A 55618-nucleotide genomic window follows, 5' to 3' on the forward strand; every position below is an offset into this window, starting at 1 on the left:
CTACAACATATGTTGTAGTGCCCTGCACATTGGTTCGTCTTGTTCAGTTTTCAAAGGTCTTTGTCGCCCTCTCAAGCGACAACTATATCAGTATATCACCTATCCATTCCCTTGTCAACACTTTTTTGAAATTTTTTTATCTTTTTTTCATCTTTTCTTCCAAACCCCTCTAAAACTACCTATAACTCAATAAATTAAAAGGGAAAGGTATCCTCTCCCTCTTACCTCTCCCTTATTCTCTATATCACCGTGCTGCTAAAGTCGCTTAATGCTCTAGCTACAATTAAATTCATTCAAATATACTCAAACTAATATAATACACACTCCAATCAATCACATAAAGAAATTTGCTTCGGCTTGCTATTAGAGGTTAAAAAGAAATTACTTTATGTCTCATTCATAAGCGGTAATAAGTAGCACTCTTCCCCTTCTTTTCGTTTCTCCAGACCTTTAACAGCTAATTGAAGGAGATCAGCTGCAAATGATTGAATAGAGTCTTGATCCGCTTGTGTTAACTCGATTTGCGAATACTTTCTGCGCAGCCTTTTATAGTTACGCCCCTCTAATTTGAAGAAATCACAATCTTTAAGATAAGCGGTCACTTCCTCAAGATTAACCAACAATCCCAAATGAAAAGCTGCTGGTGCAAATGTTCTATCCAGAGGCTGGGCGCAAGTGCTCCTAAATTCGATCGTTCCCCGCGTTGTCAAATCTTGGTACTGGTAGCTCCTGTGATTACAAAAATCATCTGCATGGGGGATTATTAGGCTTTCCTCGCCACTTAAATTGTATCCCTTGATTTGCTCCTGCTTTAGATACTCTCCAGCTACGATAGGAGGAAAATAATAGGTGTCACCCTCTCGCTCAACATTGAAAATGGCTGTATGATTTAAATAATTGAAAAAATCTTCCTCATCTTTGAAATCATGGGGATTAACACCAACATTTTCTACTAACAAGCCATGCATGGACTCTTCCCAGAAGCGGTCTCTCGAAATTCTAGTATTAAAATCTTCTGTAAGTAATTCTGAATTGGCAAAAAGATAAGCTTTGACAGCCTCGATTTGATTAAAGGCGTTAATTACCTGTATGAAATTTGCCCGTGAAACATCTAACTGTACCTGGCTCCCACAGATATAGCTACCATAATCAGGATGGCGATGGAAGAAATCTCCTCCAATTTTCTCACTCAAAGCTAGATATTGCATTAACATTTGATAGCGGGGATATTTAACAGGACCATTATCATTCTCCTTCCAGAATGGATGTAAACCATGACCCTGAAGTTCATGATGACTTTTGCGCAAAATCTTTTGAATGGTGTCTAAGTAATGATTAAAGCGTCTTTCGACTTCCTGAATCGTTTTCGCTTTTTCAAATGCAAATTCCAAAATATTATAAGACACTTCAAAAAGTATCCGATCTTCGCTATCTGAAGCTTTTAACTGGATAGGATTGCCCTCTGAATCCCTTCTTTCTACGATAAAGCCATAGTCTGAATTTAGCCTTACTAACAGCTCCCTTGTTACACGAGTATCTGTTGCTCCTCCCTGAAGATTCACAATTGGAAATTCTAACTCAATCCCAATGTATAAGTCTGGATTTTCTTTTATATTGGCTAAATATCGTTCTTTCAAAATAGCAATCGAATCTTGCATTTCTTCTCCTTCCCTCAACAAAGTTTTTCTTTTCCCATTCAAAAACGCCTGCTTACGAAATTGTTTTTCACTAAAAGCAATTTCGTAAACAAGCGTCTACCCTTTCATCATGATGATGAGTGTTCCCGCTAGGAAAAATCCTAGCGGTAGACCAGAGCTAGACTAAGAGTATAAGAACTCCATCATCATAACACTCAACAAAATTGATAAAAATTATACTAATTCAATAATTGCCATTGGCGCAGCATCCCCACGGCGTGGTTCAGTCTTAAGAATACGAGTGTATCCACCATTGCGCTCAGCATAGCGAGGTGCCAATTCAGAAAATAATTTTTGAAGAGCTGTAGTTGTAGTGTACTTGTTAGTCTCTTCATTGTAGTTTTCTGATGCAATTTCGTTACGTACAAAAGCTGCTGCTTGACGACGAGCATGCAAGTCACCACGTTTACCAAGAGTAATCATTTTTTCAACTGTTTTACGGATTTCTTTAGCACGAGCTTCAGTTGTTACGATTGATCCATTGATAATCAAGTCAGTAGTCAAATCACGAAGCATTGCTTTACGTTGTGAGCTAGTGCGTCCTAGTTTACGGTAAGCCATGTATTCCTCCTTTATTTATCATTTCTTAACCCAAGACCAAGGTCAGCAAGTTTAACTTTAACTTCTTCAAGACTCTTGCGGCCCAAGTTACGAACTTTCATCATTTCAGGCTCAGATTTTTCTGTCAAATCAAAGACAGTATTAATTCCTGCGCGTTTCAGACAGTTGTATGAACGAACTGATAGATCCAATTCTTCAATAGTACGTTCCAAAATGCGATCATCTGAAGATTTTTCAGCTTCCTTCATCACATCAGTTGAAATAGCAACTTCAGTTAAATCAGTAAAGAGATTCAGATGCTCTGTCAGGATACGAGCTGATAGTCCCAAAGCGTCTTCGGGAATAATCGTTCCATTCGTTAAAATTTCAAGGGTAAGTTTATCAAAACCATCGTTGCTACCAACACGAGCTGGCTCAACTTGGTAATTTACTTTTGTCACAGGCGTATAGATAGAATCTACCGCAAGTGTGCCTACTGGTGCATCATCTTTTTTATTTTCGTCAGCTGGTACATATCCACGACCGCTATTCACAGCCATTTTCGCTTTGAAGCGAGCACCTTCACTGATTGTAAAGAGATAATGATCAGGGTTTACAATTTCGATATCACTGTCTGTCAAAATGTCTCCAGCAGTTACTTCTGCAGGACCTTCAACATCCAATTCAATCATCTTTTCGTCTTGGACGTAAGATTTTACAGCAATCCCCTTGATGTTCAGAATAATCTGCATAACATCTTCACGGACCCCAGAAATCGTATCAAATTCGTGCAATACTCCTTCAATGTTGATAGAAGTCACTGCTGCACCTGGAAGTGAGGCGAGAAGTACACGACGAAGCGAATTTCCAAGTGTTGTACCGTAACCGCGTTCTAGCGGCTCAACTACAAACTTGCCATAATTTTTATTTTCATCAATTTTTGTTATATTTGGTTTTTCAAACTCAATCATTTAGTTAACTCCCTCTTAAACGAAAAGCAGTGTAATTGTTTATGATTATACACGGCGACGTTTTGGAGGACGAGCACCATTGTGTGGCACAGGAGTCACATCACGAATAGCAGTTACTTCCAGACCAGCTGCAGCAAGTGCACGAATAGCTGACTCACGACCAGAACCTGGACCTTTAACTGTAACTTCAACTGATTTAAGACCGTGTTCTTGTGCAGACTTAGCAGCTGCTTCAGATGCCATTTGGGCAGCAAATGGTGTAGATTTACGAGAACCTTTGAAACCAAGAGCTCCAGCAGATGACCAAGCAATCGCATTACCATGCACATCAGTAATCATAACAATAGTGTTATTAAATGTAGCGTGAATATGTGCAATACCAGATTCGATATTTTTCTTCACACGACGTTTACGTGTTGGTTTAGCCAAGACTTTTACCTCCTATATTATTTTTTCTTACCTGCAATCGCAACGGCTTTACCTTTACGAGTACGAGCATTGTTTTTAGTGTTTTGTCCACGGACAGGAAGTCCACGACGGTGACGGATACCACGGTATGAACCGATTTCCATCAAACGTTTGATGTTAAGGTTTACTTCACGACGAAGGTCACCTTCAACCTTGATTGCATCCACTTCGCGACGGATTGCGTCTTCTTGATCTGATGTCAAATCTTTGACACGGATGTCTTCTGAGATTCCAGCTGCTGCCAAAATTTTCTTAGAAGTTGGAAGTCCGATACCGTACACATAAGTAAGTGAAACGACTACACGTTTGTCATTTGGAATGTCAACTCCAGCAATACGAGCCATGTTTTCTCCTTTCTATCTTATCCTTGACGTTGTTTGTGTTTTGGATTTGCTGGACAAATTACCATAACACGACCATTACGACGAATAACTTTGCAGTATTCGCAAATTGGTTTGACCGATGGTCTTACTTTCATTTCTTATCCCTCCAAGTTTTTCGATTATTTAAAGCGGTAAGTGATCCGTCCACGTGTCAAATCATAAGGACTCATCTCGACAGTAACACGATCTCCCGCTAAAATACGAATATAGTTTTTACGAATTTTACCAGAAACTGTTGCTAAAATCTGATGTCCATTTTCAAGTTCAACCGTAAACATTGCGTTCGGCATAGTATCGACTACCTTGCCTTCGACTTCAATCACATCGTCTTTTGCCACGCAAAAGCACCTCCCTAAATTTCGATAGATTCCTCTGAGCACAGAGGTAACAATTATAAGTCAGACTAACTCATTGTATCACTACTTGTCAAATATTGCAAGCAGGAAAAACGCTTTTATTTTAAATTTGACAAGACTTTTTCGATATCTGAGAAGACTGCCTCAATCTCTTGATTGCCCTGAATGTCATGAACGAGTCCTTGAGCGCGGTAATGATCAATAATTGGTTGGCCTTGAGCGATATTAACATCCAAACGACGCTTTACTGTTTCAGGCTTGTCATCTTCGCGTTGGTAGTAGTCTTCTTCTTTGTAATCCACTGGTGGGTTGAAAACTTTGTGGAAGGTTTCCCCTGTTTCGCGGTGGATAATCCGTCCACTCAAACGTTCTAACAAACTATCTGGATTTACTTCGATATTGATAACTGCGTCAAGTTGGATGCCTAGATCCGCAAGGATTTTATCCAAAGCATGGGCTTGATCAATTGTCCGTGGATAACCGTCCAACAAGAAACCAGTTTCTTTAATATCATCTTGTGCCAAGCGCTCTTTCACGATTCCGTTTGTCACTTCATCTGGCACCAACTCGCCTTTAGAAATGTAGGATTTCGCTAAAACACCCATTTCTGTTTCATTGGCCATAGCAGCACGGAACATATCCCCAGTTGAAATATGTGCCACGTGGAATTGTTCCACAATTTTGGCTGCTTGTGTTCCCTTGCCTGCACCTGGCAAGCCCATAATCAAAAGATTCATGTTTTGTCTCCTTTTTTGTTTTTAAAGCAATCTATTAAAACACTTAATAAACTTTTTTAAAAACAAAATAGAAGGTTGACTAAGTCAACCTATTTCTATTCTGTTGTGGTATCCATAAATCCGACATACTTACGCTTCAAAAGGTAACCTTCCAACTGCTTCATTCCTTCAATACCTGTCGAAATGATGATAAGAAGACTGGTTCCTCCAAGAGCGACTGCATCGGTCAGGCCAAAAAGATCTTTGGCTAGGATCGGAATGATTGTGATAATCCCTAGGAATAGTGAGCCAACTGTCGCCAAACGGCGAAGCAATTTAGACATATATTCTTCCGTTCCCTTACCTGGACGAACACCTGGGATATAGGCTCCACTCTTTTGTAAATTCTCTGCTGTCTTTTCAGGATTAATTTGTACAAATGTATAAAAGAAAGTAAAGAGAATAATCAAGAGAGCATAGGTAAACATACCACTGATGGTTGTAGTCGCCAGAAGCGCCTGCGCCGTCCGAACCCATGATGCGTTATAGCCCATAGCACTTACAAATTGGAAGATAGCTGCTGGAGCAGCTGTAATCGAACTTGCAAAGATAACTGGGATAACACCAGCAGGATTTACTTTTAACGGTAGGTAGGAACTTGAAGGGGCACCTTGAGCAATCTTCGTATATTGAATTGGAATTTTGTACTCAGCTTGTTGCACAAAGGTTGTGAAATAGATAATCACCAAAACTGCAACAATTAAAATCCCAACGAAAATCAAAGACGAATTGAGTCGATCGCTCGGGATATTAACAAAGTAATCTTCATAGATTCCTTTGATCATACCAGGAATACCAGATACAATCCCTGCAAAGATAATCATGGATACACCATTACCATAACCCTTATCTGTGATTTGCTCTCCTAACCAGGTCACAATAACTGAACCTGTCGTGAGGAGGGCACCAATCAAAAGATAGGTTTGCCAATTTGGATTCGCTACTAGTTTAGTTCTTGATAAAGTCGCAAATCCAGCTGTAATCCCGATAGATTGGACAAAGGCCAATACCAGGGAAATATAGCGAGTTGCTTGATTCAGCTTTCTCCGTCCTACTTCCCCTTGCTTGCCCCACTCTACAAATTTTGGAAGCAAATCCATTTGCAAGAGCTGAACCACGATTGAAGCCGTGATATAGGGACTAACTCCAAGGGCAAAAACAGAGAAGTTACGCATGGCATTCCCAGAAACCAAACTAAGCATGTTTAAGAAAGGTAAATCGCTTAAACTGTTCAATGCTTTCGCATTAATTCCTGGAACGGTTATAGTTGTACCAATACGGAAAACTAAGATGATGAACAGTGTGAACAAAATCTTAGACCGTACTTGTTTTATTTTAAGTGCGTCTTTTAATAGCTTGAAAAACATAGGTCACCTCTCTTAGATGACTTCGACTGAACCACCTTTAGCAGTGATAGCTTCTTCAGCTGATTTAGAGAATTTAGCTGCTTTAACAGTCAACTTCTTAGTCAATTCTCCGTTACCAAGAATCTTAACACCAGATTTTTCAGCTTTTACAATACCTGCTTCGATGAGAACAACTGGAGTTACTTCTGCACCATCTTCAAAGACATTTAATTGGTCAAGGTTAACAATCGCGTATTCTTTACGGTTTACATTCAAGAAACCACGTTTTGGTACACGACGGAACAATGGAGTTTGTCCACCTTCAAAACCAAGACGAACACCGCCACCGCTACGTGCTTTTTGACCTTTTTGACCGCGACCAGAAGTTTTACCGTTACCTGATGAAGTACCGCGACCAACACGGTTGCGAACTTTACGTGAACCTGCAGCAGGTTGTAATTCATGAAGTTTCATTATTTTTTCTCCTCTTTTGTAAAATGCTAGCGCTCGTACCAGAGAAAAGGTGTCTCTGATACAAACTCGCCTATACATATATTTAGTTTTAGGGGCTGAGAAAATTCTCAAATCCCCTAATGTATCTTAATAAAAGTTTTTCAGCTAAGGCTTACTTAACTTCTTCAACAGTTACCAAGTGAGATACAGCAGTGATCATACCACGTACCGCTGGATTGTCTTCTTTGATAACTGAGCTGTTCAATTTGCCAAGTCCAAGTGCTACAACAGTTTTACGTTGTGACGGGATGCGTCCGATTGGAGACTTAGTCAAAGTAATTTTAATTTGAGCCATGAGTTCCCCTTTCTTAAGCCAAGTCAGAAACTGAAATACCACGAAGGGCAGCAACTTCTTCAGCGCGTTTCAATTGTTTCAAGCCTTCAACAGTTGCGCGAACGATGTTGATTGGAGTGTTTGAACCAAGTGATTTAGATGTAACATCTGCCACACCCGCCAATTCGATGACGGCACGAACAGCACCACCAGCAGCAACTCCAGAACCTTCAACAGCTGGCTTAAGCAATACTTTCGCTCCACCAAATTCTGAAAGAACTTCGTGAGGAATAGTTGTACCAACCATTGGAACTTCGATCAAGTTTTTCTTCGCATCTTCAACTGCTTTACGGATAGCTTCTGGTACTTCTTGAGCTTTACCAGTACCGAAACCAACACGACCGTTGCGGTCACCAACTACTACAAGAGCTGCAAAACGAAGACGACGTCCACCTTTAACAACTTTAGTAACACGGTTGACTGCAACTAAGCGTTCTTCAAGTTCAACTGCATTGTCTTTAAATGCCATTTTCTAGTGTCCTCCCTATTAGAATTTCAATCCGTTTTCACGAGCTGCATCAGCCAAAGCTTTTACACGTCCGTGATAGAGATATCCACCGCGGTCAAACACCACTTCAGAAATACCTTTAGCAACTGCACGTTCTGCAACGAGTTTACCTACAACAACGGCTTGTTCAGTTTTAGTTCCTTTTGAAACTTCTTTGTCAAGAGTTGAAGCGCTTGCGAGCGTTACACCCGCTACGTCATCAATTACTTGAGCGTAGATGCCTGTATTAGAACGGAATACGTTCAAACGTGGGCGATCAGCAGTTCCAGAGAGTTTTCCGCGAACGCGACGGTGGCGTTTTTGGCGGATTTTATTTTTATCTGGTTTCGTAATCACAATTTTCACCTCTTATTTTTATTGACGTGCCTTAGCACAAAATCGGAAAATAAATTGGCTGGCTGAAAAGATCAGCCAATCAATATTATTTACCAGTTTTACCTTCTTTGCGGCGAACGAATTCACCAACGTAACGGATACCTTTACCTTTATATGGTTCTGGTGCACGAAGGCTACGTACATAAGCAGCTGTTTGTCCAACTGCTTCTTTTGAAATTCCGCTAACAACGATTGTTGTTGGGTTTGGAAGTTCAAAAGTAATTCCTTCTGGAGCTTCAACTTCGTCTGGGTGAGATTTACCAACAGCCAAGACAAGTTTTGAGCCTTGAAGTTGTGCACGGTAACCAACCCCACGCATTTCAAGTTCTTTCTTGAATCCTTCTGATACTCCAACAACCATGTTGTTCAAAAGGGCACGAGTAGTTCCGTGGATTGTTTTCATTTCTTTTGAATCGTTTGGACGGTGAAGAGTTACTTCAGTTCCTTCCACACGGATTTCAATATCTTTTGAGAACTCACGAGTCAGTTCTCCTTTAGGTCCTTTTACAGTTACAACGTTGTCATTGTTAGTGATTTCAACACCAGCAGGCAACACGATAACTTTATTACCAATACGTGACATACTTATTTTCTCCTGTTAAATTGTCAGACCATGACGGCCAGTTTTCACGGGGGGCATTCGGATTAGAGCAAACCTAGTTTCTTTCGAAAAGCTTTGACAAACTCCTGATATTCTGTCAATACATCAATAGCCGCAGGACTATAACCAATTTCACATAAAAGAGATACAAGGTCATCTTTTGACAATTCAGCCAAAGCGTCTTCTGCAACAATAAGTTTTTCATTCAATTCAGTAGCTTTCATCTTTTTCTCCTAAACTAATTTACTCTCTATTTAGCTGATCAGTAAATCAGCTAAATTGAACACGAGCTATGGTCTGTGTGAAAAAGACAAATCTTCCTAGAGTGTTAACACTCTTTGTCAGATTTCCTATTTTCACATTGCCCATGACGCTCTTTGTATCTTGATTTTACCAAACGTAAGCGATAACTTCTCCACCAACGTTCTTTTGGCGTGCTTCTTTATCAGTCAGCAAACCTTCAGATGTTGAAAGAATAGCAATTCCAAGTCCGTTCAAGACTTTTGGAAGGTCTTCGCGTTTCTTGTAAACACGTAGACCTGGTTTTGAAACACGTTTCAAACCAGTGATAACTTTTTCACCATTTTGTCCGTACTTAAGGAAGACACGGATGATGCCTTGTTTGTCATCTTCGATGATTTCAACGTTTTTTACAAAACCTTCACGCTTCAGGATCTCAGCAATCCCTTTTTTGATGTTTGATGCAGGTACTTCAAGTACTTCGTGGTTCGCTTGATTAGCGTTACGGATACGTGTCAGGAAGTCTGCAATTGGGTCAGTCATAACCATTTTATATTTCTCCTCTTACTAGTAGTTTGCAAGCTGCACTTGCTAGTTAATGATTGAGCTAGGCTCAGAATAAGTTTCTAGGCTTCAAGTCCTAAGTGAGTCTAGGCATCGGCTTGTAGGCATAACTAAAGTTAGGCAAAAGCCGATAACGAAGAATCATGACGGAATTGGAAGCTAGAATTACCAAGATGCTTTGGTAACGCCAGGGATTTGTCCTTTGTATGCTAATTCACGGAAGCAAACACGGCAAAGTTTAAACTTGCGGTAAACTGAATGTGGACGGCCACATTTTTCACAACGAGTATAAGCTTGCGTAGAGAACTTCGCTGGGCGTTTGTTCTTAGCAATCATTGATTTTTTAGCCATTTGTTTTACCTCCTATATTATTTTGCAAAAGGCATTCCAAGGCCTGTAAGCAATGCACGTGACTCTTCGTCAGTGTTAGCAGTTGTTACGATAACGATATCAAGACCGCGAGTCTTATCAACGTCATCAAAGTTGATTTCTGGGAAGATCAGTTGTTCTTTCACACCAAGTGTGTAGTTTCCGCGTCCATCAAATGATTTTGTTGGAACACCATGGAAGTCACGCACACGTGGAAGTGATACAGTAACCAATTTATCCAAGAACTCATACATACGTTCGCCACGAAGGGTTACTTTAGCACCGATCGCTACACCTTCACGAAGACGGAAGCCGGCGATTGATTTTTTAGCTTTAGTGATAAGTGGTTTTTGACCTGAGATAAGAGCCAATTCTTCAGCAGCTTTTTCAAGGTTTTTAGCGTTTGATACAGCGTCACCGACACCCATGTTCAAAACGATTTTATCCACTTTTGGCACAGCCATAACAGATGAGTAGTTGAACTTTTCAGTCAAAGCAGGTACTACTTCATTAAGATATTTTTCTTTTAAACGATTTGCCATTATACTTCTCCTTTCCTTCGTGATTAGTCAAGCACTTCGCCTGATTTTTTGTTGTAACGAACTTTTTTGCCGTCTACAAACTTATAACCAACGCGTCCTGCAACACCATTTTTGTCAAGAACTTGAACGTTTGACGCATGGATTGGTGCTTCTTTTTCTACGATAGCACCTTGAGGGTTTTCGCTATTTGGTTTTTGGTGCTTCTTAACAAGGTTAACACCTTCAACAACAACTTTGTTTACTTTTGGAAGAGCTGCAACAACAAGTGCTTCAACACCCTTGTCCTTACCAGCAATTACGCGAACTTTGTCGCCTTTTTTTACAAACATTATTAGGTTTCTCCTTTAATTTCTTACGCCCATGAGGGCACCCTGGAAAACTTCCAGGGGACTTGTTTGATTTTTAGATTAAAGTACTTCTGGAGCCAATGATACGATCTTCATGAAGCCACCGTCACGCAATTCGCGAGCAACTGGGCCGAAGATACGAGTTCCGCGAGGAGTTTTGTCTTCACGGATGATGACTGCAGCGTTTTCGTCGAATTTGATGTATGAACCATCTTTACGACGAGCACCTGATTTAGTACGAACGATAACCGCTTTTACAACGTCACCTTTTTTAACCGCACCACCAGGAGTAGCTTGTTTTACAGATGCCACGATGACATCACCGATGTTGGCGAACTTACGTCCTGAACCACCAAGAACTTTGATTGTCAGGATTTCGCGAGCACCGCTGTTGTCAGCAACTTTCAAACGAGTTTCTGTTTGAATCATTTAAGTTTTCTCCTTTCTGGTTTGATTAGATGATAACCGCTTCTTCAACAACTTCTACAAGACGGAAGCGTTTTGTAGCTGAAAGCGGACGAGTTTCCATGATACGAACGATATCGCCTTCTTTGGCAACATTGTTTTCATCATGTGCTTTGTACTTCTTAGAGTAGTTAATACGCTTACCATAGACTGGGTGGTTACGTTTTGTTTCAACTACAACTGTGATTGTCTTATCCATCTTGTCAGAAACGACGCGTCCGACGAGGGTTTTACGTTGATTACGTTCCATTTTAGAATTTCTCCTTTCCCAAGTCTATTATTTAACTTCTGATTGAACAGTTTTGATACGTGCAATTTGTTTTTTCACTTCTTTCAAACGCGCTGTCTGCTCCAATTGACCAGTAGCGGCTTGGAAACGAAGATCAAACAATTCTTTCTTCAATTCATTTTCACGCTTCGCGAGTTCTTCTTGAGAAAGACCACGAAGTTCTTTAACAAAATCTTGAATTTCTTTAAGTTTCATGCTTTCTCCTTATTCTGCTTCACGCTTTACGAATTTACATTTAACTGGCAATTTGTGGCTTGCAAGACGAAGAGCTTCACGAGCGATTTCTTCTGATACGCCAGCGATTTCAAACATCACTTTACCACGTTTAACTGGTGCTACCCAACCTTCTGGAGCCCCTTTACCAGATCCCATCCGTACACCGATTGCTTTTGCAGTGTATGATTTGTGTGGGAAGATTTTGATCCAAACTTTACCACCACGCTTCATGTAACGAGTCATAGCGATACGGGCAGCTTCGATTTGACGGTTAGTGATCCAGTGGCTAGTAGTTGCTTGAAGACCATATTCTCCAAAAGTTACTTCTTTACCACCTTTAGCTTCACCACGCATTTTTCCGCGGAATTCGCGACGGTGTTTAACACGTTTAGGTACTAACATTGGTTATTTACCTCCTTTAGTGTTTTTACGAGCTGGAAGAACTTCACCACGGTAGATCCATACTTTAACACCAAGTTTACCGTATGTAGTATCAGCTTCTTCCCAAGCGTAATCGATATCCGCACGAAGGGTGTGAAGTGGAACAGTTCCTTCAGAGTATCCTTCGCTACGAGCGATATCTGCACCGTTCAAACGACCTGATACTTGAGTTTTGATTCCTTTAGCTCCTGCACGCATTGCACGTTGGATTGCTTGTTTTTGAGCACGACGGAAAGCAACACGTTGCTCCAATTGACGAGCAATTCCTTCACCAACAAGGTGAGCATCCAAATCTGGAGATTTGATCTCGATGATGTTGATGTGTACTTGTTTTCCAGTTAATTTGTTGAGTTTTGCACGAAGTGCATCAACGTTTGCTCCACCTTTACCGATAACCATACCTGGTTTAGCTGTGTGAAGTGAAACGTTAACTTTGTTTACTGCGCGTTCGATTTCAATAGTTGAAACAGCTGCGTCAGCCAATTCTTTTTGAACGAATTTACGGATTGCAAGATCTTCATGAAGGTAATCCGCGTATTCTTTTTCAGCATACCATTTGGCATCCCAATCACGGATGATGCCGACACGCATACCAATTGGATGTACTTTTTGACCCACGATGTTACCTCCTTATTTTTCTGCAACTACCACAGTGATGTGGCTTGTGCGTTTGTTGATTGGTGAAGCTGAACCTTTAGCACGTGGACGGAAACGTTTCATAGTTGGTCCTTCGTTTGCGAAAGCTTCAGATACTACCAAGTTAGCTTTTTCCAAACCAAAGTTGTTTTCAGCATTAGCGATTGCAGAGATCAATACTTTTTCAATAATGCCAGCAGCTTTGTTTGGAGTGAATTTCAAGATTGCGATTGCGTCAGCGACGTTTTTACCACGGATATTGTCAAGAACTAGACGAGTTTTACGAGGTGAAACACGCACTGTACGAGCCATTGCTTTAGCTGAAGTAATTTCTGCCATTTATGTTCTCCTTATTTTCTACGTGTTTTCTTGTCGTCTGCAGCGTGACCTTTGTAAGTACGAGTTGGTGCAAATTCACCAAGCTTGTGACCTACCATGTCTTCTTGGATGTAAACAGGTACGTGTTTACGTCCGTCATAGACTGCGATTGTGTAACCGATGAAACTTGGGAAAATCGTTGAACGACGTGACCAAGTTTTAATAACTTTTTTCTTTTCGTCATTAGCTTGAGCTTCAACTTTTTTCATCAAATGCTCATCGACGAAAGGTCCTTTTTTAAGACTGCGTCCCATTTTTATGTTTTCTCCTTTAAAATAAGTACCACAGCGGCCTGCGCTGCTAGGCAGCGCTACCGAGCTGGCGGATAGATTGTTTTAGATTATTTCTCGTTGCGACGACGAACGATAAGTTTGTCAGATTTCGCTTTCTTGTTACGAGTTTTAAGACCAAGAGCAGGTTTGCCCCATGGAGTAGATGGCGCTTTACGACCAACTGGTGCTTTACCTTCACCACCACCGTGTGGGTGATCGTTAGGGTTCATTACAGAACCGCGAACTGTTGGACGGATACCTTTCCAACGGCTACGACCTGCTTTACCAAGGTTAACCAAGCCATGTTGTTCGTTTCCGACAACACCAACTGTAGCACGGCAAGTACCAAGGATCATACGAACTTCGCCTGATTGAAGACGAACAAGAGTATATTTACCTTCTTGACCCAATACTTGAGCAGAAGCTCCAGCGGCACGGACCAATTCACCACCACGACCTGGTTTCAACTCAATGTTGTGAACCAAAGTACCAACTGGGATGTTAGCAAGTGGAAGTGCGTTGCCGACTTTGATATCTGCTTCTGGACCTGAAACGATACGTTGACCTACTTCAAGACCTTTAGGAGCGATGATGTATGCCTTCACACCGTCAGTATAGTGAACCAAAGCGATGTTTGCTGAACGGTTTGGATCGTACTCGATAGTTTTAACTACTGCTTCAACAGCATCTTTGTTACGTTTGAAGTCAATCAAACGGTAGTGACGTTTGTGACCGCCACCTTGGTGACGAACAGTGATGCGTCCGTTGTTGTTACGACCAGCTTTGCTCTTAAGAGAAACGAGCAAAGATTTTTCTGGAGTGCTAGTAGTGATTTCAGCGAAATCCAAAGAAGTCATATTACGGCGACCGTTTGTTGTTGGTTTATAAACACGAATTCCCACGATATTTCCTCCTTAGATTATTCTGCTTCAGCAGCTCCGAACAACTCGATTGCTTTTGAATCTGCTGTCAGAGTGATGATAGCTTTTTTAGTTTTGTTAGTAAAACCAGTGTAACGTCCAACGCGTTTTGCTTTAGGTTTTACGTTGATAGTGTTGACATTAGCAACTTTAACTCCTTCAAAAGCAGCTTCAACAGCTTGCTTGATCAAAAGTTTGTGAGCGCGAGTGTCTACTTCAAATACGTATTTGCCTGCTTCAAGCTGAGCCATTGAGCTTTCAGTGATGACAGGCTTTTTGATAACGTCATACAAATTCATTATGCAAGAACCTCCTCAATTTTAGAGATAGCTGCTTGAGTAACAAGAAGTTTGTCGCTGTTTGCGATGTCAAGAACACTTGCTGTTGTTGCTGTTGCAACTTTAACATTTGGAAGGTTACGTGCTGAAAGTGCAGCAAATTCATTTCCTTCTTCAAGAATAACAAGTACTTTTGTGTCAATGCTTAATGCTGCAAGCACTTTTGCAAACTCAGCAGTTTTTGGAGCTGTAAATGAAAGGCTGTCTACAGCTACGAATTTGTTTTCAGCAACTTTTTCAGAGTAAACTGATTTCAATGCCAATCTACGAACTTTTTGTGGAAGTTTGTAGGCATATGAACGAGGAGTTGGACCGAAGACGATACCACCACCACGCCATTGTGGAGAGCGGATAGAACCTTGACGAGCACGTCCAGTTCCTTTTTGACGCCATGGTTTGCGTCCGCCGCCTGATACTGCAGAACGGTTTTTAACAGCGTGAGTTCCTTGACGGAGGCTAGCGCGTTGGCTGATGATCACGTCGAAGACAACTGATTCGTTTGGTTCAATACCAAAGATTGCGTCGTTAAGAACTACTTCACCAGCTTCTTTACCAGTTTGGTCAAATAATTTTACGTTTGCCATTATGACTGATTTCCCCTTTCTTTATTATTTACCAGCTTTAACTGCTGATTTGATAGTGATAAGAGATTTCTTAGCACCAGGTACGTTTCCTTTGATCAAGATAACGTTTTTCTCTGGAACAACTTGTACGATTTCAAGATTTTGAATCGTTACACGGTTGCCACCCATACGTCCAGCCAAGTGTTTGTTTTTGAAAACACGGTTTGGCGCAACTGGTCCCATTGAACCAGGACGACGGTGGTAACGTGAACCGTGAGCCATTGGACCGCGAGATTGGCCGTGGCGTTTGATTACACCTTGGAAACCTTTACCTTTTGAAGTTCCTGTTACATCAACAACATCACCAGCTTCGAATGTATCAACTGTGATTTCCGCACCAACTTCCAAGCCTTCAATGTTTTTGAATTCACGAATGAAGCGCTTAGGAGCCGTGTTAGCTTTCGCTACATGTCCTTTAGCAGGTTTGTTGCTCAATACATCACGAAGGTCATCAAAACCAACTTGAACTGCGTTGTAACCGTCTGTTTCAACTGTTTTCACTTGAAGAACAACGTTTGGAGTTGCTTCAACAACAGTTACAGGGATTAATTCGCCAGCTTCAGTGAAGATTTGAGTCATTCCCACTTTTTTCCCTAAGATTCCTTTTGTCATGAGAAAATGTTTCCTTTTCTATTTTTTTATCTAAAAAGTTTTTAACGAGCGTTTTTTATGCTCAAGATACCAAGCTTTAAATTAAAGTTTGATTTCTACGTTCACACCGCTTGGAAGGTCCAACTTCATCAAAGCGTCAACTGTTTTTTGAGTTGGGTTGATGATGTCGATCAAGCGTTTGTGAGTACGCATTTCAAATTGTTCGCGAGAATCTTTGTATTTGTGAGTCGCACGAATGATTGTGTAGAGGCTACGTTCAGTTGGAAGTGGGATTGGACCCGCAACTTCAGCACCTGTACGTGCAGCAGTTTCTACGATTTTTGCAGCCGCTGTGTCAAGTGTACGATGTTCGTAAGCTTTCAAACGGATGCGGATTTTTTTGTTTGCCATCTTTTTCTCCTTTTTTCGTCTATTTAAGATAATAGGCTAGCTCCACAAGAAAACCGACAAGCGATTGCGTGGCAATGCAACCGAGCGTGTCGCAACCTCTTGCATCAAAGCTACACGCTGTTTTTTACAGCACCATAGTATCTTAACACAAAGAACCAAGCATTGCAAGGGATTTGAGTATTTTTTTAAAGATTTTTAGGATAATTTTTTATGAAAGTGTTTTCTAAGTAACTTATAAATCTTGTAATCATTTATATAGAAGAAAATTTAGATTATTCTACCTATTCGTTTGAGTTTTTGCTCAAAAAATAAAAATGCTCACTGACGCATGTCAGTGAGATTAAAAATGAAAAATTTGCTTTTAGCTACTTTGTTTTATAACAAAGGGCTGTCCCTTTCAATACGAAAGTCGTTTCCTGACTGGCAGATGACAAGGTCGGCAGCCGCTAGATAGGGTTGATAAAAGTGCCTATATTGCTCTCGCCGAGCTAAATGCGTCTGCTCTATCCACTCCGGTCTACGTTCTCGCACAGCCACATCCCGCGCCAAGCGGCGTTCTAACTCAGTTTGATCATCCGTGTAAAAGCAAATCGATAAATCAAACAAGCTTTTAGACAAAAAAGCTGCCGACATGCCTTCTACTATTAGAATCGGCTTTTGAGCTGACAAACGCAAACTCGGTGACCAAGCTTTTCCAATGCTCAGAATATCCAGACCAGACTGCAAAGCACAAATATCGCGCTCCAGACTACTGAGTTCATGAACAGCTGGGATACAAGCCGTTACTTTTTGATGAGGAAAATCCTTAGAACTGAGCAAATCGCGATACTCTCCAGTAATTACATAAGGATCTGTTTCCAGAAGATTAGCTCCTTCCTCACCCAAGGTTAGCTGAAGTTTTCGAGCAAAAGTTGACTTACCTGAAGCTCCGTGACCAAAAATCCTCAGAGTGTGCTTTTGACCATCCGAAAGATAGTCTACCAAGCTTTCCAACAATTTTCCTTCATCAGACATACTTCTTCCTTTCTAATGAGGACTCTTAGAAATTTCTCTTGGAGCGGTTGTAGCCGTAGCGCTCGACAAAGTCTTCGCGGAATTCTAACAGATTATCATCCATAATGGCTTGACGAACCTTCTTCATAAGGTTTACCAAGAAGTAAAGATTGTGGTAACTGGTCAAGCGGAGGCCAAAGGTTTCATCAGCTTTGAGCAGGTGGCGGATATAGGCCCGCGTGTAGTTTGTACAAGTGTAGCAATCACAGTCGTGATCCAGTGGCGTGAAATCTTCCTCAAACTGAGCGTTTTTAACAACCAGACGTCCCTCGCTGGTCATGCAGGTGCCGTTTCGGGCAATCCGAGTCGGCAAAACGCAGTCAAACATATCAACGCCACGGATAACACCATCAATCAAGCTATCTGGCGCCCCAACTCCCATGAGATAGCGGGGCTTATTTTCAGGCAGTAGAGGCGTTGTGAAATCCAACACCGCATTCATCTCCTCATGAGACTCACCAACAGCGAGACCTCCGATAGAGTAGCCTGGGAAATCCATGCTGACCAAATCTTGAGCAGACTGGCGGCGCAAATCTTCAAAGCCAGCTCCCTGCACAATCCCAAAGAGGCCTTGATCGTGTGGACGAATGTGAGCCTTGAGTCCGCGCTCTGCCCAACGGCTAGTCCGCTCAATAGACTTCTTGACATAGTCATAAGGCTGGTAGAACTGCGGGCATTCATCAAAGGACATCATGATGTCGCTACCTAAGTTGTTCTGGATAGAGATAGCCTTTTCTGGCGACAGGAACATTTTGGAACCATTGAGGTGGTTCTTGAAAGTCACTCCTTCTTCTGTGATGTTGCGACTATCCGCTAGAGAATAAACCTGAAAGCCACCACTATCAGTCAGAATAGGCTGGTCCCAGTTCATGAACTTGTGCAGGCCACCTGCACGGGCAATCAGCTCATCACCTGGCCGCAACCAGAGGTGGTAAGTATTGGCCAAGATGATACCAGAACCCATTTGCTTGAGCTCTTCTGGCGACTGGGTCTTGACCGTAGCCTGAGTGCCGACCGGCATAAACATAGGCGTTGGGAAGGTTCCGTGGGGCGTGATAATCTCCCCCAAACGAGCACTTGTGTGCTTTTCTTTTTTGATCAAACGATACTGAATCGGTGAATCTGACATGTTTCCTCCTGCTGGGAAAGACAGTCCCAGCTATTTTCTTCTATAAAATAAGCGACAAGCGCTCATAAGATACCGTATGATTTTACCAAAAAAAGTCTTGTCTGTCACGATATGTGGTATAATAAAAATCATGAAATGGAGGTCTGTATGAATTTAAGCGAAATCCGTGCCCAGGCACGCACTATCCGAAATCAAACCAACGGCATTTACTCGCTCTTTGCCATTCCAACTCTGGTAACCATTTTATCTACCTATTTGTCACCCAACCGTCATTTAGAGGAAATTGTCCCCCAGCTGGAGATCAATCAGGCCTTTGTTGCGATTTTTGGCCGTCAAATTTTTCCACAAATTGTGGAATTTATCATCGCTCTGCTCTTTTTATCTGCTAGCTTCAGCATGATGGAAGTCGTCCGGAAAAAACGCGATACGGTTGGCTTTACAGATATTGGCCGAATCTTTTCTGCTGAACTTTTTTCGCCAATTTTTATCACACAGCTGACCAAGAGTATTCTCCTCTTGTTGTGGAATTCTATCAGCCTTGTCGGTTCATTTTTCCTTGTTTTCAGCAGTTACAAGGTGCTGGCTATTTATGGAAAGATATCCGATTGGTCCCAATTGACAGCTGCTAGTCCTGAAGTGGAGCAAATCGTCAGCTATGCGCCCATGATGTTTCTCGGCACTCTCATTGTCTTGGCTGGTACGGCAGTCTTCCTGATGGCCAACTACGCTTACTCTCAGACCGACTTCATCCTTTACGATCAGCTGAGCACTGGCACCTACCAAGGACCTTGGCAAGTTCTTGTGCAAAGTAGACGCATGATGAAAGGCTATAAATGGAAACGTTTCTTGCTGGATCTGAGCTTTATCGGCTGGTATATCCTGATTGGTATCACACTGGGAATCGCTGGGGTCGTGGCCTATCCTTACATCACTACAGCTCGGGTACTCTTTTATGAAAATTTAAAATCACTAGGTAAGTAAAATGAGAGTGGGACAGAAATCGGTAATTCGTTAGAATTCGATTTCGTCGTCCCACCTCCGCACAGTTGAGTAGGGCTGTAAAAGCTGATGAAATCAGCGTAGTAGAGCCCGCTCAACCACTGCGTCTTGCTCGACAATCCAAAGACAATTGAGAGGCTAGGACTTTTGTCCCAGCCTCATTTTTTCGTCTAGATTTAACGCAATTGAACCTTCAACACCAAGGGTAAGTCGCCTGCTACACTCGGCATGAAAAGACGCAAACCTTGGGGCATTTGTTCCCATTCAAGCGGTTCCTCATAGCCTAGTAAGGATACCTCTTCTATGATACCATGAAAGCGAGACGCGGGATTTTCTCTTTCGTCAGCCAAGGCCTGAATCGTCAGCCACTGATTTGCTGCAGGCTCCATCAGAAAGGCATACACTGCTCCGCCCTTGGCCGTGAAACGGAAATCCTGGTTTGTATAAGGGATGTTTTTACCATCCGAAAATGGCCCACTATCTACTTGTGTCGGACCTTCTCCAAATTGCCTCCACGCGCGTGAATCATAGATCGCTTGACCATTCACTTGGAGCCAAGCCCCGATTTCTCTCAAGATTTCTTGATCTTTTTCTGGAATCGTCCCGTCTCCTTTTGGCCCAATATTCAGCAACAAATTCCCATTTTTGGACACGACATCAATCAAGGTCTGTATGATTTCCTTAGCTGACTTATAGTCAAGGTTCTCTGTGTAGCCCCAAGAATTTCGAGCGATAGCCGTATCTGTCTGCCAAGTGAAAGGCTGGATCTCTGCAAAACCGCCGCGTTCCACTTCCACAATCCCCGCACCAAAAGCCAGCGCATCATGCTTGTAGCAGATGCTAGTCGGCTTCCCAGAAGCTGCTCCTAAATTATAATAATAGGCCGCAAAAAGCTTTATATACTCTTTAAAAGCTGCATGCTGAATCCACCAATCAAAATACAAAATCTCAGGCTGGTAATCTCGAACCAGCTCACAGGTACGCAGGAGCCAATCATCTAGAAACTCCTGACTCGGATAAGGCTGACCAAACAAATCATGGTGGTCTGGCTCTGGCATAGCCGGCCAGTAGAGTTCCTCGCGACTGACTTCGCTGGCAATGTCACTAGCAAACTCCTTCCCATGTGAAAAGAAAAAGTGATGCTCCGCCCGATGGGAAGAGGTACAAAAATGTACTTGCTCCCTTTGAGCTGCCTGACTCAATTCTCCCAAGATGTCACGTTTTGGCCCCATTTCTACACTATTAAAAGGAGAGAGCTGGCTGGCATAAAGCTGGAAGCCGTCGTGATGCTCTGCCACTGGGAACATGTATTGGGCTCCCGCTTCTTTAAAGAGGCGCAACCATTCGTCCGCATGAAAATTTTCGGCAGTAAAGAGTGGAATAAAATCCTTGTAGCCGAAATCTTTGTGAGGCCCGTAAGTTTTGATATGGTGGTCAAACTCTGCTGTGCCCTGTATGTACATATTTCGAGAGTACCACTCGCTCCCAAAGGCAGGAAGGCTGTAAAGTCCCCAGTGGATAAAAATCCCAAACTTAGCAATTTTGAACCAGTTGGGGACTTGATAAGTCGCAAGAGAATCCCAGTCTGGATAGAAGGGGCCTTGGTTAGCAACTCTTTGGATTTCTTCTAAAGATATTTTCATCGTTACTACCTCATCATTCGATTAAAACGCTTTCTTTTATTGTACCAATTTTTGCAGAAGAAAGAGCCATTTTACAAAAAAAAATCCAAAACAGCCCTACGAGCAAACTTTTTCGATAAAGCAAAGAAAAAGGAACAGCAATTAATTCTGTTCCTTGTTTTTATATTGCCAGCCTGATGAGTATTCGGAAAGCCACTCGCATCACGATGCTCATCATTCAATACATCAATTTGCTACCCGATAGTAGGGATGTTGAGATGCGTAAGTGAGATCTTGCCCCACTAAAATACGTTCTTTGGGATTTTCATTTCCTGTATCAGGAAGCGGAGCTCCTTTAGGGATTGCTGTAAAGGAAGCCCCGTCATTCCCTGATTTATAACCCAAAAACGCTCCGAACCTACCTTCATGCACTTGACTATTTGTCAAAGTGCAGTCGCTTGACTCATTTCCTCTGTAAGTATGGGACACCAAACCATTTGCATCAAAGACTAATTGGTTGCCCAAATCGTCTTGCCAAGTACCAGCAATGCTAGAGAAATCACCATTTGCTAGAGCATTGGCATCTATTCCTGAAGCTACAGGGGCCACTGGATTAGCCGGAGTTGTTGGAGTGTTCGAATCTGCTGAAGTCTTGTTTTCCACGGGCTTCTCAGCTTGACTGGAAATACCCTGGTCGCTAGAAGTCTGAGGAGTTGAAGAGGATGTCACGGAGTTAGAAGCAGAACTTTGCTTAGCTGATGGTTTGGTAGAAGACTTGCTAGAACTGCTAATTTTAGAGCTCTGAGAGGTAGAACTACTAGGCTCCGTAGAAGGCTTAGAGCTACAAGCTGCGAGCAGGAAAGCAGAACACAAGGCAGTGGCTGTCAATAAAATAAGTTTATTACGTTTCATAATAGAATCTCCTTGTCAGTTTATCATTAATTTGCTACTCGATAGTAGGGATGTTGTGCGGAAGAGATTGCATCACTTCCAAGCATGATTTGTTCTTTAGGCGCTGGAGCACCATTAAGTGGTAATGCTACGCCCACTGGAACAGCGAATAAAGGATCACTACTGCCTGCTCCATTATAACCAAAATCAGCTCTAAACTTATCTCCTTCTACATGACCATTATAAATAACGTTATGGTTCAATGTCTCACCATTATTACGTTGCAATGTTACTAATCCATTTGCATCAAAAACTAATTGATTGCCCAAATCGTCTTGCCAAGTACCTGCAATGCTAGAGAAATCACCATTTGCTAGAGCATTGACATCTATACCGGAAGTTGTTGGAGTCACTGGGGTAGCTGGAGTTGGTGACGTGTTCGAATCTGCTGAAGTCTTGTTGCCCACAGGCTTCTCGGCTTGAATGGAAACACTCTGGTCGCTAGAAAGCTTAGTAGTAGAGGATGCTTTTGCTTCGTTGGAAGCAGAACTTTGCTTAGTCGATGATTCAGTTGACGCTTTACTTGAACTGCTAATCTTAGAACTCTGAGAAGTAGAACTGCTAGCCTCCGTGGAAGGCTTAGAGCTACAGGCTGCGAGCAGGAAAGCAGAGCACAAGACAGTGGCTGTCAATAGAATAAATTTACTACGTTTCATAATGAAATCTCCTTGTCAGTTTATCATCAATTTGCTAAACGATAGTAGTGATGTTGGCTTGCATAGGGGACATCTTACCCCACTAGAATATATTCTTTAAAGCTTTTGTTTTGTAACAAAAGAAATATTTTGTAATCTAATTGTAATCCCATGAAATAATTTTGTCAATATTTTGTGTGATATTTTTCTCAAAATTTATCTGCAATTTATGAAATACTTTTTTAATGCAAAAGCACAGGAGTTCCTCCTCCTGTGCTTCGTTTCAAATTTTCTCTAAATCCTGAACGATCCGCTCAAAGGCTGCCTCCAAGGAATCTTCGTCCCTAAAGAACGATTCTTCTTGCCAGCCTAAGAAATCTCGATCTTTCCACCAGCGCTTCATGTCAGCTGGGGTAAATTCCTCTTGCTTCGCTCTGGTCTGATGGCGGCTAACGGTTTCTTCAAAAGTCAAATCATAGCAATAGGCTAGAGTCTGAGAACCAAATAAATTCCGCAAACGCTCTAGCATGTGCCCATAAATATCTGTCTCATAGAAACCTTCTACCAAGACCAGCAAATCATGTTCGTAGCCGAAGCGTGCCAATGTCTCTGTCAGGTCAATAGATAAATTTCCCGGCTCTACTTTTTCTTTAAGCATGTCCCGTCTAACTGTGTCCTGCGCAATCAAAAGAGTCCCTTTGCCATAGTGAGCCTGCAATTTTTTAGCCAGACTCGACTTGCCAGAGCCGGAATTTCCACGAATGATAACTAACTTGGCCATCTTATTCGCCCAGAATCAAGCGTGTATGCTCGCGCTTAATGCAGCGATCCATGACAATATCGTCGTGACCAGCTGCACGCAAAATCTGTTCAGCTTCTTCATTTTCTAAGCCCAACTGAGCCCAGAAAATCTTGGCATCTGCTTCAAGAAAATCACGCGCCACATCTGGCAAAAACTCGCTACGACGGTAAACATCGACAATATCCACTGGGAAAGGAATGTCTTTGAGACTGGCATAAACTGTTTCACCAAAAATCTGACGGCCCGCCGCCCGTGGATTGACTGGGATAATGCGATAGCCTCGCTCCTGCATTTCCTTGGACACACGGTTACTAGTCGTTTCCTCACGGTCTGATAGACCGACAACAGCAATCACCTTGCTGGTTTCTAGATAGCGCTTGACAACGCCGTCACTGGGATTTTGAAAATGGTAAGTCATAATGCTCCTCCTGTTTTATAAATAATTTTTAACTTTTTTAACAATGATATCTTAGCTGAATACGGTACAAAAAACGTGATTTCCCTCGCATTCCTTGAATGCTGTGTCAGCTTTCTATTTCACTTTGTGTTTTACGCCCTTGATATCTTAAATTGAACACGAGCTAAAACCTTGGAAAATAAATAATCCGTTCTAGGAGCATGGCTCCTTCGTCCGAATCCCTAATTTTCGGTCGGTTTTGACGCTCTTTGTATCTTGTTTTACTTTGCCTCGTACCAAGTTTGGCCGGCATTTTCATCTGCTACCAGTGGAACAGCCAATTCAATCGCAGCTTCCATGGTTTCTTTGACCAGCTGGCGGACGGCTGTTAGCTCGTCATTTGGCACTTCCAGCACGATTTCATCGTGAACCTGCAAGAGCATGCGAGACTTGAAATTCTTCTCTGCCAGAGCTCGGTCCAGATTAATCATAGCCACCTTGAGAATGTCTGCGGCGGAGCCTTGAATTGGGCTGTTAATAGCTGTGCGCTCCGCAAAATTTCGGATGTTAAAGTTGCGGGAATTGATATCTGGCAAAGAACGACGGCGATGGTAAATAGTCTCTACATAGCCCTTATCACGCGCCTCGCGGACGATGGTTTCCATATAATTCTTAATCCCTGGGAAGCGCTCAAAATAAGTCTCAATATAGTCCTTGGCAGCCTTGCGGGAAATGCCCAGATTATTGGCCAATCCGAAGTCAGAAATGCCATATACCACTCCAAAGTTGACAGCCTTGGCATTGCGGCGGTCATTGGGCGTCACATCCTCTGCCTTTTCAATACCAAAGACCCGCATAGCGGTAGCCGTATGAATATCTTCTCCATGCTGAAAGGCAGCAATCAAATGCTCGTCCTGCGAAATGTGAGCCAGCACCCGCAGCTCAATCTGGGAATAATCCGAGCTGAGAAGCACACTGTCTGCCCACTCCGGTACAAAGGCCTTGCGAATCAGGCGCCCCTGCTCCAAACGAACGGGGATATTCTGCAGGTTCGGGTCAACCGAGGACAGGCGGCCCGTCTGAGTCAAATCCTGAACATAGCGAGTGTGAATCTTGCCGTCAGCCGCAATCGCCTCCTGCAGTCCGATGATATAAGTGGACTGGAGCTTGCTGATTTGACGGTATTCCAGAATCTTAGACACAATCGGTGCAATGGGTGCTAAACGCTCCAGCACATCCACCGCTGTCGAGTAGCCCATCTTGGTCTTTTTGGTGTACTCCAGTGGCAGCCCCATATCCTCAAAGAGAATGGTTCCCAGCTGTTTCGGTGAGTTAATATTGAACTCCTGACCAGCCAGATCATAAATCTCCTGCGTTAGACTTTCCAGCGTCTTTTCATTTTCTGCCTGCATACCCTGCAGGGTTTCCCGCTCAACCTTGATCCCCGCAATCTCCATCTTGGCTAAGACAAAGGCCAGCGGCTGCTCCATTTCAAGCAACAAACCCAGCTGGTCGTGGGAACGGAGCTGCTCTTGCATTGGCTCTTCTGTTTCCAGCAGTACTTGAACCTTACGAGCTAGATGCTCAAAGAGCTGCTCTTGCTCCGGCAAAGCGCGCTTGGCTCCCTTGCCATAAACCTCATCATCCGTCGGCAGAATTGTTTGACCGTAAAGGCGAGCAATAGTCGCCAGCTCATTATCCTCGACCGTCGAAAGCAGATACTTGGCTAGGCGCGCATCAAAGGATGCTACTGGCAGTTCAATGCCGTAATGACTGAGCAGTACCTTGGTCCGCTTGAGGTCATAGGTTTTCAGAGCTGTTTTTGCCAAAAAATCCTGAAAGAGAGGCTGCTGCAGTAAATCGCTGGAGCCGACATAAATCTGACGGCTATCGCCCCAGGCAAGGCCGACAATCTCTTCCTTATGGTAGTTGTCACCCAAGATTTCAAAATAGAAGAATTGCTCTGGTGCCAGCATATCTGCTGTCACCTCGGTCACTTTGGCAAATTCAATAGGTTTGACTTCTACTAACTCCTGAGTCGTTCCTAGCTGACCCTTGAGCTGCTTGAAGCCCATCTCGTCGTAGAACTTGCTCAGGGCCTCTAGCTGCGGACCCTTATAAACCAAATCATCCAGCCCGATTTCAATCGGAGCCTGAGTATTGATGGTTGCTAGGGTTTTTGATAAGAAGGCCTTGTCCTTGTCATTGATCAGATTTTCCTTCATCTTGGAAGCCTTGAGCTGGTCAATGTTTTCATAGAGATTTTCCAAAGAGCCATACTCCAAGAGGAGCTTGAGGCCAGTCTTCTCACCGATCTTGGTCACGCCAGGGATATTATCCGACTGATCGCCCATCAGCGCCTTGAGGTCAATGAACTGCTCTGGCGTGATGCCCATCTTTTCCATGAGGTAGGCTGGGGTAAATTCCTCGAACTCAGCCACGCCTTTCTTGGAGATCTCCACCACGGTATTATCATCCGTCAGCTGAATCAAGTCTTTATCGCCGCTGACAATGGTCACATCGTAAGGCACTGCTGTCTTTTCAGCCATCTTGTCCAAGGTTCCGATGATGTCATCCGCCTCGTACTGAGCCAAGTCGTAGTAGTGAATGCCTAGGTGCTGCAGCATTTCTCGGATAAAGGGCAACTGCTCACGAAATTCATCCGGCGTCTTGGCCCGACCTGCCTTATAGTCAGCATACATCTCGGTCCGGAAGGTCGTCTTTCCAGCATCAAAAGCGACTAGGACATGAGTCGGCTGCACGCGCTCCAAGAGATGATTGAGCATGAGGTGGAAGCCATAAATGGCATTGGTGTGCAAACCCGATGGACTCTTGAAACGGTCGATTTGATTATAAAGCGCAAAAAAAGCGCGAAAAGCAACGGACGAACCGTCAATTAATAATAATTTGTTCTTTTTTTCCATAGGTTTATTATAACACGAAAGGCGGACAAAGACAGAAAAGGCGGCGTGGAAAATAGGTAGAAAATGAATGGAGATTTAAATTTTGCTATAATTATCCTATGAACAACACCTACTATTTTATCCGTCATGCGCATTCTAACTATACACCTGATGAAATCAATCGACCATTATCAGACAAGGGACAAGAATCCTTGGCACAGCTTGACTTTTTAGCAGACAAACCCATCACCGCCATTTATTCCAGCCCCTATCGAAGAGCCATCCAAACGGTTGAGCCTTTAGCTCAAGGCCTAAAACTCGCTATTCAAACCGACAAACGACTAATAGAGCGAAAGTTAAGTAGCCAAGCAATTGCTGACCAAGATTTTGAACAATGCCTCATGCAACTTTGGTCACAGCCAACGTTTTCACTTGTTGATGGTGAATCCAATCAACAAGCTCAACAGCGTGCCTTAGCTCTTCTTCATGAGCTAGAAAGCAAGCATCAAGATGAAGAAATTATCATCAGTTCCCACGGCAATCTGATTTGCATCTTGCTGAGCGCATTTGACTCCAGAATTGATTATAACTTTTGGCATAATCTTCCCATGCCAGATGTGCTGGTTTTAGATAAAAATGGGAATATCTCTCGCCTCCTATAAAAGATGGCATCGCCTAGCAAGACTCGGCTAAATCTTATCGCTCATATATGGTATAATAATAAAAACTAGGAGGTGAAGCATGTTCCCAATAACCATTCCAACTCTTGTGACTGAGGAAGTGTATCAACGATTTGCTTGGTCTGTTTTCTTACGCGGGAAAAGATTCTTGCTGAATATGTTCATTTTGATAGGAATTCTATCTCTCTATCTTATCTTCCTACCTGACAACCTGAAGCGATTTTCTTTCTTCATCGTGCTATTTACATCTTTGATTATATTCCCAGTAATGTACTTTGGCACGGACTTTCAGATAAGGAAGGCCTATCGAAAAACTCCTTTCTGGAAGGATATGGAGCAAACTCTTATATTTGAGAAAGATAAATTTTCTGTAAAAAGCAAACGAGGAGAGTTTCTTTATAGCTATGATGACATCGTCAAAGTTTTTCATACTAAGGATGATTTTTATATCATGTTGGGACCAATTGTCGGTTTCCCTATTGAAAAAAAGAACTGTACGCCCGAGGCTCTTGAGTTCTTGCTAGAACTTCACATTGAGCATATGTAAAAGAAAAAGCAGGCTAGACTGACAGTAAATCAGTTTTAGGCTGCTTTTTATCTTGTAAATAATTGCTTGATATCCACCAACTTCTCTATTTTCTGATTGATTTCTGGTCGGTAGTCACAGAAGTTAATGCTCTGGATGCCACTGTTGACGGCGACATCCACATCCAGCGTCCGGTCGCCGATATAGTAGGTCCCCTGCTTGTCCAGGCCATATTTCTCGACCAGATAGTCGACTCCCTCTGGGTGAGGCTTGCGCTCAAAGCCGTTGGCTGTTGTGATGATTTCTGTAAAATAGTCATGAATGCCCAAGTCTTCCAAGATTTGATGGGCATTGAGTCCCTTGTGGGTATAGACGAACTGGGCAATGCCCTGCTCTTTAGCCCAAGCCAGTATCTCCGCAGCCCCTTCCATCAGATGAACCTGAGCATTTTTCTCCTTTAGGCTTGCTCCACGGAAGGAATTCATCTCGACAGCATCCAGGCCTTTCTCAGATGCTACTTCCTCCAAAAGTTTCTGGACAGAGTGCTTTAGGATATAGCTGTGAATACTCGCCCTGTCAAAGTCCAGACCATAGTGAGCGTAGGTTTCCTCAATTCCTGCCAAAATAGCATCGTAGGAGTCCAGCAAGGTTCCGTCCAAATCCCAAATAAACGCTGTTGTCATGCAATTTCCCTCATTTTTCTGTCGTATAAAACCTTTAAAAATAGCCAGCGGAATCCATTGTCCAAGAGCGTCCCAGCCCAGACTCCCGGCAGACCCAAGCCAAAGGTCACACCTAGTAAATATCCTGAGATAATGCGAATTAGCCACATGCCAATAGTCGTGGCATAAAAGGGCAGTCTGGCATTGCCCAGCCCCTGCCAAACCGCTGTGTAAATCACGGTTCCAGCTGCCATGGGAGTGCCCAGCAGGGAGAAGAGGATGACCGAAAGACTGGCTGTAATCGCTCCGCTATTGTCCGTATAGAGCAAGGTCAGCGGCCGACCAAGTGCGAAAATACCTAAAGCCAAGGGCAGCATGCAAGCAAAAGACAGCCAGAAGGCCCGCTGACGAATCAGACCAACCGCTTGCATATCGCCCTCCCCAACCGCATGGGCTACCAACATGACTGTTGCTGTCGCGACCCCAAAAGCCGGCATATAGTTAAACTGGGTCAGGACTTCGCCGATGGCATTCCCCGCTACTGCATCCGTCCCAAAGACGACCACAATGGCGATGATCACTACATCACCCGCCCGCATCATGAGCCGCTCTCCAGCAGCCGGCAGAGACAGACGCAAGAGCTCGCCATCTAAACCCCAGCTCCAGCGGATTGTGGACAAATCCAGCTCCCGCCAGAGAATGAGCACACCGACCAAACGAGCCAGCACCGTTCCCAGTGCTACACCGACAATACCAAGCCGAAAGATGTAAATCCCCAGACCGGAAAAGAGGGCATTGAGGACATTAGTCAGAAGACTTACATACATGGGAAATCTAGGATTGCGCGTGACCCGTACCAGAGCTCCAAAGGAAGTCATCAAGCCCAGCAGGACAATAGTCCCACCAACCAGAGCCAGATACAGACCGCCTGCTTCAGCCACCGCCTTTTCCGTCCCTAGAAGATCCAGCATCTGCCTGCCAAAGATCAGAGAAATCAGCCCCAATAGAAGGCTCAGAAGCAGCGTCAGTTTGATAGCCTCAGCTGTATGATAGGCCAAACGCTCCTTGTCCCCCTGAGCCAGAGTCTTGGAAATGAGACTGGAAATGGCAGCCCCCAGCGCGATAAAAATTGCCTGATAAATCGTAATGATATTGCCGGCCACCGAGACACCAGAGATCGCAATCAGCCCCAGACTGGCCACCAGATAGCTGTCGACCATGCCCATGAGCATCTGCAAAAAGTTCTCCGCCATAGCCGGCAGAGCAATGTTCATGATTTTTTTATAAGTTGTCATAGAGAAAATTCTCCCTCTTAAGCATCAGCTACTTCTCTTTCTTTCATTGGATATCCTAAGAAAAAATCAGCCAGATATCCAGCTGATTTTAGGCTTTCTAAGCCATTCTTACAATCCTAAGTAATCCTCGACTGCTGCCTGCATTTGGTCGGCAGCGACCGTCGTTTTGTGGCGAACCGGTGCTGTTTCTAAGCCATCCACAGCTGGTGGCAGGGCTACGCCAGAAAGTTCGTGCAGTTGCTCCAAAGCCTCGAAATCACTGAGTCCTGTTTGACCAGTCACAGCTTCAACTGCTACAACTGGGAATTTATAAGGACTAGCGGTAGACGCGATAACAGTTTTGCGCTGATCGCCTGTTTCTGCCAAGTATTTTTGATAGACAGCGGACGCAACGGCTGTATGAGGATCTTCGATGTAGTTAGAGACTTGATAGACCCGCTTGATTTCAGTAGCTGTTTCTTGCTCTGTTGCATAGTCAGCCGCAAAGAGCTCTAAAATCTCAGCGTCAAAGTCCGTCAGTTCATACTGGCCATGATCATTCAGAGCCGCCATCAAAGCAGCTGTTTTCTCAGCGCTGTTACCAGACAGATGGAAAATCAAGCGCTCCAAGTTAGAGGAAACCAGAATATCCATGGACGGACTAGACGTCACCTTGAAGCTCCGCTTCTTGTCATAAACCTGAGTCTTGAAGAAGTCCGTCAGGACATTGTTCTCATTTGATGCGCAAATCAGCTTGCCAACCGGCAGACCGATTTGCTTGGCATAGTAGGCCGCCAGGATATTACCAAAGTTCCCTGTCGGAACTGTAAAGTTGACCTTGTCTCCTGCTGTGATTTCTCCCGTTTTCACTAACTGAGCATAGGCATAGACATAGTAAACAATCTGAGGCACCAAACGGCCAATATTCATAGAATTAGCTGATGAAAACTGGAGTTTATGCTCCAAGAGACTAGCTCGTAGGTCTGTGTCATTGAACATGTGCTTGACATTAGTCTGGGCATCGTCAAAGTTGCCATCAATGGCCACCACATGCGTATTGGCACCTGTCTGCGTCGTCATTTGCAGCTCTTGGACCTTGCTGACACCATCTTTGGGATAAAAGACGATGATTTCAGTCCCCGGAACATCCGCAAAGCCTGCCATAGCCGCCTTGCCCGTGTCACCAGAAGTCGCCGTCAAAATGACAATTTTGTTTTCCAAGCCGTGCTTTTTGGCTGCAGTTGTCATCAGGTGAGGCAGGATAGACAAAGCCATGTCCTTAAAGGCAATGGTCGCTCCATGGAAAAGCTCTAGATTATACTGACCATCCAGCTTGACCAAGGGAGCAATCGCCGCATCATCAAACTTGCTGTCGTAGGCATGGTTGATACAGTGGTCCAGCTCCGCTTCAGAAAAATCATCCAAAAATGCAGACAAAACAAGCTTGGCTACTTCCTGATAAGAAGCGTCTTTGAGCTTGGCAAAGTCCAAATCGACCTGCGGATAGGTAATGGGCGTAAACAGACCGCCATCTGTCGCCAAACCTTGCAGAATAGCCTGGCTGGCTGTTACTCTATTCTTTTCATCGCGTGTTGATTGATAAACTAAAGTCATTCTCTCTCATCCTTTATCTGTAGTTCGTTCTATTATATCAAAATTTATCAGAAAATTCTCCATTTTCATCAAAATTAAAAAGCAAAAAGAGTCGAAACCCTATGATTTCAACTCGATCAAATGTTAAAACTCAGACAAGGCTTTTATTTGCTGTCCCTTTTCATCGAAATTGTCTGGGCTCAGCCATTTCTCCAGACGAGTCTTAACAACCGGCCAATCTCTGTCAATCATGGAGAGCCAGTCAGTATCTCGATTGCGCCCCTTATATACAACAGCCTGACGAAACCTGCCTTCGTAGGCGAAACCAAGCCGCTCTGCTGCCCGCCTTGAAGGCTGATTGAGGGCATCGCATTTCCATTCATAGCGGCGATACTCCAGCTCTTCAAAGACATAGCGTGCCAGTAAGTACTGGGCTTCTGTAGCCAGTCTGGTGCGCTTCAGCTGCGGTGAATAGGTCACAGCGCCTACTTCAATCACACGATTGCCTCGGTCAATTCTCATTAAAGCGAAGGTTCCCAGCGCCTTTCCACTCTCCTTGTCCACAATGGCATAGTGAAAACGGTCCTGTGCTGCCAGCATCCGATCTAGCTTCTGGGACCATTCTGCCTGATTTTGGGCAGGATTTTGAAAGAGATAGGTCCACATATCCGCAGGAGAATCTGGGCCATACACTTCATACAAATCCGCTCCATGCTTATCTTTGGACAACCGCTCAATGACAACATACTGACCTTCTTTTCGCTCTAGCTTAGGTAAATCCCCCGGCTCAAAATCTGGCAAAGCCTCTCCAATAGGCTGGCCTAGTTCATTGATTCGCATAAAAAACCTCACAATCTAGCTTTACTGATTTCCAAAATAAGACTTGGAAGCTGTAATGGACAGTGGCTCCTATCTCCCTTACTTCAAATCCAAACTTGGAACATTACTTGTGTAAATTATAGCACTTTTTCTTTCATTCGGCGCAATCTTTAGGAAATAGCTGCTCAGAAAGAAAGACCGTCATATTATCAGGAAATACTGAAACTACTGACCGCTCATACTCCAATGGAAAGTAAGGTCTGATAATTCTTGGCTGTGAAAACACTTTATTCCCTCTAAACTATGTTATAATGAAATTATGTTTTATTATTTTGACCAAAGAAAGTGACCCATCATGAGACACCAACAGAATATCTTGGCCATCATCGAAAGCTGTTACGACACTTTGACCGATGTCGAAAAACAGATTGCCGACTATTTTTTAACTCCGACAGAGATAGAAGGTGATCTGTCCTCCCTTGAAGTAGCCCAAACTTTACACATCTCACAGGCGGCCTTGACCCGTTTTGCAAAAAAATGTGGCTTTAAGGGCTACCGGGAGTTCAACTTCCAATATCTCCAACAGCTGAAAATCAGCAAAACGGAGCATACAAATCTGAAAAATGATTCGTCCCGCCAGGTGCTACGCAACTATATTCAAATTCGGCAACAAACCGAGGACTTGATTGACGAAAAAAGGTTGGAGCGCGTAGCCCAGCTGATTGAAAAAGCGGATCGTGTCTATTTTTTTGGCACGGGAAGCTCGGGGCTCGTCGCTCGCGATATGAAACTGCGCTTCATGCGCTTAGGGGTTATTTGTGAAGCCCTGACAGATGCGGATGGCTTTGCTTGGACAACGAGCATTTTAGACAAAAACTGCCTAGTAATCGGCTTTTCTCTTTCAGGTCAAACCCCATCCATTATTGACAGTCTGATTGATGCTAAGGGCATGGGAGCCAAGACCGTGTTAATCACTGGCCAGCCTGATTTGATTAAAGAGGATTTTTCAGAAATCATCCCAGTTGCAATTCAAAATAAACCCCAGTTCATCCAACGCATCTCAGCTCAATTTCCCATGTTGCTGATGATTGATATACTTTATGCTTTTTTCCTAGAGATTGACCGAGAGAGAAAGGAAAAAATCTTCAATAGTTACTGGGAAAACCACAAACTTAACGGTTATTACCGTAGACATCAATAAAAGGCTAGGACAAAAATCCTGGCCTTATTTTTAACCCCTTGATGGGTTACTGATTGCTCAACCTCAAGGGGCTGGTACTTCTTAAAAGTCTTGGGCAACCTTTTAAATCTACTCCTAAAGACAAGTAAGCAAAGTTAAATTTTTGAAAATTTAGCTCTATCCACCGAATTTTTCCTGTCATTTCAATTTCTTCTAAAATATCGTTCAGCCATCTACAGAAGCCGTTTTCTAAAAGCAAGAAACCTGAGGTCACTCCCCAGGTTTGCTTAGATTACTGATGTTTATTTTTAAAGTGGTAGTAGGCCCCAAACATGCCCGCCGTATTTTGGTGATAGGCAAAGGCTAGTTTGGTCTTCTCAGCTATGCTAGGAACCAGAGCATCCTTGAGAGCCGCTTGGATACGCGGTCGGAGAATGGCCTCTTGCCCCATAATACCACCGCCCAAGACGACGATTTCCGGATTGACGACATAGCAGATATTGGCAATGCCCTGCCCCAGATAGCCTACCATGCGGTCAATTCCTTTGATACAGATGGCATTGCCCTCTGTCGCTTCTTTGAAAATCCTTCGACCATTCCAGAGAGAGGGATCTTCTCCGTGCAATTCAGCGACATATTGAACCAAGGCTGTGGTAGAAGCTACATCCTGAAAAGCCCCGTCCGGCAGGTGCAGATAGCCTACCTCGCAGGCTGAGTTGCTAAAGCCGTGAAAAACTTGTCCATCCGCTACTAGACAGCCACCAATCCCTGTCCCAATCGTTAGACAGACCGCAATTTTTGCTCCCTTACCATGGCCAGACATGACCTCAGCCAGACCGGCACAGTTGACGTCGTTCTCAATCTCGCAAGGAATAGAAAATTCCTCCTCCAAGACCTTCTTAAATTGCGTCCCAGCATAGTTAGGAATCTGAGGACCAGCGTAAAAGATTTCTCCCTTGTCTGGATCCACCATGCCAGCTGATGAAATACAAATCCCAGCCAGAGGTCCTTTTTCTAAATAGCCTGCAACAATGCTTTCAACCTTTTGCATAATTCCCGGACCGCCCTTATGGGCTTCCGTTGGTATTTCATGGGATTCTACTAGCGTTTCTTGGTCGTCTATCAGGCCGTATTTGATATTGGTACCGCCAATGTCAATCGTAACATAATTTCCCATAAGCATCCTTCTTTCTTTTAGAGGAAGCGCTCCTTAGTTTCTTGGATCAAGGCCGCTGCTGCTTCTACGACTGGACGGTCTGCTTCTACGACTGGTGTCAAAGGAGCACGGACAGAGCCGATAGCCAGTCCTTCGTTGAGCTTGAGAACTTCTTTGATAACAGCATACATATTGCCGTGAGCACTGGTTAGCTTGCCGATAATATCGTTAATGGCAAACTGCAACTCTTTAGCTCTTTCTAGTTCCTTGTCTGCAATCAGTTGATTGAGTTTGAGGAAGAGCTCTGGCATAGCCCCGTAGGTACCACCAATTCCAGCTGCTGCTCCCATGAGACGACCACCTAAGAATTGCTCATCTGGACCGTTAAAGACCAAATGGTCACTGCCACCAAGTGCTGCAAATGTCTGGATGTCCTGAACTGGCATGGAGGAATTTTTCACCCCAATCACGCGCTCATTTTTCAGCATTTCCTTATAAAGACTCGGAGTCAGCGCTGCACCAGCCAATTGCGGAATATTATAAATCACAAAATCAGTATGTGGGGCAGCCGCACTGATATCATTCCAGTACTGAGCGACAGAGTATTCTGGCAGTCGGAAATAAATCGGCGGAATAGCCGCAATGGCATCAACTCCTAGAGCTTCCGCATGTTTTGCCAACTCGATACTGTCCTTAGTATTATTGCAGGCTACATGAGCAATAATAGTCAGTTTGCCCTTAGCAACTTTCATTACTTCTTCCAAAATTACTTTTCTGTCGGCCACGCTCTGGTAGATACATTCGCCTGACGAGCCGTTGACATAGAGACCTTGCACGCCCTTGTCGATGAAATACTCCACCAAAGCGCGAGTTCGCTCCGGGCTGATTTCACCCTCCTCGTCATAACAAGCATAAAAAGCTGGGATGACACCGTGATATTTCTTTAAATCTGACATAGTTTTCTCCTAATGTTTTAGAAATGAGAGGGACGAAAATCATTGTTTCATCCCCACATCTTTTATTTTACAATTTCCGATAATTTAACTTTACGATCTTCAAACATAGACCGAGTACATGCATCTGCTGTTGCAATAGCCTCCAGAGCTGCTTCTCCTGTTAATAATTTTTTGAATTCTTCTGTTACCGGTGCTCCCTGCATGATTTCATGAAGGTAACGCATTTCCTTGCCAATAACAGATGATAACCATAATGGGGTACGTTTACCAGGTTTTCCGTAAGCAATCGCTCCATCCATTTCGGTACTATGGTAAATACGAGTACGATCATCATCTTCTTCCTGTGACTCGTGAATTAGGAAGTAACTTTCTTGGCCATCTAATTTGAGAGTTCCTTTACAGTTGAACAAGTCCAGACGAATCGCACCTTTTGTCCCTTGAATCAAGACATAGTGTTCACCCCAACGATAAGCAGAACCCCATTCTAGCAAAGCAAAACGCTTGTTTGAAAATTCCATATTAACAAAAATCATGTCATCTTCATCACCAAAGTTTTCTCCCTCATGAGCTACATTGCCGCCAGTCATTGTAACAGTTTCAGGCATCCCACCCATAAGAAATTGAACACAGTCCAATTCATGGATATGGTGATATAAGTGACCACCAGATTTTTCGCGGATTTTCTTCCAAGATACTGATGGTTGTTGCTCCTCCCATCCATTACGAGCTGTATGACAATACAGAACATCCCCAATCACACCTTGATTGATTAATTCTTTGGCATGATGAACACCATTAAAGAAGTTCATGATATGCCCCGCCATAAAGGTCACATTATTTTCTTTACAAGCATCTACCATCTCGCGACAATCCTCATAGGAAAGAGCAATTGGTTTTTCACAAAAAACATTTTTTCCATGCTGAGCTGCTTTGATAACCGGCTCTTTATGAAGATTATTTGGAGAAGCTACAATAACACAATCAACTTCATCGCTAGCCACTAATTCATCTAACGATGCCGCAACTTTTGCTCCTAGCTCTTCAGCTACTGCTTCCGCATTTTCTGGATCATAAACAACCGTAATCTCTGCACCATCGTTTTTTTGCATATAACGAGCCAATTCAGCTCCAAAATACCCTGTTCCTACGACGCCATATTTAACCATTTTTATTCTCCTGTTGTTTAATACAATATCCTATTTTTAACATATATATTGACTAATGTTGTTTCGAAATGTCTATTTTACAGACCCCTCTGAAAGACCACTTGCAATTTTATTTTGAATGATTGAGAAGAAGATGATAGAAGGCAATACAACAATCACAGATGCCGCCATCATATCTCCCCAGTCTAGCACCTCTGACCCATTCAATGAACGAAGTGCTACTGCAACGGTCATTTTACTTGTATCGTTAATCAGTATCAATGCATATAAGAATTCATTCCACGCATTAATAAAGGTATAAATCGCTGTTGCAACAATTCCCGGAGCAACGATTGGTAATACCACTTTATAAAAAGTAACAAACTTATTTGCTCCATCGATACGAGCTGCCTCTTCAATCCCAATTGGAACCGTTTGGAAGAAGCCAACCAGTAGCCATACCGCATAAGGTACACTAAATGACAAATAAATGATGATAAGGCCAATGATGCTATTTCCCAAACCTGCTTTTGCAATTGCAATAGAATAAGGTATTGCTAGCAAAATAGGTGGGAAAATATAAGTTGTTACCAAAAGCCGTGACATTATTGCTCCTAGTTTAGGGAAGAAACGAACAATACCATAAGCAGCCATGGAAGAAATAATCGTTGCAATAACTGTTGTGGACAAAGAAATTACTAAACTATTTCGGATATTATCAACGAAATGCAAATCATTAATAACATGTGTAAAGTAGTCTAGCGTAAAAGTCTGAGGCCAGAAGCGAGTTGGGAATTGTGTCAACTCCCCTTTTCCTTTAATCGAAGATATAATAATCCATACAAGCGGGAAGATTGCAACAATTGTTGCAATTATCAAAACCAAATGAGCTCCGATATCTAAGTAGAAGTTTGATTTTTTCTTCATTATTTTCTACCCTCCTTTTCCCATTTACTAATTACAGAGAAGTAAATGAAGCAAACTGTCAATAGGAAGATAAAGAGCAATACTGTGACTGCTGAAGCTCGTCCTAATAACTTCGTTCCCCAACCTAAGTTGTAAGCGAAAATCGGCAAGGTCATAGTCGCATTAGATGGACCGCCACCAGTAATGAGGTAGATAATATCAAAATTATTAAAGATCCAAACCGTTCTCAGTACAACTAGCAGTCCTACAACGACCTTAATATGCGGAAAAGTAATATGTCTGAACACTTGCCAACTTGTCGCACCATCAATTTTAGCTGCCTCAAACTGCTCCTGAGGAACTGTTTGAAGTGCAGATAAAACATTAACCATAATCATTGGAGCTCCAAACCAGATATTGATAAACACTAAGCAAATAAAAGCCCACGTGCTATCAGTCAGAAAAGCTGGAGCATGCTCCATTAAACCAAGCTTAACAATGATATTTGGCAGATATCCATAGACACCATTTAGAATCCATTGCCATGAAAAAGCAATAACAATTGTAGGAAAGGCCCACGGTACAATTAACAATGTCCGATAAAGTTTTTTAAATCGCCGCACTCTATGCAAAGCAAGAGCCAGAACAAATCCAATGATAACTTGTCCAGCTAAGGAAAGGACAGTCCATTTAATTGAATTAAAAAATGCACTAAAAAAGTTAGGGTCTGACAATACTGCTTTATAATTATCCAAACCAACAAAACGATAGTTGGGCATAATTAAATTCTTATTGGTAAAGCTATAAAAGATGCTTGAAAAAAATGGATAAACAAAGAGTAATCCTACGATAATCACTGCTGGTAGTACAAATATCCAACGCGTCAAATTACGATCTCTGACCATCTCTTACCCCTTTCTTTAAAATAAGAGGCTATAGCGCTACTGCACCATAGCCCTAATAATCTAGGTATTATTTCACATCAACTGCAACCGTTTCAAATAAATCGTTTAATTGCTTTTCAGCATCTTTTGCTGCAGCCATGGGGTCTTTCCCATTTGTGATAATATCTTGGAACATTTGTTCAATAATGTGTTGGTTTGTCAACATACCAGCCTCAACACTTGGGCCGTTTTCATAACCAATAGCAGTACCTTTTTGAACAGCCTCATTGATTACTTGTTCTGCATGTTGGAATTTTTGGCGTTTTTCATTATTCTTATAAGATGGTAAATCAGAAATACCGCTAATCGTTGGTAACATGCCAACTGGTGTAGAATCTAAGAAACCAACATAGTTATCTTGTTCATATAGATATTCTAAAAATGCTTTTGCAACTTTTGGATGCTTAGAATTTTTCCATACAACCATTGGAACATTTGAAGTTTCAATCCCTTGATCTTTATCGGATGCTTTGACCTTCGGAATAGGATAGGCATCAATTGATTCTAATAATTGTGGACTGTTCGCTTCAACCCCTCCAATGTGGAAACCTGAGTTAAAGTCAAATGCTGTCTTACCTTGGTAGAATAGGGTAGCTTGTTGTAACACATTATAATTGAGTGAATCTTTAGGAGAAACTTCCTTGTACATTTTCACCCAGTATTTGATTCCTTCTTGAGCCAAATCGCTAGTTAAATCAACCTTCTTATCCTTTGTTAATAGGCTTCCTCCTGCACTACGAACATAGAAATTCAGGAAACGAGTAGCCATAAAGTCATTCGTACCAAGCGGCACTGACATACCATAAACTCCATCAGCTGTTAATTTCTTAGATGCCTCATAAAGTTCATCCCAAGTTTTAGGTACTTCAATATTGTGTTGTTTTAATAAATCTGTTCGTACCCACATCACTTGCGCATGGGAATAAAGAGGAACAGAATAGTAATCACTGCCAATTTTTGCTTCATTCAGAGCTGTTTTATTGAAACGATCTTTTCCAATTTTGTCAATTGTATCATTCAATGGAACAATAGCATCTGAGTTAATCATTTCCATTACTTGGTTCGGCAAAGCTGTACTGACATCAGGTACGTTTCCGTTAGCAAGGCCTGTTGTCCATTTGGTGTAAAAGTCATTCCAAGAAAAAGTTTCAATTTTAATCTTAACTTTTGGATGCTTCTTCATAAATTCATCTGCAGATTTCTGGATACTTTCTAAACGAGGTCCCTGTGTAAATGAGTGCCACATAACGATTTCCCCAGATAATTCACCTGAATCGTTTCCTTTACTATTTTCCCCACTTGGAGAACAACCACTGATTATCAGTGCGATAAGTCCTGTTAGAAGAACGAATAAAAATTTCTTTAGATTTTTCATAGTTTACCTCTTCCTATTTAAGAAATAGCTACTTTAAATACTACTTTTTTTAATGGTAGATCATTTACACGAACTTTTGGCTGATGCAAATCCTCAGGGAATGTTATTAAACATTCTCCAGATTTCAAGTGAATAAGCTGCTCCACTTTTCCTTCATATAACTCAATATCCTTTTCCTTATTATAAGGTTGACTAACTGTGGTGCTTTTAACAGAAGAAACTGCCATATCTTCTGTATTTTCTAACACCAGATGGATATCAAGATATTTCCTATGAGTTTCAAAGAAATCTCCTGGTTGACCATCTGCTACATAACTAAAACAATTGCCAAATAATTTATCACCTTCAATATCTATCTTCCCTTCTGGAAGACTTCCCAAATCAACTGTTTTTAAAAAATTTATTAATCTTTCAAAATATGGATTTACTCCTACATAAGTTGATAGATTATTAATTTCCGTTACAATCATAATTAAAATTTCCTTATAAAATTTTATTTAATACGTAAACCGTTCTCTAATTCAAAGAAGTGTGCTTTTGCAATATTGAATACCAATTCTATTTTCTGCCCTGCTTCATGGTAATTATGAGCAGCAACACGTGCAGAAAATTCCTGAACTCCTACTTTACAATAAAGGATAGAATCGCTTCCTAAAAGTTCAGAAACTATAATCTCTGCTTCAACAACAGAATCTGGGAAAGCATCAGCAGCTATCAACTCAGCCGAGATATCCTCTGGTCGAATGCCCAGTATCACTTTCTTTCCTTGATAGCCTTTTTCTTCTAGGATTTTACGCTGACCGTCTGGTAGGCCAACAGCAAAGCCTTGTCCATCTGTAAGCTGATTGCCCTCTAAGTTCACTTCAAAGAAATTCATGGCTGGACTGCCGATAAAACCTGCCACAAATTTATTAGCTGGCTCGTTATAAAGTTCCTGAGGCGTACCGATTTGCTCAATTCGGCCGATAGTACCTGTTCCTGCTTCGTTCTTAGTAGCTGACATGATAACGATGCGGTCAGCCAAGGTCATGGCCTCGGTCTGGTCGTGGGTTACATAGATAGTCGTCGCTCCGATACGGCGGTGAATTTTTGCGATTTCTGCCCGCATGGACACGCGCAGTTTAGCATCCAAGTTAGACAAGGGCTCATCCATAAGGAAGACTTTGGCATCACGGACAATCGCCCGCCCCATAGCTACCCGCTGACGCTGACCACCAGACAAATCGGCTGGTTTACGATCCAGCAGCTCTTTCAGCCCAAGGATTTCCGCCGCTTCCTGGACTCTTTTGTCAATATCGGCCTTGTCATACTTGCGAAGCTTAAGTCCGAATGCCATATTGTCATAAACAGTCATGTGAGGATAAAGAGCGTAATTTTGGAAAACCATGGCGATATCCCGATCTTTAGGAGCAATGTCATTGACAAGATTTTGATCAATATAGAGCTCCCCTTCTGTGATGTCCTCAAGTCCTGCAATCATCCGCAAGGTTGTTGATTTTCCGCAACCGGAAGGTCCTACAAAAACGATAAACTCCTTATCCTTAATATCCAAATCAAAATTTTCAACAGAGTAAAAATCACTATTAGGATATTTTTTATATAGTTTATTTAGTGTTAAGGTTGTCATTCATCTACCTCACTTATTTTAATCCTGCAACAAAGCGCTCTGTAATTTCTTTAGGGCGAGTAATAGCTCCTCCGACAACGATGCCTCTTACACCCAAATCATGTATCTGCTTGGCTTGACTTGGATAATGAATCTTTCCTTCAGCAATGACTTCAAAGCCTGCTTGGCACAAGCGGCGCATGAGCTCAATGTCCGGTCCGTCAACCTTAGGGCTGTAGGAAGTGTAGCCCGACAAAGTGGTGCCGACAAAGTCTACACCAGCTTCTACAGCAGTAGCAGCTTCCTCATAGGTACTGATATCTGCCATCAATAGCTGATGAGGATACTTAGCCTTGACCTGCTTGATGAAATCCGCAACTGTCAAGCCATCATGGCGTTCCCGCTTGGTACAGTCCAGAGCAATGACTTCAATATCCAGAGCAGCCAACTCATCCACTTCCCGCATGGTAGCCGTGATAAAAGGCTCTTGTGGCGGATAGTCGCGTTTGATAATTCCGATGATGGGCAGAGAAGTTACTTCCTTAATCTCCCGAATATCTCGAACACTATTAGCTCGAATACCGACAGCACCGCCCTGCTCAGCAGCCTTGACCAAGAGAGGAATGACTCCTCCAGCTTCCGTATAAAGCGGCTCCTGAGGCAAGGCTTGACAAGAAACAATGATGCCATCTTTAATCTTGGCTATCAAGTCATCTTTTAGAATCTGTGACATGAATATACAATCTCCTTTCACAAAATATCGGTTCACTTAGATAGTCTAACAACTATCCAGAACTTCAGGTAGAGCAGAGAAGAAGTCCGCAAATAAATATTTTTGCTCCCTTATCCTATACCCCGTTTTTTAACTCGAGTATTTCATAATGTTATTATAAACATTTTTTGAAGCGCTTTCAATATTGTTTTTGATTTAGATTTTAGTTTCCAAACTTCCTAGAAAAATAGAAAACCCTGAAAGTGCTTTCAGGGTTTTGTTTTTTAAAAAAGGAAATTACAGAGTAAGCAAACTTCTAAAATAAGTTTCTCATTTATATGATCCTTCAGGAAACAATCTTAGTACGACCTCAAAAGGAAAACGAATATTATCTTTCAGATTTAAAGTCAAAAACGAGAGAAGTTCTTTTTATTTTGGTTCCGCTGATCCAATTAAAGACAGGATTGCTATCATAGCTTCATGCCCATACTTAGGCAAAAGATAATACACTTCTCTCCAGCTAAGCGGTTGTAAATAACAAACTGTGTGATAGGATAGCAAATATCATTCTCCAACCCAATAATTATCTTAACTGTACAGCTAATACGGTAAACCAAATTTCTTTCGCTAATATACAGTAAGTACTACATCAACTACTCTTCTATTTTATGAAAAGAATTATGGAATTTGAAATATTGAAAGATCTCTTCGTACAATCTGAATCCCCCACTTAGTAAGGGATTGATTCTACATTATTTACGACGTCCTGGACGTTCTGCATAACCATAGTATGCATCTGCCATGATTTCTTCCATGTCAGCTACCATTGGCAAGCGTGGGTTTGCAGGTGAACATTGGTCTTCATAAGCAAGCAATGCAATTTCATGCAAGCTGTCTTTCCAAACTTTTTCATCGATTCCAAAGCCTTTGAAGTTCATTGTAATTCCGACCGCTTCACCAAGATCGTAAACTGCTTTGGCATAAGCTTCAACTGCTTCTTCTGGAGTTGAGTGAGGCAAGCCAAGCATTTTCGCGATGTCTTGGAATTTCTCATCAGCTTTCCAGTAGTTGTACTTAGGCCATGTAGTGGTCTTAGATGGACGAGTACCATTGTAACGGATGACGTATGGAAGCAAGATTGCGTTTGTACGTCCGTGAACAGTATGGTGAACTCCACCAATCTTGTGGGCCATTGAGTGGCTCATACCAAGGAAGGCATTGGCGAAGGCCATACCAGCCATTGTAGATGCATTATGCATTTTTTCACGTGCTTCTGGGTCAGCTGTCTTAACAGATTTTTCCAACCATTCAAAGACAAGCTTGATGGTTTGAAGTGCAATACCGTCTGTGTAGTCGTTAGCAAAGTTTGAAGTGTAGGCTTCAGTCGCGTGAGTCAAGACGTCCATACCAGTATCAGCAGCGATGAAGTCAGGTACTGATTCAACCAAAGCAGGGTCAACAATCGCAATAGTTGGTGTCAATGAGTAGTCAGCCAATGGGTATTTGCGATTATTTTTCTTATCAGAGATAACGGCAAATGGTGTTACTTCTGAACCTGTACCTGAAGTTGTTGGAATACCGATGTATTTCGCTTTCTTACCAAGTGATGGGAAGCGGAAGGCACGCTTACGGATATCCATGAATTTTTGAACCAGGTCACGGAAGTCGATTTCTGGTTGTTCGTAGAAGAGCCACATTACTTTCGCCGCGTCCATTGGAGAACCACCACCAAGAGCGATGATTGTATCTGGTTCAAATGCTTTCATCACTTCAGCACCACGTTCTACCGTTGTGATGTCTGGATCTGGTTCAACATCTGAGAAGACTTGGATAGTAACACGGTTGCTACGTGCATTCAATTGATCGATCACACGTTGAACAAAGCCAAGTTTTTCGATAGATTTGTCAGTAACGATCATAACACGTTCAATATCTTCACAGGTTTGAAGGTATTGGATAGAATTACGTTCGAAGTAAATTTTTGAAGGAACTTTAAACCACTGCATATTATTTCTACGTTTCCCTACTTTCTTGATGTTTAGAAGGTTAATAGCGCTCACGTTATCACCAACTGAGTTACGTCCGTATGAACCACATCCAAGTGTCAAGGATGGAATGAAGGCATTATATACGTCCCCGATACCACCGAAAGTAGATGGAGAGTTCCAGATGATCCGCATCGCTTTGATTTCAGTACCAAAGCGTTTAGCCAATTCTTCGTCTTTTGTATGGATAGCTGCTGAGTGACCAAGTCCGTTAAACTCAACCATTTGACGAGCTTTTTTAAGACCGTCTTCTCTATCTTCAGCTTTCAAGACAGCGATAACTGGTGACAATTTTTCGCGAGTCAATGGCTCATTTGGACCTACTTCCGCACATTCTGCAGCCAAGATGTTGGTACCTTCTGGTACTTTAAAGCCTGCTTGTTCTGCAATCCATGCAGCTGGTTTACCAACGATGTTTGCATTCAGTTTAGCACCAGCACAGTTCTTGCTATTTGCTTTCACGCCGAAACAGAATTCTTCAAGAAGGGCTTTTTCTTTTTTGTTTACAAAGTAAGTGTGGTATGACTTGAATTCTTCTACAAATTCGTCATAAACTTCCTTGTCAATAATTACCGCTTGCTCGGATGCGCAGACCATCCCATTATCAAATGATTTAGACATTACGATATCATGAGCAGCTTGGCGAAGGTCGGCTGATTTTTCAATATAAGCTGGTACGTTTCCGGCACCCACCCCAAGAGCTGGTTTTCCACAAGAGTAGGCAGCCTTAACCATGGCATTCCCACCTGTTGCAAGAATTGTTGCAATACCATCGTGGTTCATCAAAGCTGCTGTTGCTTCCATAGATGGTTGAGTAATCCATTGCACACAGTTTTCAGGTGCGCCAGCTGCGATTGCTGCGTCACGAACGATTTGCGCTGCGTGAGCAGATGACTCTTGAGCAGATGGGTGGAAGGCAAAAACGATTGGGTTACGTGTCTTCAAGGCAATCAATGCTTTAAAAATTGCTGTTGATGTTGGGTTCGTTGTTGGAGTGATACCACAGATAACTCCGACAGGCTCCGCAATCTTTGTCAATCCAGTAACAGGATCATCTTCGATAACACCAACAGTCTTCACACCACGCATGTTGTTGACAACGTGTTCACAGGCAAAGAGGTTTTTCGTTGCCTTGTCTTCAAATACACCACGACCAGTTTCTTCAACCGCATGTTGAGCAAGGATCCCGTGTGCATCAAGAGCTGCAACTGAAGCTTTTGCTACGATGTAATCTACTTGCTCTTGGTTCAGTTTTCTCATTTCTTCAAGAGCTAAGAGACCTTTTTGCACAAGCTCGTCAACATGTTTTTCAGCCGCTAGCACTTTATCTTCTTGTTCAACAGTTTTCTTCTTATCAGCCATTATAGTCCTCCAATGGTTTCTGCCAAAAGGTTAGATGAAGATTTTAACCTTTGTTAATTATTTCACAATATAATTATACTCTATTCCTACAAATTTGTAAACACTTTCAACAAAAGTTCACAAACTTTTTATGGATTATTTTTTAAACATTGATATTTCAGGCTTTTTTACTAAAACCTCTATTTATTCTCAAAAATTTCACATACTTTTCTTTAAAAATATGTTAGCGCTTCCTTTCTTGTTATAAAATTAGCCCGGTTAAATAACCGAGCTAGTTTTATGGCTTAACACTGCCACTTGAAGCAGCATTCAATGCTTCTTTCATCATGTTAGAGTAGAGTTTACCTCCCTCTGCCATAGACTCTGAATCTGCCCCATAATGGACATAGTCTGTTCCAATCCAAATCTGCGGATTATTAATCGCTACTTGATACCAGTCTGCTACATATACAAAGTCGTATTTCTTAGCAAGTTCAAGTTCGTATTGTCGCATCTTAACAGGAATACTGCTTGGATCATTGGCTGTCCGGCCATCATATGGCGTGACTAAAATCAAGCGATGGCCTTTTGGTAAGAGCTCGATATACTGATCCAGCAATTCTTCATAATTGTCAACTGGATTGGTTCCCAATGCCAAGACGACGTTTTGAAGCAGTGTTTGGTTAGCAATATCGTTCTTGAAAAATTCCAGACCAGACACTAAATTACGGCTAACCACTGCATCGACTTGAGCGTCAGGTATAGCCTCTTGGATCCATTCAGCGGAGCGCAAAGTGACAGAATCACCGATAACAGTCGTTCCCTCTGCCACGTTATAATTTGTCGCAGTTTTTTGGTCAGCGTGCTTACGGGTTGTCTGCATTTTCGTATCGGCTTGGTTCAAAGAATTGACAATCAGGCTTTCCTCAAAGGCACCCACAGACGGAGCTGTGATGGTGATAATAAGCAAGATAAAAGTCAGCGGAATGAAACTGTAGAAAATCGGCTTGGTGATGGATGTTACATTCATCTCCTTGCCAAAAATCCGAGGCTTCCGTCCAGCTAAAGTCGGCTCTAAAATATAGAAGGAAAGAGCCGCAAAACCAAAACTCAATATTGTAGTCAAAAGCACAGCCCATCCATTGCTCATCAACTGAGTAAAAATAATATAGAAAGGCCAATGGAAGAGGTAAACTCCATAGCTAGTGTCTGCAATAAAGTTGAGAGGACTAGGCTCCTTAATATTTGGCAATTTATCGTGCAAGATGCGAGTTGCTGCTATCATGACACAAGCCAGAAGTGTTGAAATCAAGAAACCAAATAAATAAGTCCACAGGCTGTCAAATTTCAAAATAAAACTGAGCAAAATAAGAAGAACAAAACTGCCAGCTAAAGCGATCAAGACTTGCTTGATTTCGACCTTTTCTTCCAGTTTCTTCATTTGAACGCCCACATTTCCGACTCCAGAAAAAGTCGCTAGCACTGTCCCAGCAAAGAAAGGAAAGACATGGGTCAAACTTGAGAAATAAATATTAGAGTAATTCTTGCTGAAAAAGGCTCCGATAAACATAGCCAAGAAACTGAACAGAAACAGAGCAATTGAAGTCAGAGAAACCAGACCCCGATATTGAGCAACTGACTTGCTAATCTTGCTAATTCCCCAAGCAGCCAAGCCCCAGAGGATATAGTAATGCACTTCCAGTGCCAAACTCCAAGTGTGAATCAGCAAATGCGGTACAAACTGGCTTTCATAACTGCCGCCCGACATCATTTCATAAAAATTGGTCACAAAACCAAAAGCAGCTGCAATCTGCGTCCCGATACCTGCTACAAAATCCCGACGAATCAATAAAGTAAAAGGCATGATGACCAAAATCATAAAAACGAGCGGAGGAACGATACGATAAAAGCGCCGTTTCAGAAAGCCCATAATATCAATCGTCCGACTTCTTGTAAACTCATCAATCAATAATGAAGTAATCAAAAATCCTGAAAAAGTGAAAAAGATGTCCACTCCAATAAAACCTCCAGGAAAAACTCCCTGAAAGTAATGATAGAGTAACACCAAGACCAGTCCAGTAATCCGAACCAGTGAAAACCATCTAATGCGCATTTTGATAAATTCCTTGCTTGAACGTTCCTTCATAGACGACATTACTTTCTGTCGTCAGTTTTCCTTTACCATTGGCCTGACCGTTGGCAAACTCACCTTCATATTTCCAACCAGCCTTCGATGTAAAAGTACCCTTACCATCAAAAGTACCATTTTTGAAATGCCCTTTATAACTATCTCCATTTTTAAAAGTCAGTGTACCTTCGCCATTCATTTTTCCGTGAACTAGACTGCCTTCATATTTTATCTTACCTTGATCCAGCGTTAGCGCACCCTTGCTAGGGATATTAGAGGTGAACACTAAAATTGCTGACAAGGCAATCACAGTCACAGCTAAAATTTCTAGATTCTGACGGGTCTGATAGATTTTATATTTATCGTAAAATTCTTTTATTTTATCCATTTTTCATCCATTTAAGCGTTCTAGCCACTTATGGCAACCAGCCAAAATCAGCTCATGAGTCTCATCGAAATCACCTGTGTACCAAGGATCCGGAACACCGATATCAGCAAACTGGTAGATTTTATCCTGAAAATCCGCTGGCGCCATTTTCTTCAAATCTCGAATATTGGCTTCATCCATGCCGATGATATAATCAAATTCTGCAAAATCTTGCGCTGAAATCTGCTGAGAAGTCTTTCCTTTGTCATAAGAAATCGCATGTTTCTTAAAAATAGCCTGAGTCCCCTGATGTATAGGGTTGCCATGCTCCCAGCTAGACGTTGCACGACTCTCAATATGTAGGTCATCGGTCAGACTTTTCATAACAAACTCTGCCATCGGACTGCGGCAGATATTTCCTAAACAAACAAATACAATTTTCTTCATAGATCTATTATACCAGAATAAAAAGAAAACAGTGGAGCTTTCTTGATTATTCTGTGACAGCGGAAGCGGGCTCTGAAAAACCGCTAATTATACCGACTTACATAAGAGTGCAGATCATTGAGGCGGTGACCTACTCAATCTAGCTTGCACCAGATTAAACTTTACTTTTCTTCAGAAAGATATTCAAAACTTAATTGTGGCCATTTAGCCTGCCAGTTTTTCTTGCGGATTCTTTGCATATAAAGCTTCTTCCGCTCCGCATCCGCCAAAAAATGTGGTGTTGGTCGCACCTGAAATGCTCGAATATCTGCCAAACCATAGAGAGCAAAGAGCTCTAACTTATCATTTTCCAGCAATCGAAGACCGATAGCTGTGCAGCACTCAGGATACTTGCTCATGGCATCTTTCGAGCTAGTATAGGGCTGGGTGTTGGGACTATGACTATGCATATAGACTTGATTTTTCAGCTCCCAAGAATAAGCGGGAAAAGCTTTTCTCAACTCCATCTCCAGCTGCAAAGTTTTCTCATAAGACACAGTTGGATCAAAGAATATGACATCCACATCCGTTTCAGCATCAAAGCCCGACTTGCCAGACAAGATATTCCAGATAAAATTTCTGATACTGCCCGCAGCCAGCCAAGAGTCTTTCAATTCTAGACTGCGGATCATTTCCAAAATCGCTCGGATATCCTGATCCTGACTCAGCCTCTCTAAAATCTCTTGATCGGTCATCATTCCTCCATATACTCATATCCTAGATGCTCATAGGCTTTGCGAGTCGCCACGCGCCCAGTCCGAGTCCGCATGACAAAGCCTTTCTGAATCAGGTAAGGCTCATACATATCCTCCACTGTTTCACGTTCCTCGGCAATATTGACCGAGAGGGTGCCCAGCCCCACTGGACCGCCACCATAAACTTCAATCATGGTTCGTAGGATTTTCTGATCCACATAGTCCAGCCCCTCTCGGTCCACGTCCAGCATGGATAAGGCCTTGTCTGTGATCTGAGCATCGACCAGACCATCCCCCATAATCTGGGCGTAGTCCCGCACCCGCTTGAGCAGACGATTGGCAATCCGCGGCGTGCCGCGGCTACGAAGTGCCAGCTCACGAGCAGCCTCGTGGGTAATATCCATCTCAAAAATCTCTGCCGTCCGCTCGACGATTTCCGTCAAATCGCTAGCTTCATAATACTCCATGTGACCAGTAATCCCAAAACGAGCCCGCAGAGGATTGGACAGCATGCCTGCCCGAGTGGTCGCCCCAATCAGAGTGAAAGGCGGCAATTCCAGATGGACACTGCGACTGGTTTCGCCAGTCCCAATCATAATGTCAATGTAAAAGTCTTCCATAGCGCTATACAGCACTTCCTCTACCGCCATAGGCAAACGGTGAATCTCATCGATAAAGAGGACATCGCCCGGTTCCAAATCATTGAGAATGGCCACCAAATCACCAGCCTTTTCAATGACTGGGCCAGAAGTCTGCTTGATATTCACACCGAGCTCATTGGCGATGACAAAAGCCATAGTCGTCTTTCCCAGACCTGGAGGACCAAAAAGCAAAGTATGATCCAACGCCTCATCCCGCAATTTAGCCGCTTCAATAAAAATCTTCAGCTGATCTTTGACCTTGTCCTGACCAATATATTCTCTTAAATACTGAGGACGGAGGGTACGTTCTACCAGCTCCTCATCCCCCATTAATTCATTATCTAAAATTCTACTCATAGGACTATTATAGCAAAAAATAGGGCAGAGGAAGCAATCCGACCCGCTTCTGAATACAAAAAAAGCCACCGAATTTGGTGGCTCTTATGGGAGATTATTATGAAAAAGTTTTAGGATTTCTATCAAATAAAGTTAGGAGGTCTTCATTTGATGGTATTAGTATAACGTCCTTATCTTAAAATTTGCTTAAAGAAAAAATATTTTTTAAAAATAAAATACTTTTAGATATCTTAGTAAGATGATACAAACTAATATGAATTGTTCAGTCTGATTAAAATAGCCGCTATTTCATTGACTGTCTCAAAAACTCATGATACAATGAAAAAAATCGAAAAGGAGATTTTAGATATGAACAACCTTAAAAAGAAAACTTATCGGAATACACCCGCCTTTATGTTTATGGCTTGGGGCTCATTCGCCTTCTTTGTGACTCTTGTTCTCGTCGGCCTCTATACTTTGAAAGAGCCTTTGATGGTTAAAGGATACTATCTCATGGGTTCTGTCGGACTGATTTCTTCTTCATTCACTCTTGCAAAAGTTATCCGTGATAACCAAGAAGACGAAGAGCGTTACAATCAATTTTTCCAACCACAAGACTTAGATAACCAATAAAATAAATAGTAAAAACGGCAGAGGGGGATTCTGCCGTTTTCTTGTATCTAAGGCTAGTATCGCCATGTAAGATACACTTCAAATGAAGCAAATTTAGTATTTATTTCACACCTGCAAAATAAACGGTGGTGCTGGTAAAGAGGCTTCCTGCCTTGAGAATGACCTGATCTTTCAAGTCACTATGAATCGCATCAGGCAAGGCCTGTGCTTCCAGCGCTATACCATTATGCTGAATCATTGGCTGTCCATTAATGATGACTGACTCATCAACAAAATTAGCCGAATAAGTCACGACACAAGGAGCATCCGTACGGAAAGTCAGATAGCGTCCTGAGGCCGCATCATAAAGACATCCTGCCTCTTCCTGCTCTTTATCTAAGGCAAAAGGATGATCCAGCCCTGATACGATCTGAATTTGCTCGTCTGGATCAGCAAAAATTTCTTTCAGCGTCAGACCTTTTTGCAGGCCTTTGACAAAGCCACGATCTGTATCCACTTCTTTTGCTGGCACGCCGTCAGGAGCAATCGGATACACCCCTTTGGTATGCAGCTGGAGGACATGCTGATCAATCGGCTGACTGAAATCACCGGACAGATTGAAATAGCTGTGGTTGGTCGGATTAACCAGACTATCCTGATCTGTCTGGACTTGATAGAAAATCTCAATCTCCCCTTTTTCCGATAAGGAATAGGAAATCCAGATTTTCAAATTTCCAGGGAAGCCGCCCGTCCTGTCTAGGCGCTCTGTATAAAATGTGACGCCCTCGTTTGTGACTTCCTCTGTCTGGAAAATCACACTGTCCCAGCCAGTAGAGCCACTGTGGTTGCAATTCTGGCCATTATTGACTTCCAGCTGATAGGACTGCCCATTCAGCTCAAAGCTAGCCTTCGCAATCCGCCCCGCAACTGGTCCCACGCTAGCGCCATGCTTGGGACTATTGCCAACATAATCCTCAAAACGATCAAAGCCTAGAATAATATTGGCAAAATCACCATTTTTATCTGGCGTCCGATATTCTAAAATCGTTGCGCCATAGTTCATGACCTTGAAGCGATAGCCTAGCTTATTTTCAAAGGTGTAGGCTAAGACATCCTGTCCTTTAAAAGTACCAAAAATAGATTCTTGATAAGATTTCATACAATCTCCCTCTGTCTCGAGTCTGGGACAAAAGTCCTAGCCTCTCAATTGTCTTTGGATTGTCGAGCAAGACGCAGTGGTTGAGTGGGCTCTACTACGCTTACTTCATCAGCTTTTACAGCCCTACTCAACTGTGCGGAGGTGGGACGATGAAATCGAATTCTAACGAATTACCGATTTCTGTCCCACTCTCTTTCTTGACTTAGTCAAGGGACAAGGATGGAAGGCCATCCTTTTGATCTGAAAGTCTTTTTAATAACTAGCTTTCCCATGACTAATGTTTGACTTTTCCATATTCAGCTTTCTACTGCTGGAAAGGGTGGATGATAACTCCCTGAACGACCCGATTGACCGTACCTGTCGGAGACGGTGTATCTGGTCGATTGTTCACTTTCAAAGAAGTCAAGAGAGAGAAGAGCTGAGCATAGACGATGTAAGGGAAGGCTCGATAGCTATCTTCCAAGATATCACTTTCAAGAACCACTTGCTCAACATTTTCCAAGTCTTCTCTGTGCTCTGTAAAGAAGACCACCTTGCGAGCAATCTGATCTCCTGCCACTTCACGCACCAAATCCAAGTCGTAACGTTTGGTGTATGCATCCCTTGAGCCAAATACCAGCACAAGCGTTTCTTCGTTAATCAGAGATTTTGGTCCATGACGGAAACCAACTGGGCTTTCATACATAGTCGCAACCTTCCCCGCGGTCAACTCCAAAATTTTCAGCTGAGCTTCGTGCGCCAGACCAAAGAACGGCCCTGCTCCAAGATAAATGACCCGGTTAAAGTCTAATTCTGGCAAAGCCTGAACGTCAGCTACATCTGCCAAAACCTTTTGACTCAAGGCAATCAACTCAGCTACTCTTGCTTCTTTTTGAGCCAAATCTGCTGGGTCAAAAACAAGAAGAGCTGTCAACATCATAGAGGTGAAGCTAGAAGTCATGGCAAAGCCAGCATCATTTGATGGAGCTGGTTGCAATAAGAGCAAATTCCGCTCATCACCATGCGCCTGCTGAGCTAGTTTCCCCTCTGCAGCACAGGTAATGGTCACTTGATAAAGCTCATCAACCAGCTGCTTGGCTAAGTCCACTGTCGCAACACTTTCTGGCGAATTGCCACTGCGGGCAAAAGAAACGAGAACCGTTGGAATTTCCTTGTGCAGATGCACTTCAGGACCCGCCACAATATCAGTCGTCGCAACCGAATTAAAATTCCATTTGCGCTCATCATAAAGCTTTCTGAAATATGGCAGCAGTGTGTCCCCTACATAAGCCGAAGTTCCCGCACCTGTAAAGATAACTTTTATATAATCATGCTTTTCTTCAATACCTTTTAGAAAAGCAGCGACTTGGTCAGCCTGAGCCTTGTAAGTATTAAAAGCTGTCTGCCAAACATCTGGCTGTTGGTAGATTTCACGCGTGGTGATTTCCGCGCCCAATTCAACCAGTTTCTCTTTTGAATAATCTAGCATGGTAGTCCTTTCAAAAATAAACAATGATATATTAGTTATTTGCTTTTAAAAGAGGGAATGGGAAAATTCCCCACTCCCCTTCATTTCATTTTTCCTTAGAAAACAGTCCTACTCATCCTCATCATCTGATAAGCCTGCTAAAATATCATTGACTTTAACGATATTTTCGACTGCATTTTTCGGATAGTCAACATCAGCTCCTGTCAGAGAAGCATTGAGAAACTCAATCACCATCGGCAGATTCATGCCGGCGTACAAGTCAATATCCTTACCTTCTAAAATAAGGCGGCTGACTACATTACATGGTGTGCCTCCCAAAAGATCTGCAAAGACAACATAGTCTTCAAAATCCTTGACCGTATCTAAAAACTTAGCTGTGAAATCATCTGGTCCCTCCTCTGGCAACAAGGCAACGGCATGAATATCCGCTTGAGGACCCATAATCATCTCAGTGGTTGTTTTCAGCTCTTCACAAAAGCGACCATGACTAATCAAAATTAATTGTTTGCTCATAATTTACACCATTATGCCATTCCAAAGAAGAAGTGGCCAAACGCTGAGAAAGCAATCGCTGCAAGAATGATGAGCAAGATAGCTTTTGTAGAGTTCATACCCTTACGTCCAAGCAACCAGAAGATTACACCTGTGATGATAGCTGGTACCAAGCGTGGGAAGACCAAGTTAAGCATATCTTGGATATCGATAGCTTTTTTCCCGATGTGTGGAGCCCAAGAAACTTCAACACCAATCATGCTGGCAATTAGGGCACCAACCATGAAGACACCAAGTACGGATGCAGCATCAATCAAAGCTGTCAAAGTACTTTGCATATTGTTGACAAGGTTAACCCCTTCTTTATAGGCAAATTCCAATTGTTTCCAACGGAAAATATCGTAAGCAATCGCAACAGCGATCCATAGGAAGATACCGGCTGGATTTCCTGCAACAGCCAAAGTTGCTGCGATTGAACCCATAATAGCTGGTACCAATGATCCAAAGATTGAGTCTCCAAGAGGAGCGAATGGTCCCATGAGACCTGTCTTGATACCATTGACCGCATCTTTTGATTTCACACCATCTTTTTCTTCCAAAGCAAGGTCAAAACCAGTGATGATGGTGTGGAAGAATGGTGAAGTATTGAAGAATTGCGTATGCAATTTCATCATTTCTTTCAGTTCAGGTGTACCGTCTCCATACATTTTGCGCAATTGTGGCAAAATCATGTAAAGGTAACCAGAAGCCTGCATACGCTCATAGTTCCAACCCAATTGGAAGGTAAACAAGCTACGTTTGTTAATCTGTTTAAAATCTTCTTTTGTTAGTTTGTAATTAGAATTCGTCATCTTCAATTTCCCCGCTTTCTGATTCAGTTACTGGAGCAGCTACGACTGTACGTTGGCTGTTTTTGAAGTGTTGTACTGCAAGGAAGACACCGATGATGGCGATACCAATCATAGATACACTCTTGAAGTTGTTAACAAAAGTAATAGCTTGTTCTTTTGGAAGTTTAGAGAACACTTCAGAACCAACAATGCTAGACACTGCAGCACCAAGGCTTTGAACATTACTGTAAAGCACTGTCAACATAGCTGTCAAGCCAAATCCAAGTGCCAAGTAGTGAAGGTTGCGTTTAACTGGAAGATAACGAAGCAAGATTGCAAATCCAAGACCTGGAAGCATTTGACCTGCAAGTTTCAAACCGTTTGCCAACCATTGTACATTACCGAGACCTGTAACAACAGTTTCTACAAAAGCTCCACCAAAGGCAAGGGCAAAGAAGACTGGGAGGGCACGAGAAAGAGCCC

The 55618-nt window shown here is 42.6% G+C and carries 69 protein-coding genes (1 of these 69 cut by a window edge); 5 read left to right on the plus strand and 64 right to left on the minus strand.

Going from position 1 to position 55618, the window contains the following annotated elements; genetic code table 11:
• Nucleotides 1-386 precede the first annotated feature (386 nt).
• The 33 genes from PAN94_RS08965 to tgt all read right to left on the minus strand — a co-directional run bounded on the left by PAN94_RS08965 (nt 387) and on the right by tgt (nt 18692).
• On the minus strand, nt 387-1658 hold the full coding sequence (locus tag PAN94_RS08965) for a glutamate-cysteine ligase family protein (RefSeq protein WP_285875569.1): 1272 nt from the start codon (nt 1656-1658) through the stop codon (nt 387-389).
• Nucleotides 1659-1871: 213 nt separating this feature from the next.
• On the minus strand, nt 1872-2258 hold the full coding sequence (gene rplQ / locus PAN94_RS08970) for a 50S ribosomal protein L17 (protein WP_285875570.1): 387 nt from the start codon (nt 2256-2258) through the stop codon (nt 1872-1874).
• A gap of 11 nt (nt 2259-2269) precedes the next feature.
• Nucleotides 2270-3208: a DNA-directed RNA polymerase subunit alpha gene (locus PAN94_RS08975; RefSeq protein ID WP_005591287.1), complete on the minus strand. Its 939-nt coding sequence runs from the start codon at nt 3206-3208 to the stop codon at nt 2270-2272.
• Between the two features lie 45 nt (nt 3209-3253).
• Nucleotides 3254-3637 carry a 30S ribosomal protein S11 gene (rpsK, locus tag PAN94_RS08980; protein ID WP_001118385.1) on the minus strand — a complete coding sequence of 128 codons (384 nt, stop codon included), beginning with the start codon at nt 3635-3637 and terminating at the stop codon, nt 3254-3256.
• A 17-nt stretch (nt 3638-3654) separates the two neighbouring features.
• Entirely contained in the window at nt 3655-4020 is a 366-nt protein-coding gene (gene rpsM / locus PAN94_RS08985; protein ID WP_005591288.1) for a 30S ribosomal protein S13, read from the minus strand.
• A 17-nt stretch (nt 4021-4037) separates the two neighbouring features.
• On the minus strand, nt 4038-4154 hold the full coding sequence (rpmJ, locus tag PAN94_RS08990; RefSeq protein ID WP_001808836.1) for a 50S ribosomal protein L36: 117 nt from the start codon (nt 4152-4154) through the stop codon (nt 4038-4040).
• Between the two features lie 24 nt (nt 4155-4178).
• On the minus strand, nt 4179-4397 hold the full coding sequence (infA, locus tag PAN94_RS08995) for a translation initiation factor IF-1 (RefSeq protein ID WP_001029883.1): 219 nt from the start codon (nt 4395-4397) through the stop codon (nt 4179-4181).
• 116 nt (nt 4398-4513) lie between these two features.
• Nucleotides 4514-5152 (minus strand): adenylate kinase, encoded by a 639-nt coding sequence (locus PAN94_RS09000; protein ID WP_062004996.1) that lies wholly within the window; start codon nt 5150-5152, stop codon nt 4514-4516.
• A 95-nt stretch (nt 5153-5247) separates the two neighbouring features.
• Nucleotides 5248-6558: a preprotein translocase subunit SecY gene (gene secY / locus PAN94_RS09005; protein WP_005591290.1), complete on the minus strand. Its 1311-nt coding sequence runs from the start codon at nt 6556-6558 to the stop codon at nt 5248-5250.
• Between the two features lie 12 nt (nt 6559-6570).
• Entirely contained in the window at nt 6571-7011 is a 441-nt protein-coding gene (rplO, locus tag PAN94_RS09010) for a 50S ribosomal protein L15 (RefSeq protein WP_045498220.1), read from the minus strand.
• A gap of 151 nt (nt 7012-7162) precedes the next feature.
• Nucleotides 7163-7345 carry a 50S ribosomal protein L30 gene (gene rpmD / locus PAN94_RS09015; RefSeq protein ID WP_002894509.1) on the minus strand — a complete coding sequence of 61 codons (183 nt, stop codon included), beginning with the start codon at nt 7343-7345 and terminating at the stop codon, nt 7163-7165.
• A gap of 13 nt (nt 7346-7358) precedes the next feature.
• Nucleotides 7359-7853 (minus strand): 30S ribosomal protein S5, encoded by a 495-nt coding sequence (gene rpsE / locus PAN94_RS09020; protein WP_005591292.1) that lies wholly within the window; start codon nt 7851-7853, stop codon nt 7359-7361.
• An 18-nt stretch (nt 7854-7871) separates the two neighbouring features.
• The gene (gene rplR / locus PAN94_RS09025) at nt 7872-8228 is read right to left on the minus strand and encodes a 50S ribosomal protein L18 (protein WP_009659213.1); all 357 of its coding nucleotides are present in this window, start codon (nt 8226-8228) and stop codon (nt 7872-7874) included.
• An 85-nt stretch (nt 8229-8313) separates the two neighbouring features.
• Entirely contained in the window at nt 8314-8850 is a 537-nt protein-coding gene (gene rplF, locus PAN94_RS09030; protein WP_005591293.1) for a 50S ribosomal protein L6, read from the minus strand.
• Nucleotides 8851-8912: 62 nt separating this feature from the next.
• On the minus strand, nt 8913-9092 hold the full coding sequence (locus tag PAN94_RS09035) for a hypothetical protein (RefSeq protein ID WP_000648250.1): 180 nt from the start codon (nt 9090-9092) through the stop codon (nt 8913-8915).
• A 166-nt stretch (nt 9093-9258) separates the two neighbouring features.
• On the minus strand, nt 9259-9657 hold the full coding sequence (gene rpsH, locus PAN94_RS09040; RefSeq protein ID WP_002899666.1) for a 30S ribosomal protein S8: 399 nt from the start codon (nt 9655-9657) through the stop codon (nt 9259-9261).
• Between the two features lie 180 nt (nt 9658-9837).
• The gene (locus PAN94_RS09045) at nt 9838-10023 is read right to left on the minus strand and encodes a type Z 30S ribosomal protein S14 (RefSeq protein WP_001085697.1); all 186 of its coding nucleotides are present in this window, start codon (nt 10021-10023) and stop codon (nt 9838-9840) included.
• Between the two features lie 17 nt (nt 10024-10040).
• Nucleotides 10041-10583 (minus strand): 50S ribosomal protein L5, encoded by a 543-nt coding sequence (gene rplE / locus PAN94_RS09050; protein WP_005591294.1) that lies wholly within the window; start codon nt 10581-10583, stop codon nt 10041-10043.
• A 23-nt stretch (nt 10584-10606) separates the two neighbouring features.
• A complete protein-coding gene (gene rplX / locus PAN94_RS09055; protein ID WP_005591295.1) occupies nt 10607-10912 on the minus strand; it encodes a 50S ribosomal protein L24 in 306 nt (101 codons plus the stop codon).
• Between the two features lie 78 nt (nt 10913-10990).
• On the minus strand, nt 10991-11359 hold the full coding sequence (rplN, locus tag PAN94_RS09060) for a 50S ribosomal protein L14 (protein WP_002894494.1): 369 nt from the start codon (nt 11357-11359) through the stop codon (nt 10991-10993).
• Between the two features lie 25 nt (nt 11360-11384).
• Complete coding sequence (gene rpsQ, locus PAN94_RS09065) at nt 11385-11645, minus strand: 30S ribosomal protein S17 (RefSeq protein WP_002885836.1); 261 nt, start codon at nt 11643-11645, stop codon at nt 11385-11387.
• Between the two features lie 27 nt (nt 11646-11672).
• Nucleotides 11673-11879: a 50S ribosomal protein L29 gene (rpmC, locus tag PAN94_RS09070; protein WP_005591297.1), complete on the minus strand. Its 207-nt coding sequence runs from the start codon at nt 11877-11879 to the stop codon at nt 11673-11675.
• 9 nt (nt 11880-11888) lie between these two features.
• Nucleotides 11889-12302 carry a 50S ribosomal protein L16 gene (gene rplP / locus PAN94_RS09075; protein ID WP_005591298.1) on the minus strand — a complete coding sequence of 138 codons (414 nt, stop codon included), beginning with the start codon at nt 12300-12302 and terminating at the stop codon, nt 11889-11891.
• A gap of 3 nt (nt 12303-12305) precedes the next feature.
• Nucleotides 12306-12959, minus strand: coding sequence for a 30S ribosomal protein S3 (gene rpsC, locus PAN94_RS09080; RefSeq protein ID WP_005591299.1), 654 nt, complete (start codon nt 12957-12959; stop codon nt 12306-12308).
• Between the two features lie 12 nt (nt 12960-12971).
• Entirely contained in the window at nt 12972-13316 is a 345-nt protein-coding gene (gene rplV, locus PAN94_RS09085; RefSeq protein ID WP_005591300.1) for a 50S ribosomal protein L22, read from the minus strand.
• 11 nt (nt 13317-13327) lie between these two features.
• Nucleotides 13328-13609 (minus strand): 30S ribosomal protein S19, encoded by a 282-nt coding sequence (rpsS, locus tag PAN94_RS09090; protein WP_000533766.1) that lies wholly within the window; start codon nt 13607-13609, stop codon nt 13328-13330.
• A gap of 86 nt (nt 13610-13695) precedes the next feature.
• Entirely contained in the window at nt 13696-14529 is an 834-nt protein-coding gene (gene rplB, locus PAN94_RS09095; protein ID WP_002894482.1) for a 50S ribosomal protein L2, read from the minus strand.
• A gap of 17 nt (nt 14530-14546) precedes the next feature.
• On the minus strand, nt 14547-14846 hold the full coding sequence (locus tag PAN94_RS09100) for a 50S ribosomal protein L23 (RefSeq protein WP_005591301.1): 300 nt from the start codon (nt 14844-14846) through the stop codon (nt 14547-14549).
• Nucleotides 14846-15469, minus strand: coding sequence for a 50S ribosomal protein L4 (gene rplD / locus PAN94_RS09105; protein WP_005591302.1), 624 nt, complete (start codon nt 15467-15469; stop codon nt 14846-14848). The genes PAN94_RS09100 and rplD overlap by 1 nt, the downstream gene beginning before the upstream one ends.
• 24 nt (nt 15470-15493) lie before the next feature.
• Nucleotides 15494-16120: a 50S ribosomal protein L3 gene (gene rplC / locus PAN94_RS09110; protein ID WP_045498245.1), complete on the minus strand. Its 627-nt coding sequence runs from the start codon at nt 16118-16120 to the stop codon at nt 15494-15496.
• An 81-nt stretch (nt 16121-16201) separates the two neighbouring features.
• The gene (gene rpsJ, locus PAN94_RS09115; protein WP_005591304.1) at nt 16202-16510 is read right to left on the minus strand and encodes a 30S ribosomal protein S10; all 309 of its coding nucleotides are present in this window, start codon (nt 16508-16510) and stop codon (nt 16202-16204) included.
• A gap of 375 nt (nt 16511-16885) precedes the next feature.
• Nucleotides 16886-17524: a uridine kinase family protein gene (locus PAN94_RS09120; RefSeq protein ID WP_148878389.1), complete on the minus strand. Its 639-nt coding sequence runs from the start codon at nt 17522-17524 to the stop codon at nt 16886-16888.
• 25 nt (nt 17525-17549) lie between these two features.
• Nucleotides 17550-18692: a tRNA guanosine(34) transglycosylase Tgt gene (gene tgt / locus PAN94_RS09125; RefSeq protein WP_285875579.1), complete on the minus strand. Its 1143-nt coding sequence runs from the start codon at nt 18690-18692 to the stop codon at nt 17550-17552.
• 147 nt (nt 18693-18839) lie between these two features.
• Here tgt and PAN94_RS09130 point away from each other — a divergent pair, with 147 nt between their 5' ends.
• Nucleotides 18840-19673, plus strand: coding sequence for a DUF975 family protein (locus PAN94_RS09130; RefSeq protein ID WP_285875580.1), 834 nt, complete (start codon nt 18840-18842; stop codon nt 19671-19673).
• Between the two features lie 194 nt (nt 19674-19867).
• On the opposite strand, the gene PAN94_RS09135 is transcribed toward PAN94_RS09130, so the two are convergent.
• From PAN94_RS09135 to polA, 6 genes are all read right to left on the minus strand, one after another.
• Nucleotides 19868-21334 carry an alpha-L-fucosidase gene (locus PAN94_RS09135; protein WP_285875581.1) on the minus strand — a complete coding sequence of 489 codons (1467 nt, stop codon included), beginning with the start codon at nt 21332-21334 and terminating at the stop codon, nt 19868-19870.
• Nucleotides 21335-21559: 225 nt separating this feature from the next.
• Nucleotides 21560-22225 (minus strand): DUF6287 domain-containing protein, encoded by a 666-nt coding sequence (locus tag PAN94_RS09140; protein WP_285875582.1) that lies wholly within the window; start codon nt 22223-22225, stop codon nt 21560-21562.
• A 26-nt stretch (nt 22226-22251) separates the two neighbouring features.
• The gene (locus PAN94_RS09145) at nt 22252-22920 is read right to left on the minus strand and encodes a DUF6287 domain-containing protein (RefSeq protein WP_062006041.1); all 669 of its coding nucleotides are present in this window, start codon (nt 22918-22920) and stop codon (nt 22252-22254) included.
• Between the two features lie 262 nt (nt 22921-23182).
• Entirely contained in the window at nt 23183-23680 is a 498-nt protein-coding gene (locus tag PAN94_RS09150; protein ID WP_125406869.1) for a kinase, read from the minus strand.
• Nucleotide 23681: 1 nt separating this feature from the next.
• The gene (locus PAN94_RS09155) at nt 23682-24119 is read right to left on the minus strand and encodes a CoA-binding protein (protein WP_285875585.1); all 438 of its coding nucleotides are present in this window, start codon (nt 24117-24119) and stop codon (nt 23682-23684) included.
• A 260-nt stretch (nt 24120-24379) separates the two neighbouring features.
• Nucleotides 24380-27022, minus strand: coding sequence for a DNA polymerase I (gene polA, locus PAN94_RS09160; RefSeq protein WP_285875586.1), 2643 nt, complete (start codon nt 27020-27022; stop codon nt 24380-24382).
• A gap of 98 nt (nt 27023-27120) precedes the next feature.
• Here polA and PAN94_RS09165 point away from each other — a divergent pair, with 98 nt between their 5' ends.
• On the plus strand, nt 27121-27663 hold the full coding sequence (locus tag PAN94_RS09165; RefSeq protein WP_285875587.1) for a histidine phosphatase family protein: 543 nt from the start codon (nt 27121-27123) through the stop codon (nt 27661-27663).
• 79 nt (nt 27664-27742) lie between these two features.
• Nucleotides 27743-28228, plus strand: a complete 486-nt coding sequence (locus PAN94_RS09170; protein WP_125406881.1) for a YcxB family protein — start codon at nt 27743-27745, stop codon at nt 28226-28228.
• A gap of 47 nt (nt 28229-28275) precedes the next feature.
• On the opposite strand, the gene PAN94_RS09175 is transcribed toward PAN94_RS09170, so the two are convergent.
• The 4 genes from PAN94_RS09175 to PAN94_RS09190 form a co-directional block, all read right to left on the minus strand.
• Nucleotides 28276-28890, minus strand: coding sequence for an HAD-IA family hydrolase (locus tag PAN94_RS09175; protein WP_285875588.1), 615 nt, complete (start codon nt 28888-28890; stop codon nt 28276-28278).
• A complete protein-coding gene (locus PAN94_RS09180; RefSeq protein ID WP_285875589.1) occupies nt 28887-30164 on the minus strand; it encodes an MATE family efflux transporter in 1278 nt (425 codons plus the stop codon). Before PAN94_RS09180 ends, PAN94_RS09175 begins: the two co-directional genes overlap by 4 nt.
• A gap of 108 nt (nt 30165-30272) precedes the next feature.
• Entirely contained in the window at nt 30273-31757 is a 1485-nt protein-coding gene (gene thrC, locus PAN94_RS09185) for a threonine synthase (RefSeq protein WP_285875590.1), read from the minus strand.
• A gap of 123 nt (nt 31758-31880) precedes the next feature.
• Complete coding sequence (locus PAN94_RS09190; protein ID WP_285875591.1) at nt 31881-32576, minus strand: GNAT family N-acetyltransferase; 696 nt, start codon at nt 32574-32576, stop codon at nt 31881-31883.
• A 334-nt stretch (nt 32577-32910) separates the two neighbouring features.
• Between PAN94_RS09190 and PAN94_RS09195 the strand changes: the two genes are divergently transcribed.
• On the plus strand, nt 32911-33756 hold the full coding sequence (locus PAN94_RS09195; protein ID WP_285875592.1) for a MurR/RpiR family transcriptional regulator: 846 nt from the start codon (nt 32911-32913) through the stop codon (nt 33754-33756).
• A 271-nt stretch (nt 33757-34027) separates the two neighbouring features.
• On the opposite strand, the gene PAN94_RS09200 is transcribed toward PAN94_RS09195, so the two are convergent.
• The 16 genes from PAN94_RS09200 to ruvB form a co-directional block, all read right to left on the minus strand.
• Nucleotides 34028-34912: an ROK family protein gene (locus PAN94_RS09200; protein WP_285875593.1), complete on the minus strand. Its 885-nt coding sequence runs from the start codon at nt 34910-34912 to the stop codon at nt 34028-34030.
• A gap of 17 nt (nt 34913-34929) precedes the next feature.
• Nucleotides 34930-35847, minus strand: coding sequence for a dihydrodipicolinate synthase family protein (locus PAN94_RS09205; protein ID WP_125383609.1), 918 nt, complete (start codon nt 35845-35847; stop codon nt 34930-34932).
• 62 nt (nt 35848-35909) lie between these two features.
• Nucleotides 35910-37013: a Gfo/Idh/MocA family protein gene (locus PAN94_RS09210; RefSeq protein ID WP_285875595.1), complete on the minus strand. Its 1104-nt coding sequence runs from the start codon at nt 37011-37013 to the stop codon at nt 35910-35912.
• Nucleotides 37014-37085: 72 nt separating this feature from the next.
• On the minus strand, nt 37086-37919 hold the full coding sequence (locus PAN94_RS09215; RefSeq protein ID WP_002898776.1) for a carbohydrate ABC transporter permease: 834 nt from the start codon (nt 37917-37919) through the stop codon (nt 37086-37088).
• Complete coding sequence (locus tag PAN94_RS09220; RefSeq protein WP_002898777.1) at nt 37919-38803, minus strand: carbohydrate ABC transporter permease; 885 nt, start codon at nt 38801-38803, stop codon at nt 37919-37921. The genes PAN94_RS09215 and PAN94_RS09220 overlap by 1 nt, the downstream gene beginning before the upstream one ends.
• A 67-nt stretch (nt 38804-38870) precedes the next feature.
• Entirely contained in the window at nt 38871-40217 is a 1347-nt protein-coding gene (locus PAN94_RS09225; RefSeq protein WP_005591326.1) for an ABC transporter substrate-binding protein, read from the minus strand.
• Between the two features lie 17 nt (nt 40218-40234).
• A complete protein-coding gene (locus PAN94_RS09230) occupies nt 40235-40687 on the minus strand; it encodes a YhcH/YjgK/YiaL family protein (RefSeq protein WP_002894431.1) in 453 nt (150 codons plus the stop codon).
• 23 nt (nt 40688-40710) lie between these two features.
• A complete protein-coding gene (locus PAN94_RS09235; RefSeq protein ID WP_285875596.1) occupies nt 40711-41844 on the minus strand; it encodes an ABC transporter ATP-binding protein in 1134 nt (377 codons plus the stop codon).
• A 13-nt stretch (nt 41845-41857) separates the two neighbouring features.
• A complete protein-coding gene (locus PAN94_RS09240; protein ID WP_285875597.1) occupies nt 41858-42556 on the minus strand; it encodes an N-acetylmannosamine-6-phosphate 2-epimerase in 699 nt (232 codons plus the stop codon).
• 449 nt (nt 42557-43005) lie between these two features.
• A complete protein-coding gene (locus tag PAN94_RS09245) occupies nt 43006-43152 on the minus strand; it encodes an acetylxylan esterase (RefSeq protein WP_285875598.1) in 147 nt (48 codons plus the stop codon).
• A gap of 135 nt (nt 43153-43287) precedes the next feature.
• Nucleotides 43288-45942: a bifunctional acetaldehyde-CoA/alcohol dehydrogenase gene (adhE, locus tag PAN94_RS09250; RefSeq protein ID WP_285875599.1), complete on the minus strand. Its 2655-nt coding sequence runs from the start codon at nt 45940-45942 to the stop codon at nt 43288-43290.
• A 277-nt stretch (nt 45943-46219) separates the two neighbouring features.
• Nucleotides 46220-48034, minus strand: coding sequence for an acyltransferase family protein (locus PAN94_RS09255; RefSeq protein WP_285875630.1), 1815 nt, complete (start codon nt 48032-48034; stop codon nt 46220-46222).
• Nucleotides 48024-48437, minus strand: coding sequence for an MORN repeat-containing protein (locus tag PAN94_RS09260; RefSeq protein WP_285875601.1), 414 nt, complete (start codon nt 48435-48437; stop codon nt 48024-48026). The genes PAN94_RS09255 and PAN94_RS09260 overlap by 11 nt, the downstream gene beginning before the upstream one ends.
• A 3-nt stretch (nt 48438-48440) precedes the next feature.
• A complete protein-coding gene (locus PAN94_RS09265) occupies nt 48441-48863 on the minus strand; it encodes a low molecular weight protein-tyrosine-phosphatase (RefSeq protein ID WP_285875603.1) in 423 nt (140 codons plus the stop codon).
• Between the two features lie 161 nt (nt 48864-49024).
• Entirely contained in the window at nt 49025-49600 is a 576-nt protein-coding gene (locus PAN94_RS09270; protein ID WP_285875604.1) for a nucleotidyltransferase family protein, read from the minus strand.
• Nucleotides 49597-50595 (minus strand): Holliday junction branch migration DNA helicase RuvB, encoded by a 999-nt coding sequence (gene ruvB / locus PAN94_RS09275; protein ID WP_285875605.1) that lies wholly within the window; start codon nt 50593-50595, stop codon nt 49597-49599. Before ruvB ends, PAN94_RS09270 begins: the two co-directional genes overlap by 4 nt.
• A 348-nt stretch (nt 50596-50943) precedes the next feature.
• Here ruvB and PAN94_RS09280 point away from each other — a divergent pair, with 348 nt between their 5' ends.
• On the plus strand, nt 50944-51207 hold the full coding sequence (locus tag PAN94_RS09280; protein ID WP_179856134.1) for a YiaA/YiaB family inner membrane protein: 264 nt from the start codon (nt 50944-50946) through the stop codon (nt 51205-51207).
• A 100-nt stretch (nt 51208-51307) separates the two neighbouring features.
• Here the strand turns inward: PAN94_RS09280 and PAN94_RS09285 are convergent, their stop codons facing one another.
• The 5 genes from PAN94_RS09285 to PAN94_RS09305 form a co-directional block, all read right to left on the minus strand.
• A complete protein-coding gene (locus PAN94_RS09285; protein ID WP_285875606.1) occupies nt 51308-52345 on the minus strand; it encodes an aldose epimerase family protein in 1038 nt (345 codons plus the stop codon).
• A gap of 304 nt (nt 52346-52649) precedes the next feature.
• Nucleotides 52650-53813, minus strand: a complete 1164-nt coding sequence (locus PAN94_RS09290) for an SIS domain-containing protein (RefSeq protein ID WP_285875607.1) — start codon at nt 53811-53813, stop codon at nt 52650-52652.
• Nucleotides 53814-53921: 108 nt separating this feature from the next.
• The gene (locus tag PAN94_RS09295; protein WP_045498328.1) at nt 53922-54326 is read right to left on the minus strand and encodes a PTS sugar transporter subunit IIA; all 405 of its coding nucleotides are present in this window, start codon (nt 54324-54326) and stop codon (nt 53922-53924) included.
• 11 nt (nt 54327-54337) lie between these two features.
• Entirely contained in the window at nt 54338-55156 is an 819-nt protein-coding gene (locus PAN94_RS09300; RefSeq protein WP_148889113.1) for a PTS system mannose/fructose/sorbose family transporter subunit IID, read from the minus strand.
• A protein-coding gene (locus tag PAN94_RS09305) for a PTS mannose/fructose/sorbose/N-acetylgalactosamine transporter subunit IIC (protein ID WP_045498332.1) crosses the window boundary here: on the minus strand, nt 55143-55618 show its 3' portion. It continues 439 nt past the right edge of the window; only the last 476 of its 915 coding nucleotides appear in the window; the start codon falls outside the window, past its right edge; the stop codon is at nt 55143-55145. The genes PAN94_RS09300 and PAN94_RS09305 overlap by 14 nt, the downstream gene beginning before the upstream one ends.

It is taken from the genome of Streptococcus sp. SC1 (genome assembly GCF_030272855.1).
GTDB lineage: Bacteria > Bacillota > Bacilli > Lactobacillales > Streptococcaceae > Streptococcus.

Excerpts from the sequence above, each read along its gene's own strand:
- PAN94_RS08965 (WP_285875569.1), bottom strand. The coding sequence starts at position 1,658 with ATGCAAGATTCGATTGCTATTTTGAAAGAACGATATTTAGCCAATATA.
- rplQ (WP_285875570.1), bottom strand. The coding sequence starts at position 2,258 with ATGGCTTACCGTAAACTAGGACGCACTAGCTCACAACGTAAAGCAATG.
- PAN94_RS08975 (WP_005591287.1), bottom strand. The coding sequence starts at position 3,208 with ATGATTGAGTTTGAAAAACCAAATATAACAAAAATTGATGAAAATAAA.
- rpsM (WP_005591288.1), bottom strand. The coding sequence starts at position 4,020 with ATGGCTCGTATTGCTGGAGTTGACATTCCAAATGACAAACGTGTAGTC.
- rpmJ (WP_001808836.1), bottom strand. The coding sequence starts at position 4,154 with ATGAAAGTAAGACCATCGGTCAAACCAATTTGCGAATACTGCAAAGTT.
- PAN94_RS09000 (WP_062004996.1), bottom strand. The coding sequence starts at position 5,152 with ATGAATCTTTTGATTATGGGCTTGCCAGGTGCAGGCAAGGGAACACAA.
- secY (WP_005591290.1), bottom strand. The coding sequence starts at position 6,558 with ATGTTTTTCAAGCTATTAAAAGACGCACTTAAAATAAAACAAGTACGG.
- rplO (WP_045498220.1), bottom strand. The coding sequence starts at position 7,011 with ATGAAACTTCATGAATTACAACCTGCTGCAGGTTCACGTAAAGTTCGC.
- rpmD (WP_002894509.1), bottom strand. The coding sequence starts at position 7,345 with ATGGCTCAAATTAAAATTACTTTGACTAAGTCTCCAATCGGACGCATC.
- rpsE (WP_005591292.1), bottom strand. The coding sequence starts at position 7,853 with ATGGCATTTAAAGACAATGCAGTTGAACTTGAAGAACGCTTAGTTGCA.
- rplF (WP_005591293.1), bottom strand. The coding sequence starts at position 8,850 with ATGTCACGTATTGGTAATAAAGTTATCGTGTTGCCTGCTGGTGTTGAA.
- PAN94_RS09035 (WP_000648250.1), bottom strand. The coding sequence starts at position 9,092 with ATGAAAGCTACTGAATTGAATGAAAAACTTATTGTTGCAGAAGACGCT.
- rpsH (WP_002899666.1), bottom strand. The coding sequence starts at position 9,657 with ATGGTTATGACTGACCCAATTGCAGACTTCCTGACACGTATCCGTAAC.
- PAN94_RS09045 (WP_001085697.1), bottom strand. The coding sequence starts at position 10,023 with ATGGCTAAAAAATCAATGATTGCTAAGAACAAACGCCCAGCGAAGTTC.
- rplE (WP_005591294.1), bottom strand. The coding sequence starts at position 10,583 with ATGGCAAATCGTTTAAAAGAAAAATATCTTAATGAAGTAGTACCTGCT.
- rplX (WP_005591295.1), bottom strand. The coding sequence starts at position 10,912 with ATGTTTGTAAAAAAAGGCGACAAAGTTCGCGTAATTGCTGGTAAGGAC.
- rplN (WP_002894494.1), bottom strand. The coding sequence starts at position 11,359 with ATGATTCAAACAGAAACTCGTTTGAAAGTTGCTGACAACAGCGGTGCT.
- rpsQ (WP_002885836.1), bottom strand. The coding sequence starts at position 11,645 with ATGGAACGTAATCAACGTAAAACCCTCGTCGGACGCGTCGTTTCTGAC.
- rpmC (WP_005591297.1), bottom strand. The coding sequence starts at position 11,879 with ATGAAACTTAAAGAAATTCAAGATTTTGTTAAAGAACTTCGTGGTCTT.
- rplP (WP_005591298.1), bottom strand. The coding sequence starts at position 12,302 with ATGTTAGTACCTAAACGTGTTAAACACCGTCGCGAATTCCGCGGAAAA.
- rplV (WP_005591300.1), bottom strand. The coding sequence starts at position 13,316 with ATGGCAGAAATTACTTCAGCTAAAGCAATGGCTCGTACAGTGCGTGTT.
- rpsS (WP_000533766.1), bottom strand. The coding sequence starts at position 13,609 with ATGGGACGCAGTCTTAAAAAAGGACCTTTCGTCGATGAGCATTTGATG.
- PAN94_RS09100 (WP_005591301.1), bottom strand. The coding sequence starts at position 14,846 with ATGAATTTGTATGACGTTATCAAAAAGCCTGTCATCACTGAAAGCTCA.
- rplD (WP_005591302.1), bottom strand. The coding sequence starts at position 15,469 with ATGGCAAACGTAAAATTATTTGACCAAACTGGTAAAGAAGCTGGTGAA.
- rplC (WP_045498245.1), bottom strand. The coding sequence starts at position 16,120 with ATGACAAAAGGAATCTTAGGGAAAAAAGTGGGAATGACTCAAATCTTC.
- rpsJ (WP_005591304.1), bottom strand. The coding sequence starts at position 16,510 with ATGGCAAACAAAAAAATCCGCATCCGTTTGAAAGCTTACGAACATCGT.
- PAN94_RS09120 (WP_148878389.1), bottom strand. The coding sequence starts at position 17,524 with ATGTCTGATGAAGGAAAATTGTTGGAAAGCTTGGTAGACTATCTTTCG.
- tgt (WP_285875579.1), bottom strand. The coding sequence starts at position 18,692 with ATGTCAGATTCACCGATTCAGTATCGTTTGATCAAAAAAGAAAAGCAC.
- PAN94_RS09130 (WP_285875580.1), top strand. The coding sequence starts at position 18,840 with ATGAATTTAAGCGAAATCCGTGCCCAGGCACGCACTATCCGAAATCAA.
- PAN94_RS09135 (WP_285875581.1), bottom strand. The coding sequence starts at position 21,334 with ATGAAAATATCTTTAGAAGAAATCCAAAGAGTTGCTAACCAAGGCCCC.
- PAN94_RS09140 (WP_285875582.1), bottom strand. The coding sequence starts at position 22,225 with ATGAAACGTAATAAACTTATTTTATTGACAGCCACTGCCTTGTGTTCT.
- PAN94_RS09145 (WP_062006041.1), bottom strand. The coding sequence starts at position 22,920 with ATGAAACGTAGTAAATTTATTCTATTGACAGCCACTGTCTTGTGCTCT.
- PAN94_RS09150 (WP_125406869.1), bottom strand. The coding sequence starts at position 23,680 with ATGGCCAAGTTAGTTATCATTCGTGGAAATTCCGGCTCTGGCAAGTCG.
- PAN94_RS09155 (WP_285875585.1), bottom strand. The coding sequence starts at position 24,119 with ATGACTTACCATTTTCAAAATCCCAGTGACGGCGTTGTCAAGCGCTAT.
- polA (WP_285875586.1), bottom strand. The coding sequence starts at position 27,022 with ATGGAAAAAAAGAACAAATTATTATTAATTGACGGTTCGTCCGTTGCT.
- PAN94_RS09165 (WP_285875587.1), top strand. The coding sequence starts at position 27,121 with ATGAACAACACCTACTATTTTATCCGTCATGCGCATTCTAACTATACA.
- PAN94_RS09170 (WP_125406881.1), top strand. The coding sequence starts at position 27,743 with ATGTTCCCAATAACCATTCCAACTCTTGTGACTGAGGAAGTGTATCAA.
- PAN94_RS09175 (WP_285875588.1), bottom strand. The coding sequence starts at position 28,890 with ATGACAACAGCGTTTATTTGGGATTTGGACGGAACCTTGCTGGACTCC.
- PAN94_RS09180 (WP_285875589.1), bottom strand. The coding sequence starts at position 30,164 with ATGACAACTTATAAAAAAATCATGAACATTGCTCTGCCGGCTATGGCG.
- thrC (WP_285875590.1), bottom strand. The coding sequence starts at position 31,757 with ATGACTTTAGTTTATCAATCAACACGCGATGAAAAGAATAGAGTAACA.
- PAN94_RS09190 (WP_285875591.1), bottom strand. The coding sequence starts at position 32,576 with ATGCGAATCAATGAACTAGGCCAGCCTATTGGAGAGGCTTTGCCAGAT.
- PAN94_RS09195 (WP_285875592.1), top strand. The coding sequence starts at position 32,911 with ATGAGACACCAACAGAATATCTTGGCCATCATCGAAAGCTGTTACGAC.
- PAN94_RS09200 (WP_285875593.1), bottom strand. The coding sequence starts at position 34,912 with ATGGGAAATTATGTTACGATTGACATTGGCGGTACCAATATCAAATAC.
- PAN94_RS09205 (WP_125383609.1), bottom strand. The coding sequence starts at position 35,847 with ATGTCAGATTTAAAGAAATATCACGGTGTCATCCCAGCTTTTTATGCT.
- PAN94_RS09210 (WP_285875595.1), bottom strand. The coding sequence starts at position 37,013 with ATGGTTAAATATGGCGTCGTAGGAACAGGGTATTTTGGAGCTGAATTG.
- PAN94_RS09215 (WP_002898776.1), bottom strand. The coding sequence starts at position 37,919 with ATGAAGAAAAAATCAAACTTCTACTTAGATATCGGAGCTCATTTGGTT.
- PAN94_RS09220 (WP_002898777.1), bottom strand. The coding sequence starts at position 38,803 with ATGGTCAGAGATCGTAATTTGACGCGTTGGATATTTGTACTACCAGCA.
- PAN94_RS09225 (WP_005591326.1), bottom strand. The coding sequence starts at position 40,217 with ATGAAAAATCTAAAGAAATTTTTATTCGTTCTTCTAACAGGACTTATC.
- PAN94_RS09230 (WP_002894431.1), bottom strand. The coding sequence starts at position 40,687 with ATGATTGTAACGGAAATTAATAATCTATCAACTTATGTAGGAGTAAAT.
- PAN94_RS09235 (WP_285875596.1), bottom strand. The coding sequence starts at position 41,844 with ATGACAACCTTAACACTAAATAAACTATATAAAAAATATCCTAATAGT.
- PAN94_RS09240 (WP_285875597.1), bottom strand. The coding sequence starts at position 42,556 with ATGTCACAGATTCTAAAAGATGACTTGATAGCCAAGATTAAAGATGGC.
- adhE (WP_285875599.1), bottom strand. The coding sequence starts at position 45,942 with ATGGCTGATAAGAAGAAAACTGTTGAACAAGAAGATAAAGTGCTAGCG.
- PAN94_RS09255 (WP_285875630.1), bottom strand. The coding sequence starts at position 48,034 with ATGCGCATTAGATGGTTTTCACTGGTTCGGATTACTGGACTGGTCTTG.
- PAN94_RS09260 (WP_285875601.1), bottom strand. The coding sequence starts at position 48,437 with ATGGATAAAATAAAAGAATTTTACGATAAATATAAAATCTATCAGACC.
- PAN94_RS09265 (WP_285875603.1), bottom strand. The coding sequence starts at position 48,863 with ATGAAGAAAATTGTATTTGTTTGTTTAGGAAATATCTGCCGCAGTCCG.
- PAN94_RS09270 (WP_285875604.1), bottom strand. The coding sequence starts at position 49,600 with ATGATGACCGATCAAGAGATTTTAGAGAGGCTGAGTCAGGATCAGGAT.
- ruvB (WP_285875605.1), bottom strand. The coding sequence starts at position 50,595 with ATGAGTAGAATTTTAGATAATGAATTAATGGGGGATGAGGAGCTGGTA.
- PAN94_RS09280 (WP_179856134.1), top strand. The coding sequence starts at position 50,944 with ATGAACAACCTTAAAAAGAAAACTTATCGGAATACACCCGCCTTTATG.
- PAN94_RS09285 (WP_285875606.1), bottom strand. The coding sequence starts at position 52,345 with ATGAAATCTTATCAAGAATCTATTTTTGGTACTTTTAAAGGACAGGAT.
- PAN94_RS09290 (WP_285875607.1), bottom strand. The coding sequence starts at position 53,813 with ATGCTAGATTATTCAAAAGAGAAACTGGTTGAATTGGGCGCGGAAATC.
- PAN94_RS09295 (WP_045498328.1), bottom strand. The coding sequence starts at position 54,326 with ATGAGCAAACAATTAATTTTGATTAGTCATGGTCGCTTTTGTGAAGAG.
- PAN94_RS09300 (WP_148889113.1), bottom strand. The coding sequence starts at position 55,156 with ATGACGAATTCTAATTACAAACTAACAAAAGAAGATTTTAAACAGATT.